Source organism: Polaromonas sp. JS666 (assembly GCF_000013865.1).
GTDB lineage: Bacteria > Pseudomonadota > Gammaproteobacteria > Burkholderiales > Burkholderiaceae_C > Polaromonas.
On sequence record NC_007948.1, the window covers coordinates 1 to 56,296 of the forward strand.

Sequence of the window (56,296 nt, forward strand, 5' to 3'; positions counted from 1 at the left end):
GCTGACTGCTTTGCACCTGCAGCCCAGCCAAATCCCGTCATGAGTGAGGTCTCCATCCCTAGCCTGAGTCACGATCTGTGGCAAAACTGTGTCGACCATCTGGCACAGGAATTACCCGAGCAGCAGTTCAACACCTGGATCCGTCCGCTGGTCGTTCACGTGGCTGCGGACCTCTCCAAAGTCACCATCCAGGTCGGCAACCGCTTCAAGCTGGACTGGATACGCGCCCAGTATGCGGCCCGCATTTCTGCCTTGCTCGAAAAAATCTCGGGCCACCGGATTTCTCTTGAGTTAGCGCTCGCTCCTCGTGAACCCGCCGCAAAATCAGCGTCATTGACCCGAAGCTTTGAAGGTGTTGGCGTTGCCGAGCCGGCCGGTTTGGGTGTGCCCGAAGAAGCGGCAGGCGCCCCGTTCAAGAACCGCCTCAACAGCGCGCTGACCTTTGACACGCTCATTGAAGGCACGGCCAACCGCATGGGCCGGGCCGCGGCACTGCATGTCTCGAGCAGCCTGGGGCAGCTTTACAACCCCCTCTTTATCTACGGCGGTGTCGGTCTCGGCAAAACGCACTTGATGCACGCCATCGGCAACAAGCTGCTGGCGGACAACCCGGCGGCGAAAGTTCTCTACATCCATGCCGAGCAATTTGTCTCGGATGTGGTTAAAGCGTACCAGCGCAAGACTTTTGACGAGTTCAAGGAACGCTACCACTCACTCGATTTGCTGCTGATCGACGACGTGCAGTTTTTTGCCAACAAGGACCGCACGCAGGAAGAGTTCTTCAACGCCTTCGAAGCCTTGCTGACCAAAAAGTCGCACATCGTGATGACCAGCGACACCTACCCCAAGGGTCTGACGGATATCCATGAGCGCCTGGTGTCACGTTTTGACTCCGGCCTGACGGTGGCGATCGAGCCGCCCGAGCTCGAGATGCGCGTGGCCATCCTGATCCGCAAAGCCGAGGCCGAAGGCACGGTCATGCCGGAGGAGGTCGCGTTCTTCGTGGCCAAGAACGTGCGCTCCAACGTGCGCGAACTCGAAGGCGCGCTGCGCAAGATCCTGGCCTATTCGCGCTTCAACCTCAAGGAAATCTCCATCCAGCTGGCCCGCGAAGCCCTGCGCGATCTGCTGTCGATTCAAAACCGGCAGATTTCCGTAGAGAACATCCAGAAGACAGTCGCCGACTATTACAAGATCAAGGTCGCCGACATGTACTCCAAGAAGCGGCCTGCCAGCATTGCCAGGCCGCGCCAGATTGCCATGTACCTGGCCAAGGAGCTCACGCAAAAAAGCCTGCCCGAGATCGGCGAGCTGTTTGGCGGCCGCGACCACACCACCGTGCTGCACGCCGTGCGCAAGATGTCTGCCGAGCGCCAGCAGATGACCGAACTCAACCAGCAACTGCATGTGCTGGAACAAACCCTGAAAGGCTGAAATGAATGCTTTATGACTCAGTTTTCAGGGCATAAGTCGATGAATAACACGTTCACAACAACCATGGGGACAACTTTTGAACAACCCATGACTTATCCACAGAAGCCGATGACAATCAAAAGTTGTTCATGTTTTACGGAGACTTCACAGGGCCTCTGAACACATAGTTAAACAAACGCCAAGTGGTTGATCAAAAAGGGGAAAATAGCGCTATCCACAGATTTGCGTGGCCCTTACTACTACTACTAATTTGAATTAAAGAATTAAAGATAAATACAAGAGGAACTCATGATCGTTCTGAAAGCCACCCAGGATAAAGTTTTGTCGGTACTGCAATCGGTCGCGGGCATCGTGGAGCGCAGGCACACCTTGCCGATCCTGGCCAACGTGCTGATCCGCAAAACCGGGGCGCAGCTGCAGCTCACCACGAGCGATCTTGAAATCCAGATCCGCACCAGCGCCGACCTTGATGGCGATGCCGGCAACTTCACCACCACGGTGGGTGCGCGCAAGCTCATCGACATCCTGCGGTCCATGCCCAGCGACCAGACCGTGTCGCTCGAGTCGGCGCAAAGCAAGCTGATCCTCAAAGGCGGCAAGAGCCGCTTCACGCTGCAAACCCTGCCCGCCGAAGACTTCCCGCTGGTGCAGGAAGCCGCCAACTTCGGTCCCAGCTTCTCGGTACCGCAAAAGGTGCTCAAGGAGCTGCTCAACCAGGTGTCGTTTGCGATGGCGGTGCACGACATCCGCTACTACCTCAACGGCATTTTGTTTGTGGCTGAAGGCAAGCAGCTGAGCCTGGTGGCCACCGACGGCCACCGCCTGGCGTTCTCGTCGGCCACGCTCGATGTGGAAGTGCCCAAGCAGGAAGTCATCCTGCCGCGCAAGACGGTGCTGGAAATGCAGCGCCTGCTCAGCGACAAGGAAGGCGCCATCGAGATGCAGTTTGCCGGTAACCAGGCCAAGTTCAGTTTTGAGGGCATGGAGTTTGTCACCAAGCTGGTCGAAGGCAAATTTCCCGACTACAACCGCGTGATTCCGAAGAACCACAAAAACATCATCACGCTGGGCCGCGTGCCGCTGCTGGCCAGCCTGCAGCGCACCGCCATTCTCACCAGCGAGAAGTTCAAGGGCGTGCGCCTGAACATCGAACCCGGTACGCTGCGGGTGGCGTCCAACAACGCCGAGCAGGAAGAGGCCGTTGACGAGCTCGACATCGACTACGGCGGCGATGCCATCGAAATCGGCTTCAACGTGACCTACCTGATCGACGCGCTGGCCAACATGGAGCAGGACATGGTGAAGATCGAGCTGGCCGACTCCAACAGCTCGGCGCTGCTCACCATTCCCGACGATGCGGCCTTTAAATACGTGGTGATGCCCATGCGCATTTGACGTATTTGGTCACGCTAAAAAGCGCGCCCAAATTCAAACAGACCCGCTTGCTAGAGCGGGTTTGGTCATTCAAGAGATTGAAGAAATCGAAAAGATTTGGAAGTAAAGCTGGTTATGACTGAAGAAAACAATGTGAACGGGGCCGATCAGGTGCACGTAACTGACGGTACTGCGGGCGAGGAAAGCTCCAATTTCCAGCCCAAAATCGACACCAACCAGGCCGGCGCTTCAGAAGCCTACGGCGAAGGCTCGATCCAGATCCTGGAAGGCCTGGAAGCCGTGCGCAAGCGCCCCGGCATGTACATTGGCGACACTTCAGACGGCACCGGCTTGCACCACCTGGTGTTCGAGGTGGTCGACAACTCGATTGACGAAGCACTGGCCGGCCACTGCGACGACATCGTCGTCACCATCCACACCGACAACTCCATCAGCGTGACCGACAACGGCCGCGGCATTCCGACCGGCATCAAGATGGACGATAAGCATGAGCCCAAACGCTCGGCCGCCGAGATTGCCCTGACCGAGCTGCATGCCGGCGGCAAGTTCAACCAGAACAGCTACAAGGTCTCGGGTGGCCTGCACGGCGTGGGCGTGAGTTGCGTGAATGCGCTGTCAAAAATGCTGCGCCTCACCATTCGCCGCGACGGCAAGGTGCATGTCATGGAGTTCTCGCGCGGCTTTGTTCAAAACCGCATCATCGAGCAGATCAACGGCGTGGATGTCTCGCCGATGAAGGTGATGGACCACACCGACAAGCGCGGCACCGAAGTCCACTTTTTGCCCGACACTGAAATCTTCAAAGAGAACAACGATTTCCATTACGAGATCTTGAGCAAGCGCCTGCGCGAGCTGAGTTTTTTGAACAACGGCGTGCGCATTCGCCTGAAAGACGAGCGCAGCGGCAAGGAAGACGACTTTGCCGGCGCCGGCGGCGTGAAAGGCTTTGTTGAATTCATCAACAAGGGCAAGACGGTGCTGCACCCCAACGTGTTTGCCGCCATGGGCGACCGCCAGAGCGACCAGGGCACCAACATCGGCGTGGAAGTCGCCATGCAGTGGAACAGCGGCTACAGCGAACAGGTGCTGTGTTTCACCAACAACATTCCGCAGCGCGACGGCGGCACCCACCTGACCGGCCTGCGCGCCGCGATGACGCGCGTCATCAACAAATACATCGACGACAGCGAGCTGGCCAAAAAAGCCAAGGTGGAAGTCACGGGCGACGACATGCGCGAAGGCCTGTGCTGCGTGCTGAGCGTGAAGGTGCCCGAGCCCAAGTTCTCCAGCCAGACCAAGGACAAGCTGGTGAGCAGCGAGGTGCGCGGCCCGGTCGAAGACATTGTGAGCCGCCTGTTGCACGACTACCTGCAGGAGCGCCCGAACGACGCCAAGATCATCGTCGGCAAGATCATTGAGGCCGCCCGCGCTCGCGAAGCCGCGCGCAAGGCGCGCGACATGACGCGCCGCAAGGGCGTGCTCGACGGCATGGGCCTGCCCGGCAAGCTGGCCGACTGCCAGGAAAAAGACCCCGCCATGTGCGAGATCTACCTGGTCGAGGGTGACTCCGCCGGTGGCTCCGCCAAGCAGGGCCGCGACCGTAAATTCCAGGCCATCCTGCCGCTGCGCGGCAAGATCCTGAACGTTGAAAAAGCCCGCTACGAAAAGCTGCTGACCAGCAACGAGATTTTGACGCTGATCACCGCGCTGGGCACCGGCATCGGCAAGGCCGGCGGCATTGGCGGCACGCCCGGCACTGACGACTTCAACGTTGCCAAGCTGCGCTACCACCGCATCATCATCATGACCGACGCCGACGTGGACGGCGCGCACATCCGCACGCTGTTGCTGACCTTCTTTTACCGCCAGATGCCCGAGCTGGTCGAGCGCGGCCACATCTACATCGCGCAGCCACCGCTGTACAAGGTCAAGGCCGGCAAGGAAGAGCAGTACCTCAAGGACACCGCCGCACTGGACGGCTTTTTGCTGCGCATTGCGCTCAAGGATGCGAGCGTGCAGACCGGCGCCGACGCAAGCACCGTGCTTACCGGCGACACGCTGGCCGAGCTGGCCCGCAAGCACCAGCTGGCCGAGTCAGTGATTGCCCGCCTGCGCGGCTTCATGGACGCGGAAGCCCTGCGCGCCATTGCCGACGGCGTGAGCCTGAACCTGGACACCGTGGCCGATGCGGAAGCCTCCGCCGTGACGCTGCAGGTCAAGCTGCGCGAACTGAACACCACGGGCGCGCCGGCCGACGTGGCCGGCGAGTTTGACACCCGCACCGACAAACCCATTCTGCGCATCAGCCGCCGCCACCACGGCAACGTGAAAAGCAGCGTGATCACGCAGGACTTTGTGCACGGCGCCGACTACGCCACCCTGGCCGATGCCGCCGCCACCTTCCGCGGCCTCATCAGCGAAGGCGCCAAGGTCATGCGCGGCGAAGGCGAGCGCCAGAAGGAAGAAAAAGTCAGCGACTTCCGCCAGGCCATGGCCTGGCTGATCGGCCAGGCCGAAAACGCCACCGCCCGTCAGCGCTACAAAGGCCTGGGCGAGATGAACCCGGCCCAGCTATGGGAGACGACGATGGACCCACAGGTGCGCCGTTTGCTACGCGTGCAGATTGACGACGCCATTGAAGCCGACCATGTGTTCACCATGCTGATGGGTGATGAGGTCGAGCCGCGTCGGGAGTTTATTGAGCAGAATGCGTTGCGGGCGGCGAATATTGATGTCTAACGCCTGAACAAGTTGTGACGAGTCGGGCCTACTACTCAGAACTCATTGAAGAGTTCGTCGGTGAGTCGTCAGACCAAATATTGGGGGTTCTTTCACGGCGCAGTTCCTTTGCTGTTGAAGGGACTCAGCGTGATGCATGGGTAGAACAGATTCGAATACTTAAACGAATCCTGGCCCCATACCGTCGGCGTGGAAAAGTTTACTTTGAGTACTCTGTTCCGAGGCTGGGCAAACGAATCGATGTGATCGCGGTTATTGATCACGTCGTATTCGTTCTCGAATTTAAGGTTGGCGAGTCCGAGTTTTCGAGCAGCGCAATTGACCAGGTATGGGACTACGCGCTGGATCTGAAAAACTTTCATGAGACAAGTCATGACAAACCAGTTGCTCCGATTCTTGTTGCGACGAGGGCTGAAAGCGGCGCAACTGTAGTTGCTGCTGCCCACGACGACATAGTTCTTCGCCCAATCCTTGTCGCGTCAGATGATCTGTCAGTTGCTATTGAGCAAGTGCTGGCTTTGTGCGATGGACCCATCATTTCCCCTTCTGTTTGGGAAAGAGGGCGGTATTACCCAACCCCGACCATTGTTGAAGCCGCAATGGCTTTGTACGGAGGGCATGCTGTTGCCGAAATATCACGCAATGACGCGAGTGCGATCAATCTGAGCCGGACTTCTGAATCTGTTGCAGAGGTCATCCGTTCCGCAAAAGAGAATTCCAGAAAGGCAATTTGTTTCGTCACGGGTGTGCCTGGTGCTGGAAAGACGCTCGTTGGGCTGAACATTGCAACCAAGCATATTGACAAGGACAGCGAGCTATACAGCGTCTTTCTTTCTGGGAATGGTCCGCTGGTCGATATCCTGAGGGAGGCTCTTGCGCGCGATCGGGTGTCGAGGGAGGTGGCCACGGGACGAAAGATGAAGAAGGGCACGGCCGTCAGTGAAGTGAAGGCGTTCATTCAGAACGTCCATCATTTTCGCGATGATTGTTTGCAGGATATGGCGCGGCCACCGGTTGAACACGTTGCAATTTTTGACGAGGCGCAGCGCGCATGGAATCTTGAGCAGACCGCCGCCTTTATGAGTCGTAAAAAAGGGCGGGCTGACTTCAAGCTGTCGGAGCCGGAGTTCTTGATCTCTTGTTTGGACCGCCACCAGGACTGGGCGGTTGTAGTTTGCTTGGTAGGTGGCGGACAAGAAATCAATACAGGGGAGGCCGGCATCGGCGAATGGATTCAATCATTGCAGCGCTCGTTTCCAGAATGGCGAATTCACATTTCTCCGCAACTTCATGATGAAGAGTACGGTGCAGGAGCGGTCATGCGAGAAATTGCTGATCGTCCAGGCGTCCACTTGAACGAACATCTTCATCTGGCCGTGTCAATGCGGTCATTTCGAGCGGAGCATGTTTCAGCCTTGGTCAAACACTTGTTGGATCGCGACGCTGATGCCGCCAGGGCTATGCTTGCGCGGGTTCAGGACCGCTATCCAATCGTTGTTACCCGAAGCCTGCAAAAGGCTAAGAGTTGGCTTAAGCAGCAAGCCCGAGGTTCGGAACGGTTTGGAATGGTTGTTTCTTCGCAAGCGCAGAGATTGAGGCCTCATGCAATTGACGTGAGGTCGCCGATGGATCCAATCCACTGGTTCTTGGATGGAAAACATGATGTGCGGTCATCGTTCTATTTGGAGGACGTGGCAACTGAATTCCATGTCCAAGGACTTGAGCTTGATTGGGCATGTGTAGTTTGGGACGCTGATTTTCGTTACGGGCACGACGGATGGCTACATCGTTCGTTTGTGGGGAGCAAGTGGAACAAGATTAACTTGCCACACCGGCAGACATTTTTAAAGAACGCCTACCGTGTGTTGCTGACAAGGGCGCGACAAGGAATGGTGATCGTTGTCCCCGAGGGAGATATCGAGGACCCGACCCGGGCCCCATCTTTCTATGACCCAACCTTTGATTACTTGAGCAGTATTGGCTTTAGTCAGAGTTAGGTCTTAGGCTATTTAACGCAGAACTCTGCCGCGATGAAGCAAACATTCCAATCTCCAAAGCATTTATCGCTGTAGACCAGAGTTCCCTCTATAACTTGCAGTGTGTGCGTCGTGGTGGTGGCGTTTGGGAAGAACCGTGCGGCATCACGTTTGTTGGCAAAGCGAAGCGTGACTTCTTGGCCGTATTGGGTGCGCACATACAGCACGGGCCCGATCTTTGGGCCGGGGAAGCCGCGGCCGCGCATCGTTTGCTGTGGAAAGTCTCTCCCGTGTGACAGAGATAAATAGAGGCCGGGGCGCGTGGGCATTTCGCCCCAATCGGGAAGGTCTTTTGCGGGATGTTTCATCCGTTTGCTGAATAGCTGTGGTGCACTCAGCATAGGCTGAGCTAGCCATGTTGTGACCCAGGGCATTGCCTGGGGTGACATGGGCTCGAACGAGGGACACAATTAGTCGTGGGCGGCTGGATAAGTACGTTGGCTCTCTACGGCCGAAGTATTGATCAAATGGAATGCATATAGTTGGTACAAAGCATTTGTCATTCAGGAGGAGTCATATGGAGAACCGAATACCGCTTCCCACCGACAATATCTTCAAGTTCTACGCACTTTTTGGGTTGGTCCTTTTCATCTTTTGCTTTGCTTCAACCATCTACACCACCAAGGCGACCAACGAATTTATGTCGATTGCAGTGGTTGATCTTGAGGAGTTGAAAGCGATACCCACCCCGTCAGTTCGAGAGGCGGCAAAAAGACAGATTCTGCAGCGTCAGATAGAAGTGGCTCGATCGGATAAGGAATTTTTTCAATGGGCTTGTGCAGCGATCGGTGCAGTCGGTCTAGTGGCCATGGTTGTTGGTTTTGCAAAATGGCATAAGGAAATCCAGCCTACTCTGGATGAAATTTCACGATTGCAGCTTTTAAAGTTGCGTCACGAAGTAGAAGGTTTGCAGCCGAGGTCGAATCAGGTGCGCCGGCTTTCGCGAAAGCGGTAATGGCGCCAACTTGGATGGGGACGTCGCGGCAATTCCTTACAAAACTCAACACGCCAGACGCAGGCGTGTCATCTTGGCGGCGCAACATCGGCCCTTTGCTGCCTAGGAGACATGTATGAAGAAGCTTGCATACTTTCTGTTGCGTCCGCGCTACCTGCGGGCCATTCCTTCGCTGGTGGTGCTGACCACGGCGATGGCCTGGGGTGTGGCGCCTGATTCGGACGCAATGGATACCGTGCAGAAGAAGGCGGTGGGTGTGACGCTGTCGCTGAACCACACCGCCGCTGCGAGCGCCAATCCCAAGGACGACAAACCTGCAGCTGACGCGGCTGCCGGCGACTCGCTGGCAGGTTGATGGGGGCGCTGTGGGTGGCCTGCTGGCCAGCCCTAAGAAAAACTGGCATGAAACCCAGGCAGTACGCGTGTAGGCAGCTGTTATTGATGGTTCCGTAACGCATGACATCACACTGTTCGGGCTGAGCCTGGCTTGGCCTGTCCTGAGTTTGTCGAAGCCCTTCGACAAGCTCTAGGCGAACGGTAGCGAAGTGTCGATGCCCAACGACCAAGCTCAGGACGAAGGGTAGGAGCCATGGCGGTTGATGCGTGCGCGCACGGCGCTGCCGCATAATTGCCGCAACTTACTCCTGAGGGGTTCACATGGCGGTATTGATCCTGGGCCTTATCCTGTTTTTGGGCGTGCACTCCACGCGCATCGTGGCCGATGGCTGGCGCACGCAGATGATTGCGAAGGTGGGCGAGAAGCCCTGGAAGGGTGTTTACGCGCTGCTGTCCATTGCCGGCTTTGTGCTGCTGGTGTGGGGCTATGGCCTGGCGCGCCAGAGCCCGGTGGTGCTGTGGACGCCGCCCGTGGGCATGCGGCATGTGGCTGCGCTGCTGATGCTGCTTGCCTTCATTCTGCTGGTGGCCACCTATGTGCCGCGCAACGCCATCAAGGCAACGCTGCATCACCCCATGCTGCTGTCGGTGAAGGTGTGGGCCCTGGCGCACCTGCTGGCCAACGGCACGCTGGCGGGCGTGGTGCTGTTTGGCTCCTTTTTGGTGTGGGCGGTGGTTTGCTTCAAGGCGGCGCGGGGGCGGGACCGGGTGGCGCAGACCGTGTACCCGCCGGGCACGGCGACCGGCACGGCCATCACGATGGCGGTGGGTTTGGTGGCCTGGGCCGGGTTTGCGTTCTGGGCCCACGGCGTGCTGATCGGCGTGCGGCCGCTGGGCTGATGGCGGCTTTGTGAAACCCATTGCTGTCATCGACTTCGAAACCACGGGCCTGTCGCCGGCCATGGGCGACCGCGCCACCGAGGTGGCCATCGTGCTGGTGGAGGGCGGCCGGGTGGTGGACCGCTTTCAGAGCCTGATGAACGCGGGGGTGCGCATCCCGGCCTTCATCACCAGCCTGACGGGCATCACCAATGCGATGGTGGCCTCCGCGCCCGATGCCGCGACCGTCATGACTGACGCCAACCGCTTTGTGGGCAACGCGCCGCTGGTGGCGCACAACGCCTCGTTTGACCGCAAGTTCTGGGAGGCCGAGCTAAGCCGTGCAGGGGAGAGGGCGAGCCAGCCGTTTGCCTGCACCATGCTGGTGTCCAGGAGGCTCTACCCCCAGGCGCCTAGCCATAAACTGGGCGTGCTGGTCGATTACCACCACTTGCCTAAAGCGGGCCGCGCCCACCGGGCACTGGCCGATGCGGAAATGGCGGCGTCGCTGCTGGGCCAGATTCAGCATGACCTGCGTAGCCGCCACGGCGTGGACCGACCCGACCATGCCCTGCTGATGGCCTTGCAGCGCTGCGCCAAGCCGGCGGTGCGCGCGCTGATGGCGCAATACACCGGCGCGTGAACCGGGGCGTGTTGACGGTGTCTTATGGCGCGGGTCACTGGCACATTCATTTTTCCCCCTTGTCTTCTTGTCGTGTCTTCACTCGCGGCGCTGTCTGACACCGGGGCGAATCTGGCCTTTCCAGAATGGAGTTGACTCGTGGCGTGAGTGCGTTCGCGCCTGCGCCTGTCTTCAACCTCTATTTCTATTGGAGAACCCACCATGACTTATAAACAGAACCCGCGCGACGAAAAGGTTGAGCACCTTGGCAAGGTGGTGAATGACCACAACAAGGTAGGCGAGCAGCCCCTCACCCAGAAAAATGAGGCCCAGCGCACCTCGGAAAGCCGGGCGGACCGGGAGGCCCACATCGGCAGCGCGAATCAGACGCAGTCGCGCCGGGGCAATACCGGGCGCTGAGCTGCCTTGTGGAGGCGCATGAAGGGGTGCGTTGCCTGGCCGCGGATCGACGCAGCTTCAGGCATCCTGCATCTGCCGGGCCAACGCCGCCAAGCCAATGGCCTGCGTACCGTGCCGGACTGGATAGGTTTCTTCGCCCGGGTACACCACATAACGCTGGAGCACCTTCAGGTCGTCACAGGCCATGCCAAAGCCCTTGTCCAATGTGGGTGCGGACGATTTTTTGACCTCGATCGCTATTTCGGGCTGGCCACCGCGCTCCAGCAGCAGGTCGATCTCGGCGCCATCATGGGTGCGATAGAAGTAGGGTCGCCAACGCGGCCCGGCGCACTGAATCAGGTTTTCGATCACGAAGCCCTCGTAGCTCGGGCCCGCCACCGGATGACCCAGCACATCGTTCCAGGTTTCCAGATCCAGCAACGCATGAACAATGCCGCTGTCGCGCACATAAACTTTAGGTGCCTTCACAAGGCGTTTGCCAACATTGCCGCTCCACGGCGCCAGGCGGCGCACCAGTTGCAGATCAACCATCAGGTCGGTGTAACGCGTTACGGTGGGTGCTGATACGCCCAGGCCAGCCGCCAGCCGCGCCTGATTCAGCAAGCCGCCTTGCTGGTGGGCCAACATGGTCCACAGGCGCCCCAGCGCCTGTACGGGCATGCGTGGTGCAAACATGGGCACGTCCCGCTCAAGGTAAGAGCGGATGAAGTCCCGCCGCCAGTCCAGACTGGGGCCGTCGCCCTGTGCGAGCAGGCTCTCGGGAAAGCCACCACGCAACCAGAGCGTTTGGGCATCCAGACTGGCAGTGCCGGCCTCAAGAATGTCGATGGGACCAATTTCAAGATATGCCACCCGCCCCGCCAGCGTTTCAGACGACTGGCGCATCAGTTCAAGTGCTGCCGAGCCCAGCAGCAGAAAGTGGCCAAACCGCTCCCCTGCGGCACGCCGGTCATCAATAATGCCGCGCAGCACCTCAAACAAGCCCGGTGCGCGCTGAATTTCGTCAATCACGACCAGCTTGCCGTTTTGTGCCCTCAAGTAGGCATCTGCGTCATCCAGCCGCCGCCGGTCTGCCGGACGTTCCATGTCCAGATACACCGCGCCACCCGGCCAGTCGGCTGCTATCTTGCGCGCCAACGTGGTTTTGCCCACTTGACGAGGTCCGAGCAACACCACTGCCGGCACAACGGTGGCCAGGCGGGTGCACAAGATGGGTTCAATATTTCTCAAAATCATTGCCGTAAATCATACGTCATGTATTCGATTTACGGTTTAAAAAATCTCGGGTTTGGCTCCGAGCGTTATGAAAACGCTGGTCGATGCGGAAATTGTGGCGGCGCTGTTGGGCCAGATTCAACACGACCTGGCGGCTGACGCAAGGTGTGCGGGCGCGGCGCCATCCGATTTATAATCTGACTAGACTGACCAGATGGGAGGTTCTCATGTCTACATGGCAACTGCAGGAAGCAAAGGGCAAATTCAGCGAGGTGGTGAAGCGCGCACTGAGCGAAGGGCCGCAAGGCATTACGGTGCGCGGCGAGCCCGTGGCTGTGCTGATTTCGCGCGCGGAATACGCGCGCCTGACGCACCCCAAACCCAGGTTTGTCGAGTTCATGCGCCGCTCTCCAATGGCCGGGCTGGAGCTGGATACCGGGCGACATACAGGTTTGACGCGCGAGATCGCGCTGTGAGCTACCTGATTGACACCAACGTGATCTCGGAACTGGTTCGCCCGAAACCTGACCCCGCCGTGCTGCACTGGTTTGCCAACACACCGGATGATGCCCTGTTTTTGAGCGCCTTGACGCTGGGCGAAATTCGCAAGGGCGTCGAGAAACTGGCCGACACCCAGCGCCGTGAAGAACTTCGCCTCTGGCTGGAGCATGACCTGCGCGACTGGTTTGGCCCGCGCATCCTGCCGATTGGCCCGGACGTGGCCGACCACTGGGGCCGGCTGCTGGCGCAGGCGGGCCGTCCCGTGCCTGCCATCGACAGCCTGCTGGCTGCTACAGCGCTGCATCACGACTTGCGGCTGGTCACCCGCAACACCAGAGATTTTGACTACGCGGGCCTGGAGGTTATCAATCCGTGGGAGACGGCGGCGGGCTGAGCCGCAAGGCGTCCTGGGCTTCTGCCATCGCGCGGTAAAGCGCGGGCCGCAGTGTTAACAGGCCCTGGCGCGAGGTGGTGAGGCCATGGGGCGCAAGGAACTGGTGGCGCAAGAAAAGTCGCAAAAACATATGCAGAAATTGTAAAAAGTCTATATAAAGCATAGACTTGCGAATGCCTGCAAAGTCGCAAAAATTCGCTCTTTATGATCACCCCGCGCAGATGGAGCCCTTGCTGCCGGGTGAGCACCTTCTGGAGCCGCTGCTGGAGCAGGCCCATGATCTGCAGCGCGAGGCGCGCAGTCTGGCGGGGGCAGGCGCACCGGCCGATCTCCGCCAGCTGCTGCGGGCGATGAACTCCTATTACAGCAACAAAATCGAGGGGCAACACACGCTGCCTTTTGAGATTGAGCGCGCGTTGCGCAATGACTATTCGCAGGACGGGGACAAGGCGCGGCGCCAGCGGCTGGCGCTGGCCCACATGGAAACCGAGCGTGCCATTGAAACCGGCTGGAAGGGCTGGTCCAGCCAGCAGGTATGGTCTGCGCAAATGGTGCGCGACATTCACCAAGACCTGTTTGCCCGTCTGCCGGATGCCGACCGTGTGCTGCCCGAGGGCGATGTGCTGGTGCCTGGCGCTTTGCGCGACCGCGAGGTCAGCGTGGGCGTGCATGCGGCGCCGGCCCACGCGGCCATCAGCGCCATGCTGGAGCGCTGGGGCGGTTTTTACGGCGGTGTGCGGCGGGGTGAGCTGCAGGTTCTGGCCGTTGCCGCCTCGCACCACCGGCTGGCGTGGATCCACCCGTTCCGCGACGGCAATGGCCGCGTGGCGCGGCTGCACACGCACCTTGCGCTGGGCGCGCTGGGCCTGACCAATGGCTTGTGGTCGCCGCTGCGCGGCTTTGCCCGCAGCCACGAGGCTTACTACCTGCATCTGGCCGCCGCCGATGAGCCGCGGGCCGGTGACCTGGATGGGCGTGGCAACCTGTCGGAGCGCGCGCTGATGGCCTGGATGCGCTATGTGCTGGGCCTATGTATTGACCAGGTGCGCTTCATGGCCGGCTTGCTCGACATGGCCGGCATGAAGGACCGCATTGCCGCCTGCCTGGCCTTCGAGGAAAACGTGGTGAAGCGCGGTGTGCGCAGCGAGTCGCTGCGGGCATTGCACTACCTGTTACTGACGCAGGCCGAACTGGAGCGCAGCGAGTTCAAGGCTTTGCTGGGGCTGGGGGAGCGCCTTGCTACGGCGCAGGTGACGGCACTGCTCAAGCGTGGCCTGCTCGTCACGGACTCGCCCCACGGCAAGTTGCGCTTTGGTGTGCCGCAGCATGCACTGCGCTTTTACTTTCCCAGCCTGTGGCCCGAGGCCGAGGCGGGCGGCGATGCAGGGCAGTAATTCCATTTCTACTTCAAAGCGATAGGTCGTTGCCCCGCCTTGGCCGTTACAGCACTGTCTGCGGCGGTGCGCCTACTCTCGCATTGAATTAGAAATGGAATAAGAGCCTGCTGCCGTTGTACTGCGTGCGCAATCGGCTACTGAATGATTAGCAAATCCGGTTTGCGCAGACCCGTGACCGCTCAGGGAGCGGTAGCCGCCTTGATCCACTGGACGACGGCATCGCTGGCGACCGCCGGTGTCGTCAGGTGATTCGCCTTGACTTCCAGGTACTGGCTTTTGGGATGGGCTGGCAGCTTGTCGACGAAGTAGCCGCGGGCATAGGCAATGATGCCGTCTGCGTCGCCGATCACGGTCAGCACGGGCGTGGTGGCAGGCACGCGCGGTGCGGTCACGCCCATGTCGGCATCGGACTCTGGGTCGAAGTACGACAGGTAGTCGCGCGCGGTGGCCACCACGTTGATCTGCCTGCCCTGGTTGATGTCGCTGAAGCGTTCTCGCGAATCGCCTTTGCCGGCGGCCACCAGCTGGCGCGCTTCGTCGACGCTCTCGCGCACGACCTTGTTTTGCTGTGCGACGTAGTAGCGCGCCGGCACATGGCCGGGCGCCAGCAGCACCAGCGCCTGCACGTCACCGCCGCGTGCGGCAAAACCCATGGCGGCGGGCACGCCCATGCTGTGGCCCATGACCACGATCTTGCCGGCGCCCTGGCTGCGCAGGGCTTTGACGTGGCCGGCCATCTCGGCCATGGCTTTGTCCCAATGGCCGTCCAGGTAGCGGCCGCGTGACCAGGGCATGTCGGGAAACTGCACTAGCAAGCCAGCCTGCTCCAGCGTGGTTTTGATGCGGGCCATGCTCGGATCGCTGTTGCTGCCGGGGTTTTTGCCGTGCAGCATCAGCACGCCGACTTTTTCCTGGGCATGGGTCATGTTGCTCAACAGGGCTGCCATCAGCAGTACGCCAATGGCAATGAAACGGGAGAAGAGGGAGAAGAGCTTGCTACGCACGGCGGCCTTTCGTTGAAACTGGCGCCCAATATACCTGCCGGCACCCGGGCTGCCAGCCGGGTTTGCACGCGAGGGGCGGCGCTGAACCCATAGCTGGCTGGCCATGGAGCGTTGCGGCGGCAAAAGCAGGCTTGCGGGTGTTTCGCTTGCTGACATGCGATACATCCGGGCGGCAGCGCTGTTTCACATGATGAAGATTGTCTGATTAGTGAGTGCTCACTGACCACGCATCAGCCATGAAATGGTGATTGCGCATCGACTTACAAAGTCAACGAAGCCGACACCTCAAGAACAATTCCACCGGAGAAGATGAATGCTTCTTCAATCCACAGGAGCTTCATTCAATGACTCGATTTCAAAACTTCCCTGCCCAACTTCCTTCTACTCGCCCTTCCCGCCCTGCTCGCGCCGCTCGTCCGCGGATGCTGCGGGCCATTCCGTCCATGGTGATTTTGACCACGGCCATGGCATGGGGCGCGGCCTCCTACGCTGGCGTGCCGGGCCTTGATGGCGCATCGGCTGGCCAGGGCGGCCTCATCGTTGCTGCAGGCCCCGCAGGGGTCGGCGTGGGTGCAGGTGTAGGTGCCGGTGCTGGCGGCGGTGTGAGCGTGGGCACCGTGGGGGTGGGTGCCGGTGGTGGTGCCAACACGGGTGTCACGGTTGGCGGCGGAACCGCCAATAAGGGCTTGGGGCTTGATACCGCCGCGCAGGCGGGCGCCAACCGCAACGTCACCGCCGAAGAGCGCGCGGCAGCCACGGCGGAGGCTGACGTCCGGGCGGGCGGTGCGGTCAATGCCTCGGGCGGCACAAGCCGCGCCGGTGCGGTGCTTGACGATGCCAAAGGCACCGCCCGAGCCACGGGCAGTACCGTGAGGAAAACGGGCCAGGGCATCACCCGTGGTGTGACCAGCGGCGCGCAAGGCGCAGGCAGTGTGGATGCGGCTGCGGGCGCTGGCGTGAACGCCAGCGGGGGCGTTGCCGGCGGGGCTGTCAGCCGTTAAACCATTAAATAGTTAAACAGGGTTGATGTGAAGCGCGGCCAATGCTGCGCCCAACAACCCTTGCACCCCAGGAACACCCGCCCCCAAAGGCGGGTGTTTTTTTATGCGCTTGTCATGCGCTTGTCTCCAGCGGCCGCAGCGCCGGCGGCCGGCTCAGGCGTCGTCGTCCTGCGGCCGGCTGCTGCGCCAGATGGCGCGCACCAGCCACAGGGCGCAGGCCACCGCGCCGCAAAAGCCCAGAAAGCCGAAGACCGGCAGGCCAAACAGGGTGGGGCCGCCCCGCACGGTCATCACGATGGACGAGCCGATGATGAGCGCGGCGATCACCAGGGCCATGGCCAGCCGGTTGGCCGCGCGGTCCAGCTGGTCACCTACCCGTTTGAGGTGGGTCACTTCGATGCTCACCCGGAGTTGACCGCGGCGCGCATTGCGCAGCAGGCGCGACAGGTCGTGCGGCAGTTGCTCGGCCAGCCTGAGCGCGCGAAGCAGTGTTTTCCAGCCGCGGGCGGCGATGGCCCCGGGCTGGTAGCGTGCGCGCGCCACCTCCTGCAGCAGGGGCATGGCTTCCGTGGCCATGTGAAAGCCGGGGTCCAGGCCGCGGCCCATGCCTTCCAGCGAGATGAAGGCCTTGATCAGCAAGGCCAGATCCGGGGGTAGGGTGAGGTGGTGCTCGCGCAGGAGGGTAGTGATGCGGGTCAGCATCTCGCCGAGGTTGAGTTGCGCCAGTGGTGAACCGTGGTACTGGTCGACAAAAGCCTCAATTTCGGTTTCGAGCTGCGAGAGGCTCTGGCCGTGGTCATCGCCGGCCCAGTCCAGCAGCACGGTGGCCACGGCCTGGGCGTCGCGCGTGACCAGGCCCAGCAGCAGTTGCAGCAGTTCCTCGCGCCGCTGCGGCGACAGGCTGCCGACCATGCCGAAGTCGATGAACGCGATGCGGTTGCCCGGCAGGTAGAACACATTGCCGGGGTGCGGGTCGGCGTGAAAAAAGCCGTCTTCCACAATCATTTTCAGCACGGCCCGGGCGCCGCGCTGCGCCAGAACGGTGCGGTCGAAGCCGGCATCGGCGGGCAGCAGGTCGAGCCGCTCGCCGGGGATGCCGTCGACGAAGTCCTGGGTGTTGATGCGCTCGCTGGTGTGGGCCCAGTGCACGCGCGGAATCAGCACATGCGGCGTTTGCGCAAAGTTGTCGGCCACGCGCTCGGCGTTGTGGCACTCGACGGCGAGGTCCAGCTCGCGGCGCAGCGAACGCGCGAACTCCCGCACCAGCCGGCGCGGGCGGTAGGGCTTGAGGGAGGGCATGTCGGCCTCGGCGATGGCGGCCAGGCGGTCCAGCAGCCGCAGGTCGGCCTCGATCACCTCGCGGATGCCGGGGCGGCGAATCTTGACGACCACTTCGCTGCCGTCGTGGAGCTGCGCCCGGTGCACCTGGGCAATGGACGCTGCCGCCAGCGGCTCCACGTCAAAGCGGGCAAAGATGTTTTCGGGCTCGTCGCCCAGGTCTTCCCGCAACTGCGGGCGCAGGTCGTCCAGCGGCACGGCGGGCACCTGGCTGTGCAGGCGCTGAAGCTCGGCAATCCATTCGGGGCCGAGCAGGTCGGCGCGGCCGGCCAGGATCTGCCCGAGCTTGACGAAGGTGGGGCCCAGCTCTTCGAGCGCCAGGCGCACCTGCACCGGCGGCTCAAGGCGGGCGAGGTCGGCGGCGTGCTCCCACTTGACGATATGGCCGGCCCGTTCGAGCCGGTCGGCCAGGCCCAGGCGGCGCACGGTGTCGCCAAAGCCGTGGCGAATGAGCACACCGGCAATCTCGTTGATGCGACCGATTTCGCGCGCCGCGCCCAGGGTTTCGAGCAGCATGGGCCGATGATAGCGCTGCCTTGTCCAAGTGCAGTGTTGCACGCTATCTGGGACATAAAACCGCGTCTTTTGCGTCATGGCGGCGTTGCAAATCCGCGCGATACCGGCGGGTATCGCTGTGGTTTGCGCCTTGCCCTGACCCAAAATCCATCGCTTTTATGGGTCCCATCAAGCATGCAACACTGCACCAGGTGGTTGACCTGGCGCAAGTTGGCGCAGGAGCCCGGTCGTCAGCTACGCATTCGATAGCGAGCGGGTTTGGCGGGCAGACTTGGCGGACGCCCGGGTTTACTTTGCGTCCGGCAGCTCGATCTTCACTTCCAGCACATCGAGGTTGTCCTGGCGCTCCAGGTGGAGCTTGATGTCGTTGGGGTTGATGTGAATGTATTTGGCGATGACCGCAATCAGGTCGCGCTGCAGCGCCGGCAGGTAGTCGGGCTTGTGGCTGCGGCCGGTGCGCTCGTGCGCCAGGATGATCTGCAGCCGCTCCTTGGCGACGCTGGCGGTTTGTTTCTTTTCGCCGAGCAGGAAGGACAGGAATGAAGCCATCGTGTCACTTTCCTCCAAACCAGCGTTTCAGCAGGCCGGGCTTTTGCGCGTCGATGAAGCGCAGCGGCTTGTCCTTGTCGCCGAGGAAGCGGTCGACCACGTCCTTGTAGGCTTCCGACACATCGCTGCCGTGAATGTGTACCGCCGGCACCCCCTGGTTGGAGGCCTGCAGCACCGACTCGGACTCGGGAATCACGCCGATCAGCTTGATGCGCAGGATGTCCTTGATGTCTTCGAGCGACAGCATTTGCCCCTGGTCGACGCGGCTGGGGTTGTAGCGGGTGATGAGCAGGTGCTCCTTGATCGGGTCGCCGCCGTCAATCGCGCGCTTGGTCTTGCTCGAGAGCATGCCCAGGATGCGGTCGGAGTCGCGCACCGAGGACACCTCGGGGTTGGTCACGACCAGCGCCTCGTCGGCAAAGTGCATGGCCAGCAGCGCGCCGGTTTCAATGCCGGCGGGCGAGTCGCAGACGATGTATTCAAAGTCCATCGTGGCCAGGTCCTTCAGGACTTTCTCCACGCCGTCCTTGGTCAGCGCGTCCTTGTCGCGGGTCTGCGAGGCGGCCAGCACGTAGAGGTTGTGGCACTGCTTGTCCTTGATGAGCGCCTGGTTGAGCGTGGCTTCGCCGTGGATGACGTTGATGAGGTCGTACACCACGCGACGCTCGCAGCCCATGATGAGGTCCAGGTTGCGCAGGCCGACGTCGAAGTCGATCACCGCGGTTTTGTGGCCGCGCAGGGCCAGGGCGGTTGCAAAGCTGGCGCTGGTGGTGGTTTTGCCCACGCCGCCCTTGCCGGAGGTGACCACAATGATTTTTGCCATTCGTAAATGTCCTTTTGAAAACGGTAGAGAGGGGTCGTGCGTGTTATTCAGGCGCCCATGACGGTCATGACCAGCTTGTCGCCCTCGCCCTCCGCCCCGGGCACCAGGCGCACCTGCGTGGGCTGGCCCGCCACGCCGGGCGGCAGTGGGTGCTCGCTGGTGCGGTAGACCCCGGCAATCGACAGCAGCTCGGCGTCCAGCGCCAGCGAGAAGATGCGTGCGTCGGTGTTGCCGCGCGCGCCGGCCATGGCCTTGCCGCGCAGCGGTGCATAGACGTGGATGTGGCCGTCGGCAATGACTTCAGCACCGGCATTGACCATGGCCAGCACCACCAGGTCGCGGCCACGCGCATAGACCTGCTGGCCCGAGCGCAGCGGCTTGTCGATCACCAGCGCACCGAGCGGGGCGGGTGGGGGCGGGTGGGTAGGGGCGGCGTGTTCAAGTGTGGGCGCCGTCTGCATGTGCGTCTGCGTCTGCACCGCGGCTCGGCCGCCCGTCAGTTGCGCGTCGGGCACCGGCAGCAGGCCGGCCTGCAGCGCGGCCGCCATCTGCGCGGGGGTTCCGCCTTTGACGGTAATCGGCACCAGCTGGTAATCGCCCAGCAGCGTGATGAGCGCGGGAAAGTCGATGTCGCCGCTGCCGGCGCGTGCTGTGGCCGCCAGCGGTGACAGGTCGATCAGCAAGGCGTCCTGGTCAAAGAAATCCGGAATGTCGCCGAACCGCAATGCCAGCTCGCGCGACAGCGCAACGAGATCGGTGGTTTTGAGCAGCAGCGCCACCAGGGGCAGGTTGGCGCTTTTGATTTCAAAGGTGGCGGGGGCGGTGGCCTGGAGGGCAACGGTCATGGGCTGGCGATGGGTCGGGAGTAATCGGGCATAGGGACGGCAGGGAGCAGGCGGGACCGGTGCGCAGCCGCGAACAGGGCGATGGGTGAGGGCGGAAAGCGACACCGACGACAGGAAAGTGGTGAGGTTAGCGTGAAACCCGTGAAATCCGCCTGCACGGTTTGTCGCACTTGTGAGCGGATGAAACGCCCGGCGGCCGCAGACGGGAGGCTTCAGGCATGGCTCAGGCATTGAATGCAGACCGGCAGCGCCCATATGAAAAGCTGGTGATTGTAGCCATCGCCGGGAAATCACCGGAAAAATCACCAGATCACCCGTAACCACCGGTCCATCACCGTACCTCCCGCCCTGACATTTATTTATGAACTTATTGCCGCTGGCTGCCGTATCTGCCCTGCTTCATGGCTACATTGGCATCCGCCTGGTGCCGGGGCTGGCGGCGGTTCCCCCGGGGCAGTTCCTGATGATGGGCGTTCTGGTGCTGTCGGCGCTGTTGATGCCGCTGGGCCTGATGGCCCGACGGGTGGCCAGGCCGCCGTTGGCCGATACGCTGAGCTGGGTGGGCCTGCTCTGCATGGGGCTGTTTTCCTCGTTGCTGGTGCTGACGCTGCTGCGCGATGCGGGTTTGCTGGTGCTGTGGCTGGGCAATCTGCTGGTGCCCGGCCTGCTGCCGCTGGCCGAAGTGCGCAGGGCGTCCGCCGAGGCCGTGCCGCTGCTGGGTCTGGGGGCCACGCTGCTGGGCTTCCTGAACGCCCGGCGCACCGCGGCGGTGGTGCGGGTGGATGTGCCCATCAAGGGCCTGCCCGCCGCATGGCAGGGCTTCACCGTGGCGCAGATCAGCGACATCCATGTGGGTCCGACCATCAAGCAGCGTTATCTGCGCCGCATCGTCGACAAGGTCAATGCGCTGGGTGTGGATGTGGTGGCCATCACGGGCGACCTGGTGGACGGCAAGGTGAGCGAGCTGGCGGCGCACGTCGCGCCGCTGGCCCAGCTGCAGTCGCGCCACGGCACCTACTTTGTGACGGGCAACCACGAGTACTACTCCGGCGTGCAGCCATGGATTGATGAGCTGCGGCGTCTGGGCCTGACCGTGCTGTTGAACGAACATGTGGTGATCCGCCAGCCCGGCTCTTCCAGTGAGGCCGGCGACGCCAGCGCGGCGCTGGTGCTGGCCGGTGTGACCGACTACAGCGCGGCCCACTTTGACCCGGCGCACCGCAGTGACCCCGAGGCCGCGCTGCGGGGCGCGCCGCCGGCCGCCGTGCGCGTGCTGCTGGCCCACCAGCCGCGCAGCGCCGAGGCGGCGGCCAAGGCCGGCTTTGACCTGCAGCTTTCGGGCCACACCCATGGTGGGCAGTTTTACCCGTGGAACCTGTTTGTGCGGTTTCAGCAGCCATTCACGGCGGGGCTGCACAGGCTGCACAACCTGTGGGTCTATACCAGCCGGGGGACGGGGTACTGGGGTCCGCCCAAGCGGTTTGGGGCGCCTTCGGAGATTACGTGGTTGCGGTTGGTGGCGGGTTAAGTCTTGTTTTGCTTCCTGGTTTTCGGCATGGGTCGTTATTGAATTCATAGCTGGTTGGGTTTGCTGAGGGGGGCTGGCCGGGGGTAGCCCGGCGGCTACTTACTTTTCTTTTGCTTCGCCAAGAGAAAAGTAAGCAAAAGAAAAGGCGACCCTGCTGTCTGCGTCCCTGCGCTTCGCTACGGGCAACCTGCGGTGCTCGGGCCAGGCGGGGTCTCGCTCGAACTCGCTACGTTGCACTTCGCTCAGACAATCGCGATCCCTGATCCGCCTGGCCCTGCGCTCCTCGGCGCAGACAGAAGGGGTGGGGGAAAGAAATGCCAACAGCCAAACCCCAAATTCAAATACCCAAGACCTCAACCCACAAAGACACTCCGTGGCGCGTCCTTGTTTGTATTGGTTTTTCTTAAGGTATTCGGTATTCGCTCCCACCCGTCCTAGCTGGGCCGAGGAGCGCAGAGGCAAGCGGATCAGGGCTCGCGATTGTCTGAGCGCAGCGAGTTCGAGCGAGACCCCGTTTGCCTCGAGCACCGCAGGTTGCCCCGTAGCGCAGCGCAGGGGACCCAGACTGCGGGTCGCCTTCTCTTTGCTTACTTTCTCTTGGCGAAGCAAGAGAAAGTGAGTCGCCCGCCGGGGCGAGTCCCGGCCAGCAGCGCAAACAAAAATCCCGGCGCCGTCATCACAAGTTGCCTCCTCTACCGAACGGACTTTTGCGCACGGACATCATCACCACGCCGACTCATGGCGCTGGTAGGCAATCTCTGGCGCGCCGCCCGGATGGGGCGTAAAGTGACTTGCAACGCAGGAGATTCATCATGCAACCACAGGTGCTGACCGCCGCCATCATGCTTGCCCTCGGCGGCCTTGCCGGGCCTTGGGCGCTTGCACAGACATCGGCTGATTCGCCGACGCCCATGTCGTCGCCAGAGACGGCCAGGCCGGCAGATTCTGACCTGCAAAATGTCAAGCCCCGACCTCCCACCGCAGACCAGGCCGTGCCGCTGAGAAACCCGCTGAACCGCAACCCGGCCCGGCGCATGGCGCCGGTCACCGACCCTGTCGCGCCGCCCGACCCGCGTGACTCGTCGGTGCGACCGGCTTTGCCGCCGGGCTACCAGGACGGGCGCGATACGGTATTGCCCGCGGCCGGGACAGCACCGCTGCCCACGCCTGGGGCGAGCGCGCCGGTGAAATGACCCGCCAGCAACGGCTATTTTTGGTGGTTAAGGGCGCTTAACGGGCTCTAAACCTGGAAACAGCAGTTGACCGCATGCAAACTTCAGGAAAGCCGCATGCCCATGGACTTTCCCCTCTTCGATGGCGTTTACCTTCCGGGTGACAGCGCTATGCGCCCGATGGCACCATGCTCGGCGCGCCATGCTGCGTTGTCACGCCTTGCCTGGCACGCCGATCACGGCGCACTCGGACGCATCCAACTGCCGTTTCCAGGTTGAAAAATCCCGGGAGGTTTGGTGGGGGCACAGGTAGCCTACGCGGCCTGCTTGCCCGGACTGCTGGCCTTTTTGGCTCGGGTTTCAATGATGAGGTAGGCCACCGTCGCGATGCCCAGCGGCATCAGGTAGTAAATAACCCGGTATGCCACCAGCGCAGCCAGCAATTCATGCCGGGCCATCTGGTGCGACAGCAGGGCCACGAAGACCGCCTCCAGCACCCCCAGGTTGCCCGGTATGTGGGTGATCACGCCGGCGATGGCAGCCAGCAGCAGCACGCTGACGACGGCGGAAAACTCGATGCGGTGCTGCAGCAGGATGAAAATAATGCCCGACATCACCAGCCAGTTGGTGGCGCCCATCACCAGCTGCAGGCCGGCCAGCCTGACCGAGGGCAGGTCAATCTCGTGGCCGCGCAGCCAGAACACGCGTTGGCGCGAAAACACGCACACGCCCAGGTAGCCCGCGGCACCGGCCAGCAAGGCAAAACCGATCAGGCGCAGGTGTGCGGTGTCTATGCCCCAGTCGGCGGGCACGGCGGGGGGCCGCAGGCTGAAGATCAGGCCGCCCAGCAGCAGATAGCCCATCCAGTTGCTGAGCATGCTCAGCGACATGATGCGGGTGATGACCCCGGTGGGCAGGCCCAGGCGTGAATACAGGCGGAAGCGGAAGGCGACGCCGCCCACCAGCGAGCCGAGGTTGAGGTTGAAGGCGTAGCTGATGAAGGTGACCAGCATCACGGTGGGCGCAGGCAGGGTGTGGTCGGTGTAATGCCGCCCGAGCAGGTCGAAGGTGCTGTAGAGCGCGAAACTCGTCAGGGCGAGCAGCACGGCGCCCCAGGCGGCGGTGAGTGGATAGCGCTGCAGCGAGGTGAGCACCTGATGCCATTCGATGTGGCGTGCCTGGGACACCAGCAGGCCGATCACCAGTGCAAAGAACACCACGCTGGCGCCGCGCTTGAGCCATGGCCACCAGGCTTTGCCGGTGAATTTATGCCGGCTCTTGCGCCGCGGGGCCGGGACTGCGGGGCGGGCTGCGTCGGGGCTGGTGGTCATTCACGGCTCACGGGGTGGTCGGGTCCGCGCGGTGGACGGCGTCTGCCTGCGCGGTGCTGATGTGCGCCGTCGGGTCGGCGGGTGCCAGCGCAGGCGTGAGGCGCGGCGCATGCGCGGGCAGCCAGCCCGCCCAGGCCGGGTAACGGCGCAGCAGGTGAAACAGGAAAAAGCTGCGCACGATGCGCCAGCCGCTCGACTCCTGCAGGTCGCCGGGGCCGATCTGCTTGCAGCCGTGTTGCATCAGGTGGTCCAGCCGTGCGCTGAGCACCTGGTTGAAGGCGCGGTCGCGGATGACCACGTTGGCCTCCAGGTTCAGCGACAGGCTCAGCGGGTCAAGGTTGCTGGAGCCCACGGTGGCCCATTCGTCGTCGGCCACGGCGACCTTGCCGTGCAGCGGCCGCTCGCAATACTCGTAAATCTGCACGCCGGCCTCCAGCAGGTGGTGGTAGAGCATGCTGGCGGCGGTTTTGACGAAGGGCATGTCGGGCGCGCCCTGCAGGATGAGCCGCACGTCGACACCGCGCCGCGCCGCCTTGCGCATCTCCTTGAGCAGGCGGTAGCCGGGGAAGAAGTAGGCATTGGCGATCACGATGCGCTGGCGGGCCACGCGGATGGCGATGCGGTAGTGGCGTTCGATGTCGTTGGTGTGTTCGCGGTTGTCGCGCGTCACGAAGATGGCCGCCGCTTCACCGGCGGGAGCGGCCGCGGCCTGGCTTGGCGGGGCGAGCCCCCAGCTTCGGGCCAGCGAATGGGCGCGGCTGGACAGGCGCTCACGCAGCCGGCCGGCCAGACTGTCCTGCGCATTGCGCTGGCCCGCCGCCAGTGCCCGGTGCACAAAGGCGTGGATGAAGGTGACGATGGGGCCCTCAATTTCGACCGCATAGTCCTGTTTGGCGGCGGGGCCGAAATCGGCCAGGTGATCGGCCGAGTAATTGAGGCCACCGACAAAGGCGCGCTGGCCATCAATCACGACGATCTTGCGGTGCATGCGGCGAAACAGGTTGGTACGCCAGCCCCAGAGCCTGGGGCCGGGGTCAAACACATGAACCCGCACCCCGGCCTGGGTCAGTGCAGAAATGAATTCGTGCGACAGGTCGGGTGAGCCATAGCCGTCAACGGTGATGTCAATCTGCACGCCGCGGGTGGCCGCCTGCAGCAGGGCGGCATGCAGCGCCTGGCCGACCTTGTCGTCAAACAGGATGAAGGTTTCCAGCACGACCTCGCGTTCAGCGGCGGCAATGCAGGCAAAGACGCGCGGGAAATACTCCTCGCCGTTTTCAAGCAGGCGGAACTGGTTGCCGCTGATCCAGGGGCTCATAAGCCTCCCACAGGTGCCATCGAACGCAGCGAAGGGCCGCCCCGAGCAAGTTCCGCCCCGTTTCCTCGTGAAAGGGGCAGCGCAACGCCGAAGGCACACGAAGCGACAAGCGTGGGGGCCAAGACTATTCCAGCAGGGGCCGCGGAACCGGCTTTGCCGGGCCGCAGGCGCAGCGCCCCCTTGGGGGGCAGCGCAGTACACGAAGTGACAAGCGTGGGGGCCATATCTACAATTCAATCTCCGCCGCCAGGGGCGCGTGGTCCGACAGGTGCGACCAGGGCCGGCTGGGCAGGACGACCGGCGCGTGGCCGATGGCATTGCGCACATAGATGCGGTCCAGCCGCAGCAGGGGCAAGCGCGCGGGGAAGGTTCTTGCGGCCTGGCCGTTGGCCTGAACAAACACCTCATGCAGGTCGGCGCCACTCTCCAGCAGGGTGTGCGCGCGCAGCCGCCAGTCGTTGAAGTCGCCAGCCACGACCACGGGCGCGTGGGGCGGAATGTCCTTGCGCACGAGGTCGCACAGCATTTCCATTTGCTGGACGCGGTGCGTCTCCATCAACCCGAGGTGCACGCAGACGGCATGCACATTCACGCTGCGGCCGGGGACCTTCAGCTCGCAATGCAGCAGGCCACGCCGCTCGGGGCCGCTGATGGAGACGTCGCGGTTCTCGAAACGCACGATCGGGAATTTGGACAGCACGGCGTTGCCATGGTGGCCGTTGGTGTAGACCGCGTTGCGGCCATAGGCGAACTGCGGCCAGATCGTGTCGGCCAGGAACTCGTAGTGCGGCGTGTCGGGGTAGTTGTCGAACTTGTCGGCGTGCTTGAGGTGGTTGCCGGTGACCTCCTGCAGGAACACGACATCGGCGCCGACGGTTCGCACCGCCTCGCGCAGTTCGGGCAGGATGAACTTGCGATTGAAGAAGGTGAAGCCCTTGTGGATGTTGACCGTGAGCACCTTGAACAGAAATGACGACTCGGCGCTGGCGGCCGCCAGCGCGGCCTGGGTATCAGCCTTTACCGCCGCCATGTCGATGGCCGTGGCGATGGCGGGCGCTACCTCCGGTGCAACCTGCGACACGGCGTCAGAGGCGCGGCGGGGTGCGGAGCGAGGGGGCGGGGGGATGGGAGGCTGCATAAAAAAGTGGAGGCAGGCAGGAAAAGGTAGAACCGGAATCGTCCATGGTCATGGTCATTGTTGTGGCCCAAGGGTTGGGAAAGTGTAGGACAGCAACTTGTTTCGGGGAGCTTCAGCCTCGCGTCTATCCCGGGCCGGCAGAAGTGCCGTACGGCGGGCCTTCTTTGAGGGGTTTGCATGCGCGGCGGGCGCCGTCATTGGCCGCCGCGTCGATGCGTGCAGGACACGGAAACCCGGAGCACCTCATGGACAGCTTGCCGCCGCCCATGGCCCCCAAACCTGGGCCGCCGACGCGCATTTCGACAGGGGCGTTCATGGCTTGCTTCCTTCCTCGGTTGTTCAGCGCCCGGCACCCTCGGCGTGCCGGCCACCATACCATGGCGCTATTTTGGCCCATTGGGCAGGATCCGGGGGTGAAAAATGTCCTTGGGCGGCCCGGTGAGACCTTGAGTTCAGCAGCTGGCTTGCCAGTTGATGGCCGCCACCCGAACGAGGCTTTGTCCTACGCGATATGGCGCACTTCTCTGATGGCGCCCGCCGGCCCCCTTTTCTAGATTGAAGAGGATGCGCCTGTCGTCCTTGCAGGTGGCGGGTGTGTTCATGAGCCAGGTTTATCAACATCAACAGCATCGGGCCAGGTAAGAGTACCGGTCCGCCAAGGGGGTCCAAATGCTCAAGAATTTTTCCGTGAAGGCCATTCCGCTGGCCGCCGCAATGACGGCCGCGCTGATGTTAGGTGCCGCGGCGCACGCCCAGATCGCGCCGGCCGGCGGCACACCGAAGAGCGTGGAGGAACGCAACGCAGCCAAGCCTGGGAAAATGGCTCCCACGGCCGCCGCGACCAAGAGCCAGGACGACACCGTGAGCCCTGCGCCTGCTGGCGGCGCGCCGAAGAGCGTGGAGGAACGCAACGCAGCCAAGCCTGGGAAAATGGCTCCCACGGCCGCCGCGACCAAGAGCCGGGACGACATCGTGAGCCCTGCACCTGCTGGCGGCACGCCGAAGAGCGCGGAGGAACGCGCGGCCGCCAAGGCTGAGAAAAAGGCCACCAGGGACGCCAAGCGGGCTGCGCGCAAGGAAAAGGCGCCGCCGACGGATAGCCTCAAGGGCGTTGCACCGGGCTAGACCAATCGGTTCACCCGGCCCCATAGAGGGCCTTGGTAAGCCGGCAGGGGGTGATGCCGCCGGGCCCTCGCTGTGCGTGGCCTGCCTCAGGCTTGTTGCCTGTTATTTGGGACGCGGACGCGCCAGGCCCTGGTCCGGCTGGGACAGCGTACCGGCGCGCAGCGCCTTCACCGCGTTGGCGACGGCGCCGGCTACATTGCGCACCTCGGCCTGCACGGGCTGGTCCGCATCCAGCGACGCGTGGCTGGTGGCGTAGGGCTCGTAGTAACCCACATAGCGATCCAGGCGCGCCTGGCTGCCGGCGTCAATCAGGCCCATCCAGTCGAGCCAGTCTGACAGGCCGCGCCGCACGCCTTCAATACCGGCCACGTCGCCGTGCACCACCAGGCCGTAGGCGCGACCTGCCAGGTGCTTTGGGTAGTCCCAGCCTGTCATTTCCAGCGCCTTGGCCTCGGCCGGTTTCTTGCCGTGGGTGGAGGTGGGGTCCGGGTTGCCGCCGTCGGCGCAGACCAGACGATCCATCATGAGCTTGAGCGGGCTGGGCGACTGGTACCAGTAGACCGGCGTCACGATGATGACGGCATGCGCTGCCGTCCAGCGCTCGTAGATGTCAGCCATCCAGTCGCCGGTTTGCCCGAGCGAATGGTTGGGGTAGCAACTGCAGGGCCAGTGGCACAGCGGCATCGCGGTGGAGACGCAGCCCTTGCACGGATGAATATGCAGCTGGTAGCTGGAGGTGAGCAGGCTGAGGTCCAGCACATCGGTGTCCAGCTGGGCCTGCTGCAGGGTTTCTTGCGCCCATTGCAGCATGCGGAAGGTCTTGGAGATCTCCCCGGGACAGGTGCCGTCGTTGCGCGCGGAGCCGCAGACGAGCAGCACGCGTGAGCGGGTCGCGGGGTCCTGCCATGCGGCCTGGGCTTTTTCAAGGCGGCTTCTGGTTTCCAGCCATTCGACGGACAGCTCGTAGTCGGGGTCGGCATAGCCCGGGCCGGCCTTGCGGGTCAGCGGTGCCTTGCGGCCTTGCTGGTAGGCCTCCCAGGCAATCTGCTCCACGCGGGAAATGGCGGAATCCTCGGCCCGGAAGGCCGGGTCCATGAACGACTGCATGAAGCGCTCATGAAACACGCCGCGCGACAAAACGGCTGGCGCCTGGCCTTTGCGGATATCGGTCATCTGGCTAGTTTAGGGCCTGTGAGCGCTATTTATGCAAATGCGAATGGGGTGAAAACAGCGCCTATCAAGGCGCGCGACGACGCCCAGACCGGGCGTCTGGGCTAGGAGCGCAACGCAGAGTGGCGCTGTTTTCACCCCATTCCCTTCGGGTGGCGATCAAAAAGGCCCTGCGCGGCGTTGCAAAGCCTTGGCGGGGTCTACCCCGCCTGCGTTTTGCGCCTTGCTCATGGCCTTTTTGACTCGCAACGCATCTTGCATAAATAGCGTTCACAGGCCCTGGTCAGGCTGCGGCGCACGCGCAGGGGCTTTGGGCGGCGTCCTACGCGGCTTTTGGCCGATGTCTGGCCGTCCGGAAAACAGGCACCAAAAACGGCCTGGACCCATTAAGTGTCGGGGTTGGCCGCGATTGAAGAAGCAGTAACGCGGGTTCGCCGCCCGCATGAAAAAGGCCTGCACCGGCGCCGCCCCGTGAGGCAGCGCCGGTGCAGGCCGTGGCCCGGCTGAGAGCCTGGCGTCTTCGCGTCTTGGCTCTTAGCCTTTGCGCGGGCCGCCTTCATGGTGGCCGCGGCCGCCGTGATGACCGCGTTTCTTGTGCTCGACATCAAAGGTTTTTTGCTGCTCGGGCATCAACGCGGCATAGAAGGTCTTGGTGGCCGCGTCGCGCTTGTCCATCGCGGCGGCCATCTCGCTCATGCGCTGGCTGCGCAGGGCGCGCATCTTGTCGATGCGCTCGGGCGTGGTCAGCTTGTCAAACTCGGCGCGCTGCTCCGGTGTCGGGCGTGCCCCATGGACGGGGGGGTGCATGGCTGCGGTGTACGCGGTCCACGCACCTTCCTGGGCCGGCGTGAGCTTGAGCTGGGCCTTCAGTTCGGCCTGGCGTTTGGCGATCCAGGCCTGCATTTTGGCGGGGTCGTGGCGGCCCATGTGCTCGCCGCGGGGCGCAGGCGGCTGGCCCGCGGCTGCGGGACCGGCAGGCGGCGCCATGGGCGCGCCCTGGGCCATCACGCTGGCGCCGGCGGTTGCCAGCAGGCCGGCGACGATGAGGCTGTGCACGGAGGCCTTGAGGGACGAGGGAAACGGACGAAGAACGGATTTCATGGAAAACTTCCTTTCAAGAAGATAAAGCCTGATACCAGTGGCCTGATACAAGAGACAAGAAAAGGCTTCAGGTTGAAAGCAAGTGTGGCCGGCGCTTGTATCCGCGCCATTGCCCGCGGGTGATGGTTTGTAAAGTTCGATGAAGCTCGCGTGATGCGGTGGTGGCTCGCCGGCGGCGACATCGTCCCGCCCTGATTTGTTACAGTTGGTTGACCGCTTTCAGTCGGCATTCTGGATAAAAATAAGTTGCAGTCCAGACATGACGAGGCTGTGTTGCTATTAAAAGCATAGTTGGCACTGGGCGGCCAGTTCATTTTTCGCGGCGCCGCCGTGTCTGGCCGGCGCTGCGCAGGGCGCCGGTCTTCTAGACTCCGTGTCCTTCCCTTTTCAAATCAAATCAACAGTCAAAAAGGTTTTCCGTGTTCAAAAACGTGATGGTGTACCGCATCGGGCCCGCGTGGTCGGTTTCTCTGGAGCAGCTCGAAGCAAACCTGCAGGCCATGCGCTTTGTCGAGTGCGGCCTGACGCAGGAAAAATCCGTCGGCTGGGTCGAGCCGCGCGGTGAGGCAAACGGCCCGCTGGTCGAGTCGGTGGGCGGCCAGTGGCTGCTCAAGCTGATGCTGGAAAGCAAGGCCGTGCCGGCCTCGGTCATCAACCGCAAGGCCAAGGAGCGGGTGGCGCAGATTGAAGCTGCCACCGGCCGCAAGCCCGGCAAAAAGGAAACCCGGGATCTCAAGGAAGAGCTCAAGCTGGACCTGCTGCCGATGGCCTTTACCCGGCAGGGCTCGGTGCAGGTGTGGATAGACCCCGAGGCGCGCCTGCTGATGATTGACGCGGCCAGCCAGGCCAAGGCCGACGAGGTGCTGACCTGCCTGGCCAAATCGATGGAGGGCCTGGGTGCCATGCTGCTGCAGACCACGGCTTCGCCGGTGGCCGCCATGTCCGAGTGGCTGGTCAGCCAGGAGCCACCGGCCGGTTTCAGTGTGGACCGCGAATGCGAGCTCAAGGCTGGCGACGAGTCAAAAGCGGTGGTGCGCTATTCGCGGCACGCGCTCGACATCGACGAAGTGCAGCAGCACATCAACCACGGCAAGCTGCCCACGCGGCTGGCCATGACCTGGGAAGGGCGGGTGTCGTTCATGCTGACGGATACGCTGCAGATCAAGAAATTGGCGTTTGTTGACGGCGTGTTTGAAGACGATGCCGCTGCCAGCAAGGCCGACCGGTTTGATGCCGACGCGGCGATTGCCACCGGGGAAATCCGTCGGCTGATTCCCGATTTGCTGGAGGCGCTGGGCGGCGAACTGGTGATGGGGGCTGACGCGCCTGCGGCATTGGCCCCAGCATTGGCCCCAGCGCTGGCTGCGGCCGAGGCAGAGTCGCCGCCCTTTTAAGCGCTCTTCATAAGCTCTCTTAAACCGGCAAGGGCGTGCCGGCCAGCAGTTCTTCAAACAGTGTCTCGCCACCCATCTGCCCGCCCTTGAGCATGATCTCCAGCCCGTCGAGGGACGCTTGCTCGCTGTGCAGCCGGCACAGCGCCACGCCGGGCGCCAGGGGGGCGCGGTAAGACAGCCCCCAGGCCTGGAGGGCCTGCACGGCATGGCTGGAGGTGTCGCCCCCGGCAATGCCCAGGCGCCTGATCGGCCGGGTGGCCAGCACGTGCGCCAGCAAGTCGCCGCAGGCCTGTGCCAGCGCGCGCCCGTCGGTGGGGCTGCTACTGGTACTGGAGCTTGTGCTCACGGTAGCACCGTCTGCGCCCGAGGTGCAGGCCAGCACGTGGGCGCCCTGGTCCAGCCGCGTGGCGATCTGGCGGGCCATCTGCATCCGGTAGTTTTCGTCGCCGGCCAGCCGGGGCGCATCGAGCGCAATGTGTTCGTAAGACGTGGCGGCCTTGACCTGGCGCGCCGTCAGCGGCGACAGGCTGCCGGCGAGCACCAGCACCGGGCCCTGCGCCGGCGCAATGGCCGTCCGGGCGGGGCCGGCTCCGCTCTGCCAGTGCGCGGCCAGGGCCTGCACCACGCTGCTGGGCCCGGCGGCGAGCAGGCGCTGGCGCCGGGCGTGCTGCCAGATCAGGCGGCCCACGGCGGCGAGGTTGTCCGGATGGGCGATGTCAAACAGCACGGCATCCGGTCCCTGTGCGAGGAGGGCGTCAAGCTGCCGATCCAGCGCTTCATCGAGCTGCGCATAGTCGGGGTAGGCGATGGCACTCAAGTTCTCAAGCCCCTGCTGCGCCAGGTGCAGGCGCAGGTCGGCCTCGTGCATGGGCGTCACCGGGTGCTGGCGCATCGTCGGGTGACGGTCCAGCCGGTGGATCGCGCCGCCGTTGCCCGTGCCGGCAAACAGGTTGCCGAACACGCAGTAGCGGTGCAGGTTGGGCTGGCCACCGACGATGGGCACCAGCGCGTTGCCGGCATGCGGCCGCAGGATGCGAAGGGCCGCGCCTATGCTGCCGATGTGCGGTGCGCTGTCAAAGGTGGAGCAGGTTTTGTAATGCATGACGGGCGCCCCGAGCGCCGCGAACAAGCGGCCCACCGGCTCGAGCTCCAGCTGCATTTCGGCCGGGGTCATGGCGCGTGCGGCGCCGGCAATGCCCAGGCAGTCGAGCGGGCCGGCGCGTTCGAGTTGCGTGGCGGTGGGCAGGCCCAGGAACAGCAGCGTGCGCAGGCCGGCGCGCGCGGCGGTGGCGAGCGTGTCGGTGGCGCCCGTGAAGTCATCGCCGTAGTAGGCGATCTTCAGCGTGCTGTCTTTATGGCTCGCCTGCATGCTTATTTGCCGAAGAAGGCGAGCGCGGCAGCCAGCTCGGGCGCCTCGCGCGCAAACTCGGCCAGCGCAACACCCTGGCGTGCGGCCGCCCAGGCCTGACGGATGCTGGCGACACCGGCCGCCGGACCGCCCGGGTGCGCCAGGATGCCGCCGCCCGACATGAACAGCAGGTCATCGCTTTGCACGGCGGCCCAGGTCGCCGGCACCGTGCCGGCCCATTGGCCCGACGAGAAGGCCGGCATGACGCGGTCGTCAAAACCATCGGCACCGTCGGCCAGTGGCGTGTAGCAGTCGTGCGCTGATTCGATGACCTCTGCATCGGGTTGCGAAAACTTGCCCTGCAGGCCGTGTACATGCATGTGGTCCACGCCGGCCAGCCGCCACAGGGTCTGGTAGGCCTGGAAGGACATGCCCAGCAGCGGGTGCCGCGACAGCGCGCCGTAACCGTTGCGGTGGCCGTGCAGCGCCAGCCCTGTGTGGCGGCGCAGCGTCTGCAGGGCCGAATGGCCGCACCAGTTGAGGCTGGCCATGACGCAGGAGCCGCCTTCGCGCTCGACCAGGTCGGCGTGGCGCTTCATCGCATCGGTTTCGTCGGTGATGTTGAAGGCCACCATCACGTGCTTGCCGGTGCGCTGCTGGTGCGCGCGTACCACGGCCATCACGGCGGGCACCCGTTTTGCCAGCGGGGCATGGGCCGGGTCGGCGCAGACCTCGTCGTCCTTGATGAAGTCCACGCCTGCTGCGCACAGCCTTCCCACCAGTTCGGCGGTCTGCGCTGCGGAAAAACCGACATTGGGCTTGAGGATGGTGCCCACCAGCGCGCCGCTGGCCACGCCGGTGGCCTGGCGCGTGCCGGCGATGCCGACCCTGGGCCGGTCGAACTGCGCGCGGTAGGCGGCGGGCAGCTTCATGCTCTCCAGCCGCAGACCACTGGCCTCGCCCAAGTCATAGAGGTTGCCGGACACGGTGGCGGCCAGCGTCGGCAGGTTGGCGCCGACGTTGGCCACCGGAAAAGAGATGCGCACGCGGGCACGGCGCCACGGGCCGCCATGGGGTGCGGTATGGCCCTGGCGTTCGAGCAGGGCATTGGGCAGGCTGGGCGCGTTCACCGATGCCAGTTCCTCGATCGACTCCACCGTGGCACGGGCGCGCAGGCGCAGCGCATCGGTTTCGCCCTCGACGCGGGTGAAGGTGCCGCAGGACTGCTCGCCGGCCATCACCTCGGCAACCCGGGCGGGCTCGAGCGGGGTCTCGATCAGGTAGGTGGCTTCAAAGCGGTCGGCATTCATGTCGGCGCGCTTCAGAGTTTGCTCAGGTCGGGAAAGGGGCGCACCGGCTCGCGGCCATCCCAGCCCTCGGACGAGGCGCGGATCAGGTCGAACATCCGGCCCTTGGGGCCGGCCACTTCGGACAGCTCGATGACGGTGCCGGGGTGGTATTCGGTGTCGAAATAAATGAAGCGGCCTTTCTCGCCGACTTCGCCGCTCATCACCGGTTTGAAGCCTTGCCCGAGCAGGCGCGCCAGGTCGGCGTCGTAGTCGCTGGTCCAGTAGGCCACATGCTGCAGGCCGGTGCGGCCTGCCTGCAGGAAGTCGCGGTACATCGAGGGCACGTCGTTGCGGGTCTGGATCAGCTCGACCTGCACAAAACCCGAATTGGCCAGCGCCACCGAGTTGTGCGGCTCGTGCGATTCACCCTTGTAGCTGTAGTTTTTGATGGGCACCTTGGGGTTGTAAAACCAGGGGCCGACACCCAGGGTGTTGCTCCAGTAGTCCATGGCCGCTTCGATGTCGTGCACGACGTAGCCCAGCTGGCGGATCTCGCCAAAGAATTTGCTCATGTGTTGTCGCTCCAGTGAAAGGGGGAGGTGGGAAGTTTTGGTGCCGGATTTAGTTTTTGAGGAAGCCGGTGGAGAACCAGGGAATGGCCGCGACCACGATGAGGCCGACCAGCAGGGCGCCGAAGTAAGCCCAGATGTGCGGGATGCCGTCGTCCGGGTCGACCTTGCTGACCGCGCAGGCGCCGTAATAGCCGACACCGAAAGGCGGCGCGAAGAGGCCGATGCCCATGGCGAAGATCACGACCATGGCGTAGTGCACTTCATGCACGCCGGCCGCCTTGGCGATGGGAAACAGCAGCGGGCCAAACAGCACGATGGCGGGAATGCCCTCCAGCACGCTGCCCAGCACGATGAAGGCGACGATGGACACGGCCAGAAAGCCGTAGGCACCGCCGGGCAGGCTGCCCATGATGCCGGCCAGGTCCTGCGAGAAGCCCGACTGCGTGAGGCCCCAGGCCATGGCGGTGGCGCAGCCCACGATGAAGATGATGGCGCCGGTCAGCGATGCGGTTTCGACCAGCATGGGCATGAGGCGGCGCCACGCGAACCGGCGGTACAGCAGCAAGCCGGCCAGCACCGAATAGACGATGCCGATGGTGGAGACCTCGGTGGCGGTGGCCACGCCTTCCACGACGGCCGCGCGAATCACGAAGGGCAGCACGATGGCGGGCAGGGCGATCAGCAGCAGCTTGCCGATTTCGCGTTTGCCGTAGCGCGTGACGCCGCTCAGATCTTCACCACGGTAGCGCCACCAGACGACGGCGCACAGCGCGGCACCCAGCACCACGGCTGGCAGCAGGCCGCCCGTGAACAGCGCGGCTATCGAGACACCGGTGACCGAGCCGATCGTGATCAGCACGATCGACGGCGGAATGGTTTCGGTCTGAGCGCCGGTGGCCGACAGCAGCGCCACCAGGTCGCCCGGTTTGGCGCCGCGCTTTTTCATTTCAGGGAAAAGCACCGGCGCAATCGCGGCCATGTCGGCGATCTTGGAGCCCGAGATGCCCGACACCAGGTACATGGCACCGATCAGCACATAGCTGAGGCCGCCGCGCACATGGCCCAGCAGGCTGGCCAGGAACTGGATCATGGCCTTGGCCATGCCGGTCATTTCGATCAGCGCGCCCAGGAAGATGAACAGCGGCACCGCCAGCAGGATCAGGTGCGACATGCCTTCGTCGAGCCGGCCCACCATGACCAGCAGCGGGGTTTGGGTGGTGAGCGCGAGGTAGCCAAACGTGGCCAGCGCGAACGAGAAGGCAATCGGCACGCCGGAGAACACATTGGCCGCCACCACCAGCACGAAGAAGATCACCAGATTGACCTTGCCCAGCGGCGCGAGCAGGGGTTGCGCCAGCCAGAAGGCCAGCACCACGGCGGCCGTGCCGGCCAACGCGAGGGCGATCTGCTGGAAGCTGCTGATGCGCAGCAGCCGCAGCAGGGCCACGATGATCATCAGCCCCATGCCCACCGGAATGGCCGAGGCGCGCCAGCCGTTGCTGATCTCCAGTGCCGGCGTGACGATGAAGGTTTCTTCATAGGCATATTCACCGGCTGGAAACAGCACCAGCACCAAAAACGCGAGCGAGGCGGTGATGGCCACGGTGTCGAGCAGGGCACGGGTGTGCGGCTGGACGTGGTTGACCAGCGCCGTCATGCGCATGTGTTCGCCGCGGCGCAGCGCGACGACGGCGCCCAGCATGGACAGCCACAAAAACATGATGGACGCGAGCTCGTCCGACCAGACCAGCGGCTGGTGAAAGACATAGCGCGAGACTACGCCGGCGAACAGCACGATGATTTCGGCCAGCACCAGCCCGGCTGCGATGGTTTCGACCACCGCGCCCAGGCCCCGGTCCACGCCGTGGGCCAGGCCGCTCAGCGCATTGGCTGGCAGGGCATCGGCAGCGACGGGAGAAGGGGCGTGGGACATGAAGGGGACTCCGGATTAGAAATAATTGCGCTGACGTGGAAAGTGGGCGGTGGTGCTGCTTGTCTTGCTCCTTCTCCCTCTGGGAGAGGGAGCAAGAGAGGGAAAGCGGCCTTTCCATTCGCCATAAAACCCGGCTTCGCGCAGTTTGGCCCGGAAGGTGTCGGAGGCGACGGGAGAAGGGGCGTGGGACATGAAGGGAACTCCGGATTAAAAATAATTACGCTGAAGTGAGAGTGGGGCGGCTTGTCTTGCTCCTTCTCCCACTGGGAGAAGGTGGGGATGAGGGCTTCTTCGCATGGGGCGGGGCCTGGTCAACCGCCGCTGGCCCTCACCCCTGCCCTCTCCCAGCGGGAGAGGGAGCAAGAGAGCGCTCGAAAACCTACGCCAGCTTGCCGACCGACTGCTCCAACAGGCCCCAGGCCTCGTCGCCGAAGCGGCCCTTCCACTCGCCATAAAACCCGGCTTCGCGCAGCTTGGCCCGGAAGCTGTCGGAGGCCGGCCGGTTGATGGCTAGGCCCTTGGACTGCAGGTCGGCGGCGACGGTTTCGTTGAGCTTCTTGATGTCGTCGCGCTGCTGCAGGCCAGCTTCATTGATGGCGCGCGCCACGATGGTTTTCAGGTCGGCGGGCAGTTTTTCCCAGGCGCGGCCGTTGGCGATGAACCAGTAGCCATCCCAGATGTGGTTGGTCATCGAGCAGAACTTCTGCACTTCGTACAGCTTGGCCACCTGGATGATGGGCAGCGGGTTTTCCTGGGCGTCGACGATCTTGGTCTGCAGCGAGGAATACACCTCGCTGAACTGCAGGCTGGCCGGCGCGGCGCCCAGGCCCTTGAACATCGAGATCGACAGCGGGCTGACCGGCACGCGGATCTTCAGGCCGTCCATGTCTTTCGCGCTGGTGACGGGTGCCTTGCTGCTGGTGGTCTGGCGGAAACCGTTGTCCCACATTTTTTCAAACGCATACAGCCGTGACTTGCTGATGGCCTCACGCACATGCGCGCCCAGCTTGCCGTCCATCGCGCCCCAGACCTGGTTGTAGTCGGAGAACGCAAAGCCGACGGCATTGATGGCCGCCACCGGCACCAGCGTGGCGATGACCAGCGCCGAGGGCGTGAAGAACTCGATGCCGCCGGAGCGCACCTGCGCCAGCATGTCGGTGTCACCGCCGAGCTGGTTGTTCGGGAAGATCTTGATCTCGACCCGGCCGTTCGTTTCTTTCAGGATGCGGTCGGCGGCCTGCTGGGCGCGGATGTTCAGCGGATGGGTGACGGGCAGGTTGTTGCCGTATTTGTAGGAAAACTCGGCGGCGCGCGCCATCGAGGGCAGGGCTGCGGCAATGCCGGCCGCAGGGACGGCGGACAGGGTGCGCAGGACGCTGCGGCGGGTGACTTCGGTCATGGTTGTCTCCAGTTTTGTTTTGATGCGTTTTGATGCATCATCGGGTGAAAGTCACGCAACGATAGGCGTTGAGTGGTGAAGCGTCAAACAAGAAAAATGATGGATTTTGATGTATGAGGGTTATCCCTGACGAAACGAAAGACCAGCCACAACGGGCGCGTGTGGCCGATATTGCGCGGGCCGCCAAGGTCTCCACCGCGACGGTGGACCGCGTGCTGAACCGGCGGCCTGGCGTGCGTGATGCTACTGCGCAGAAGGTGCTGAAGGTGGCCGCGGAACTGGATTACCTGCCGGAAACAGGCCTTTACGCGGCACTCGCGGCAGCGCCGATGCGGTTGACGTTTTTGCTGCCCGATGGCAGCAACCGCTTTATCCGCATGCTGGGAGACACCGTGGGCTATTCGCAGGAGCACCTGACGCCCTTCAACGTCAAGTGCCGCACCGAACTGTTTGAGAGCTTCAACCCGCAGCAGCTGGCCGCCAGCCTGCTCAAGCACGGGCAGCGCAGCGACGGCATCGCCTTCATGGCGCTGGAGCACCCGGCGGTGCGCGAGGCCGTGAGTGTGCTGGCCGACAGGGGCGTGCCCACCATCACACTGATCTCGGACCTGTCGGGCTCGCGGCGTGCCGGTTACGTCGGGCTGGACAACCGTGCGGCCGGCCGCACGGCGGGCTACCTGGTCGGGCGCTTCATAGCCCCCGGCGCGCGCGGCGGCAAGGTGGCGCTGATCGCCGGCTCGCTGAGCTACCGCGCGCATGAGGAACGCGAAGCCGGTTTCCTGCACGTGATCGAAGAGATGTTTCCTACGCTGCAGGTGGTGGGCCTGCGCGAAGGGCAGGACGACGCGCAGAAGAACTATGAGCAAACCCGCACCCTGCTGGAACAGTACCCCGACCTGGCGGGCATTTACAACATAGGCGGTGCGTCGGATGGCGTGGCACGCGCGCTGAAAGAGATGGGGCGCGAGCACAAGGTGGTGTTCATCGGCCATGGCCTGACGCCGGACACGCGCGCCATGCTGATCGACGGCAGCATGGACGCGGTGATCACGCAAAGCCCGCAGTCCGCCATGATGAGCTGTGTGCGCATGTTCACCAATCTGCGCGACAAGCGCGACGTGATGAGTGGCGTGGATGCCGTGCGCAGCCAGGTGATATTCAGGGAAAACCTGCCTTAGCCAATAGTGCACGGGCGTTGCCAGCTATCAATTCGGTAGTAACCCCGGCCACTTGCCGGATTTCGCTGCCGTGCATACAATGGCCAAAGCTTGTCGGGGTGCCAAAGATGATTCATCTGAGGCTGAGATCGCAGATGCGAGACCCGCCGAACCTGATCGGGATCATGCCCGCGTAGGGAACAAGGCACTTGGCTCCGGCACTCCGCAGAGGAACTCCCGGCTCCCCAGGCAGGCACCCCACCTTCTGGACTTTCTGGAGCAAAAGCCATGGCCAAAACCCGCCTCACCGTTGACACCAACGACCTCGCAAGCCGTATCACGCGCGCGCCTTTTCCCGGTTCCGCCAAAATTTATATCGAGGGTTCGCGCCCCGACATCCGCGTGCCGTTTCGCGAGGTCACGCTGACCGACACGATGGTGCACGAGGGGGCGGGCGAGCCGCGCCGCGAAGCCAATCCGCCGCTGCGCCTGTATGACGCCTCGGGCGTCTACACCGACCCGGCGTCGCCGATCGACATCACGCGCGGCTTGCCGCCTTTGCGCGGCGCCTGGATCAATGAGCGCGCCGACACCGAAGCGCTGCCCGGCATCAGCAGCGCCTATGGCCGCGAGCGCCTGAACGACCCGGCGCTGGCCGCCCTGCGCATGGCGCATGCGCCCGTGCCGCGCCGCGCCAAGGCCGGTGCCAACGTCTCGCAAATGCATTACGCCCGCAAAGGCATCATCACGCCGGAGATGGAATACATCGCGGTGCGCGAAAACCTGGTGCGCGCGCAGCTGGCCGAGCGCCTGGCGACCGAGCGCATGCCGAAGAAAGGGCACTCCTTCAACGCCTCGATTCCGGAACAGATCACCGCTGAATTTGTGCGTGATGAAGTGGCGCGCGGCCGCGCCGTGATTCCGAACAACATCAACCACCCCGAGAGCGAGCCGATGATCATCGGCCGCAATTTCCTGATCAAGGTCAATGCCAACATCGGCAACTCGGCCGTGACGTCTTCCATCGAGGAAGAGGTGGACAAGCTGGTCTGGTCGATCCGCTGGGGCGCCGACACCGTGATGGACCTGTCGACCGGCGAGAACATCCACGAGACGCGCGAATGGATTCTGCGCAACTCGCCGGTGCCGATCGGCACGGTGCCGATTTACCAGGCGCTGGAAAAAGTCAACGGCAAGGCCGAAGACCTGACCTGGGAAATCTTCCGCGACACGCTGATCGAGCAGGCCGAGCAGGGCGTGGACTACTTCACCATCCACGCCGGTGTGCGCCTGGCCTATGTGCCGCTGACCGCCAACCGCCTGACGGGCATCGTCTCGCGCGGCGGCTCCATCATGGCCAAGTGGTGTTTGTCGCACCACAAGGAAAGCTTTTTGTACGAGCGCTTTGACGAGATCTGCGAGATCATGAAGGCCTACGACGTGTGCTTCTCGCTGGGCGACGGTCTGCGGCCCGGCTCGATTGCCGATGCCAATGACGAAGCGCAGTTTGCCGAGCTGCACACGCTGGGCGAACTCACGCAGATCGCCTGGAAACATGATGTGCAGGTGATGATCGAAGGCCCTGGCCATGTGCCGCTGCAGCTGGTGAAGGAAAACGTCGACAAGCAGCTCGAGGCTTGTTTTGAGGCGCCGTTCTACACGCTGGGCCCGCTGATCACCGACATCTCGCCGGGCTACGACCATATTTCTTCCGCGATGGGCGCGGCCAACATCGGCTGGTATGGCACAGCCATGCTCTGCTACGTGACGCCGAAGGAGCACCTCGGGCTGCCAAACCGCGACGACGTGAAGCAGGGCCTGATCGCCTACAAGATTGCGGCCCACGCGGGCGACCTGGCCAAGGGCTACCCGGGCGCGCAGATGTGGGACAACGCGGTGTCCAAGGCGCGCTTCGAGTTCCGCTGGGAAGACCAGTTCCGCCTGGCGATCGACCCGGACACGGCCATGGCCTACCACGACGAAACCCTGCCGAAGGAAAACGCCAAGGTGGCGCATTTCTGTTCGATGTGCGGACCGAAGTTCTGTTCGATGAAGATCTCGCAGGAAGTGCGCGAGTTTGCAAGGCTCAATCCGGCCAGCACCACGCTGGCCGCGCCGGGCGTGATTGCGATCAAGCAGATCGACAGCGGATTCGAGGAAAAGGCGAAAGAGTTTCGTGAAGGTGGCAGTGAGATTTATTCTTGATGATTTCGCCCCCGGTTTATCTCCTCTCCCTCTGGGAGAGGATTAAGGTGAGGGCTCCCTGGGCCCGAAATTAAATGAAGTTGTTTCTTTTCATGTGCCGTCGGCCCTCACCCCCGCCCTCTCCCGGCAGGAGAGGGAGTAAGGCAGAAATACTTTCACTATGAGCACTCCTCACATCGGTATCGCAGGCGCAGGCCTGGCCGGCCGCACGCTGGCCTGGCGCCTGTTGCGCGCCGGCTGCCGCGTGAGCCTGTTCGACGCGCGCCTGCGCGATGACCAGGCCACCGCGTCCATGACGGCGGCGGCCATGCTCTCTCCGCTGGCCGAGCTGGCGGTGTCGGACGAGGTGGTGTTTGCGCTGGGCCAGCGCTCCATGCAGCTGTGGCCGCGCTGGATCGCGGAGCTGGCGGCCACGGGCGCACCGCCGGTGTATTTCCGCCAGCAGGGCACGCTGGTGGTGGCGCACGCACCCGACCAGGCCTCGCTGGAACACTTCACGCGCCTGCTGCATCACAAGCTGCCCGAGGCCTGCCGCGCGCAGGTGCACACGCTCGACAGTGCGTCGCTCGCGCAGTACGAGCCGGCGCTGGCCGGGCGTTTTGGCGGCGGCCTGTTTCTGGAAAGCGAGGGCCAGCTGGCCAATGACCAGCTGATGGCGGCGCTGGCGGCGCAGATCGATGCGCTGGGCTGCCACTGGCATGAAGGGCAGCGGGTGGACCGCCTGGCGCCGCATTTCATCAGCTGCGCCGGCGCCAACTACACCGTCGATGTGGCGGTGGATGCCCGCGGCGTGGGCAGCCAGGCGGCATGGCCGCAATTGCGCGGCGTGCGTGGCGAGGTGCTCACGGTGGAATGCCCGGGCGTGACGCTGCAGCGCCCGGTGCGCCTGATGCATCCGCGCTACCAGCTTTATGTGGCACCGCGCCCCGATCACCGTTTTGTGGTGGGCGCGACCGAGCTGGAGTCGGAAGACACCGGCGCCATGACCTTGCGCTCCATGCTGGAACTGGGCAGCGCCCTGCACAGCCTGCACCCGGCCTTTGGCGAGGCGCGTGTGGTGCGGCTGGCGGCGGCATTGCGGCCGGCTCTGGACGACCATCGCCCGGCGGTGGCCTTGCGCGACGGTGTCTGGCATATCAACGGCCTGTACCGGCATGGCTATCTGTGTGCGCCTGCGCTGGTGGAGGAACTGGTCCATCAACTGCTGGAGAGCCCGGCATGACGGTTATGAACTCTCTTGAAATTTCGCTGAACGGCAAACGCGTGGCCACCGAGGCGCCCACGCTGCAGGCGCTGCTGCTGGCGCAGGGCTACCCGCTGCAGGGCGCTTTCGCCTGTGCGATCAACAACACCTTTGTGCCGCGGCCGCAGTGGGCCGAACGCGCCTTGCAAAACGGTGACCGCATCGACGTGATCACACCGATAGCTGGAGGGTAGCTGTGGCACACCCCCGTCGGATGCTCACTGCGTGTAGCACCTTCCCCCCTTGCAGGGGGCGATGCCTGCGGACTGGCGGAGCCAGTTCCGCGGTGTCTGCTGGTATGGAACCGAATCGATGGAGCAACTGACATGACGACAACCCCATCCGCTATCGCGCATGGCCAGCCTTGGACGGTCGCCGGCATCACGCTGCAAAGCCGGTTTTTTCTCGGCACTTCGCATTACCCGTCGCCGCAGGTCCTGAGCGAGGCTGTGGCGGCCTCCGGCACCGAGGTGCTGACGGTCGGGTTGCGCCGGCTGCAGCCCGAAAGCGGCGGCGGCAACAGCTTCTGGCAGCGCATCCAGGCGCTGGGCTGCCACATGCTGCCCAACACGGCGGGCTGCCACAGCGCCGAAGAAGCCATCACGCTGGCGCAGATGGCGCGCGAGATTTTCGGCACCCCCTGGATCAAGCTGGAAGTCATCGGCGACGACTACACGCTGCAGCCCGACACGCAGGCCACCCTGCATGCGGCCAGCGTGCTGGCGCGCGAAGGCTTTGCGGTGTTTGCCTACACTACCGATGACCTGGTGATCGCCCAGCGCCTGCGCGACGCCGGCTGCGCGGCGGTGATGCCCTGGGCCGCACCGATTGGCACCGGCCGCGGGCCGCTGAACCCGTATGCGCTGGAAATGATGCGCCGCCGCCTGCCCGATGCGGTGCTGGTGGTGGACGCCGGGCTGGGCCGGCCTTCGCATGCGGCGCAGGTGATGGAGCTGGGCTTTGACGCCGTGCTGCTGAACACCGCCGTGGCGCAGGCGGGTGACCCGGTGCGCATGGCCCGCGCATTTGCCGATGGTGTGGCCGCCGGCCGCGCCGCATATGAGTCGACGCCCATGCCCGAGCGCGCTGCGGCGCAAGCTTCCACTTCGACCGTGGGCGTGCCGTTTTGGCATGCGCCCTAGGGGCAGCCATAAATCCGAATCTCGGGCGCATGGCGGCGTTGCGCGGTGCCCGGAATCCTCATGCACGCAAGTGCATTCCGGTGTCCTGCGCTCCGTGCGCCTTGCACTGCACTCCGATAATCGAATTTCTGACCGCCCCTTGAGACCACCATGAATACAGACGCTTTTGCTCCATTGACCGGCCCCATCGGCTTTTACCCCGTGGTGCCCGATGCCGCCTGGGTGCAGCGTCTGCTGGGCTGGGGTGTGCGTACCATCCAGCTGCGCATCAAGGCGGCGGACCACACGCCGGCCGAGATCGAGCGCGAAGTGCGCGCGGCGGTCGAGGCCGGGCGCGCCGTGCCGGGCGCGCAGGTCTTCATCAACGACCACTGGCAGCTGGCGCTGGCCGCCGGCGCCTATGGCGTGCACCTGGGCCAGGAAGACCTGAGCATGGCGGAGGCGGACCTCAATGCCCTGCGCAAGGCGGGTGTGCGGCTGGGCCTGAGCACGCACACGCCGGCCGAGCTGGCGCGTGCCCATGCGGTGCAGCCCTCCTACCTGGCGATCGGTCCGGTCTACCCGACCCTGCTCAAGGTCATGCCCTACGAGCCGGTGGGCCTGGAGCGCCTCAAGGAATGGGCGCTGCGGGCCGTACCGTATTCCGTGGTGGCGATAGGCGGCATTTCGCTGGCACGCTTGCCTGGCGTGATAGCCTGCGGCGTGGATGGCGTGGCGGTGGTCAGCGCGGTGACGCAGGCGGCTGACCCCGAGCAGGCCACCAGGCAGGCACTCGCCCTCTTTGACGCGCCCGCTTGATGTGAATCAAGGTGCGCCCGCCTGAGTGGTGGGATGCTGGGTGCCACTGAGTTTGTTCTGGGGAAAGACGATCATGGCCTACGCAACCCTGCGCATCATTCGCGACGAGCACGCTGCCTTGTCCGCTGTACTTAAATCCCTGCTGATGATGCTGGATCGCGGGCCCGGCGATGCGCCGGAAACGTTTTTCGACGTGCTGCGCGCTATGCTGTTTTACATTGATGAGTTCCCGGAGCGGCAGCACCATCCCAAGGAATCGGATTTGTTGTTTCCCAAGGTCGTGCGGGGCGCACCGGAGACGATGGAGGCAGTGGCGCGCCTGGAGCACGACCACCTGAACGGTGAGATGGCGGTGCGTGCGCTTCAGCACCAGTTGATCGCGTGGGAACTGCTGGGCGAGGCGCGCAGGCCGGCATTCGAGACAGCTGCGCGCGCGTATGTGGCGTTTTACCTGGAGCATATGAAGCTTGAAGAAACCGTGATCCTGCCTGCGGCCGAGAAAGCCCTGAACGCCGCCGACTGGCACGAACTGGATGCCGTTTTTGGCACCAACCGGGATCCGCTGACCGGGTCCTACCCGCATGACCCGGCCTATGACCGTTTGTTTACCCGCATCGTCATGAAAACCCCCGCGCCCATCGGGCTGGGGCCTTCTTCCGTCAACGCCTGACAGCGCCTGAGGGCGCATATCCGGCGAGACGCTTCGGCAGCGGGGCCTTATTTGGCCGGCGCCGACGGTGCGGCCGGCATCTGGTCGATCATCATTTTCATCATGGTCTGCATCATTTCCATGCGTTTTTCCATCATCTGATGTCGAGCCTCCGGGTCGGCCGGCATGTCACGTGCGCGGTCCATCATCTGCATGCCTTCGTGCATGGACTTCATGTGTTCGGCGGCCAGCCTTTGGCGTTCCTCGGGCGTTTTGGCCGCCATCATTTTTTCGTGGACCTGGCGCATGGAGCCCATTTGCATGTCCATGCGCGCCATGGTGGTTTGACCAGGGCCGCCCATGCCCATACGCATGCCGGGGCCGGAGCTGCAAGCCGTCAGGGTGCCGGCTACCAGCAGCGCGGCGGCAAGTGGAATGAATCGTATAGAGGCCATGTGACGCTTTCGTGGGTTGAGACAGGGCAGGCACCGCCCGATGGCCGGGCCCGAGGACGCGGCCCGCGAGTGCGGCAAGCTTGCATTCAATGTACTGCCCGGTTCCGAAAGCGTTTTGACCTGCGTCAAGGAGGATGGCGTTGACGCGCACGAGCCAGGTCGGGGGGTTAAACGTCAAAAGGGCGGCCGGGCATCGAATGCCGGCCGCCCCTGAAGGCTGGCGTGTCTGGCCTTGGCGCTGTTAATTTGCCTGATCCGGCGTGTTGAGCGGTGCATTGCGGCGCAGGCGCAAGGCTTGAAACTGGCTGCCGCTTAAGGTTTTAGCGCCAGCTTGGCGACTGCGCAGAACCAGCGCACGCCCAGGCCCAGCGCCGCATCGTTAAAGTCATAACGCGGATGGTGCAGCGAAACACTGGTTTCATCACCGCTGCCCTGGCCCAGCCAGAGGTAGGCGCCGGGGCGCTGCTGCAGCATGAAACTGAAGTCTTCCGAGGTGAAGGCCGGGTGCGCCGCCACACTGGCTTGCAGGCCGGCATCCGTGGCTGCCTGCAGCGCCAGAGCAGCCTCCGGCGCGCTGTTCATCGTGGCCGGGTAATAACGGTTGTATGTGACCTCAATCTCGGTGCCGGTGGCCATCGCGACGCCTGCTGCGGTCTGCCGCAGCGCGGCCTCGATGCGGTCTTGCGTGGCGGCGTCGAAACTGCGCACCGTGCCGGTCAGGCCCACGCTGGGCGGCAGCACATTGTGCGACTGGCCGCCTTCAATGCGTGTGACCGACAGCACCGCCGACTGGCCCGGATCTATACGCCGCGAGACGATGGTGTGCAGCTGCGTGACGAGCGAGCTTGCCGCCAGTATCGCGTCGGGCGTGTGCTGCGGCTGTGCCGCGTGGCCGCCTCGCCCGCGCACCGTGATGTCAAACCGGTCGGCCGCAGCCATGATGGCGCCGGGCCGGGTTTGCGCGCTGCCCAGCGGCAGGTCCGGCCAGTTATGCAGCGCATACACCGCATCACACGGGAAACGCTCAAACAGCCCGTCATTGATCATGGCGCGCGCGCCGCCATGGCCTTCTTCCGCGGGCTGGAAAATAAAATTCACCGTGCCCTCAAAACCGCGTGTGCGCACCAGCTGGCGCGCCGCGCCCAAGAGCATTGCGGTATGGCCGTCATGGCCGCAGCCGTGGTGGATGCCGGGCCGCGTGCTGGTGTGCGCCACACCGCTTTGTTCGCTGATGGGCAAGGCATCCATGTCGGCGCGCAGGCCGACCGAGCGTGTGCTGCTGCCCTGGCGCAGCACACCGACCACGCCGGTGCCGCCCAAACCCTCATGCACCTCAAGCCCCATCTCACGCAAGGCCCTGGCCACTATGCCGGCCGTGCGGTGCTCGGTAAAAGCCAGCTCGGGATGGGCGTGCAGGTCGCGCCGCAAGCTCACCAGCCCGGGCAACAAATCGGCAAGCTCGGCGTGCATGTGCATCCTGCTCAGGCAGTGGTGCTGGCGTTGGCTTCCACCGCATCGGCAAGCTGTGCCAGCGTGAAGTAGTGGTAGTCGGGTTGGGTGATGTGTTTGACGGCCAGCGTGCCGCCGAAACCGGGCTGGCCATGGCGCCTTTCGATCCAGCAAGTGGCCAGGCCCAGGCTTTTGGCGATGCCGATGTCGTGGTACTGGCTTTGCGCCGTGTGCAGGTTGTCGGCCTGGGTAAAACCGTGGATGGCGAGCTTGGCGCGCGCAAAGGCAAAAAACTTCGGATCGGGTTTTTCGCATTGGGCGTCGTCGACGCACACCGTGTCGTCAAAAGGCAGGCCCAGCGTGCGTTCGAAATGCGTCAGCGCCCATTGCTGGGCATTGGTCATGGCGACCAGCTTGAAGTGTTTGGACAGGCGTTTCAGCGCTTCTACCGAATCGGCAAAGGCCGGCCATTGCGCGGCGGAGTCGCGCAGGCCCTCGGCCAGGGCTTCGGTGTCGGGCAGGCCCAGCGCCGGCGCGATCTGGTGCCAGACGCGCACCAGGTCGTCGGGGAACAGGCCTGTGACTTCGTCGGCGCGCGCCTTGCGGTACAGGGCCAGGAAGTCGTCGTCGCTGACGGCCGCATCGGGCACGGCGCGGTGCAGGTAGTCGAGCATGCCGCGCTCAAAATCGATCAGCGTGCCGACCACATCAAAGGTCAGCACTTTAAAGTCTTGCAGGGACATGGAAAACTCCTAAAACGTTGTCAATCAATGGAATATAAAACCGGGGTAAAACCGAGGCTTCAGGCGGCCATGCCGGCGTGCCCGGAAAAATGGTGGTGGCGCGACTGGTACTGCCCCGGCGTCTCGCGGCAAGCGTGTTTAAAACGCCGCGACAGATGGCTCTGGTCGCAAAACCCGGCCTCGCTTGCCACCGTGGCCGGCGCCATGCCGGCGCGCAGCAGGGCTTTGGCATAACGCACACGCTCCAGAAAAATATAACGGCGCGGCGCCACGCCCATGTGTTCGCGGAACACGGTCGCAAAACGCCACAGGCTCAGGCCGCTGAGGGCCGCCAGCTGATGGAGTGGCAGGGACTCGCCGAGGTGGGCGTTGATATGCGCCAGCACCGGCTGCAGCCGTTGCGTGCGGCGTTCGGCGGCGTCCATGAAAGTCTGGGGGTTTTGCTTCGCGTCCATGGTGTCAAGCTTAGGCCGGGCGCACCGGGGATGGCGCTGTAAAACCCGGGCCGGGTGGCAGGCAATTGCAAAAATGGCGGGCAGGCGGCAGATACTGCGGCGTTCAAGGGGCCGACAAAAACATCCAATCCGCCGCGCCCGCGCAGGGTTAGGCTGGCACCCTTTAAACGCTCTCCTGCACAACAGGAAAACACATATGGCTATACAGATTCTGAAACAAAGCGCATCGATCTCCACCCTGAGCCCGCAAGGCCCGGTAGGCCGTCCGTTGACGCAGCCCGCCTGCGAGACCCGCGGCATTGAAGTGGAATTGAGCGGTGCGGGCGACAACCGCAGCGGCCTGTGGGAATGCCTGCCCGGCAAGTTCGAGCGCCAGCTGGCGCAAGCCGAAGTCATGCACATCCTCTCGGGATCCTGCAGCTTCACGCCCACCGGCGGCGAGACGCAGGAGATCGCGGCCGGTGACACGCTGTTTTTCCCGGCCAACACCACGGGCGTCTGGCATATCCGCGAAACCCTGCGCAAGGTTTATGTGGTGATGGCGTCAACGGCTTGAATCCCGGCCCCCAAAAAACGCCGCATTGGATGGCGGCGCCAGGCCCGGATTCAAAAATCTCAGGCAAACCGCCCGATGGAAAACGCCTCGATCGGCGTCACCGTCTTGCCGGTGGCCAGTAGTTCTGCCATGGTCTCGCCGACGCCCAGGCTGATCGCAAAACCTTCGCCGTTAAAACCAAACGCATAGTGCAGGCCGGGCATGCGCGCGCTCGGGCCCATTACCGGACGCGAGTCGGCGACATAACCCTCTATGCCGCTCCAGACGCGCAGCAATTGCAGCCTGGCCATGGCCGGCACAAAACGCCGCAGCTCGCGGAACTGGCGCAAGGTGTTGTCGGGCCTGACGCCGGCGCGGATCGTTTCGGTTGATGCCGGGCCTTTCAGCCCGCCGCCAAACACGATGTTGCCGCGTGTGATTTGACGGAAGTACAAACCCTCTTCTTCGACAGGCGATGACACGCCTATCGACGGGCCAATCGCATACGGCACCGGCTCGGTCACGCCCATCTGCGGGCCGCGTGCCTCCATGGGCACGGGCTCATCAAAGGCCGCTGCCAGTTTGTCCGACCAGGCGCCGCTGGCGACCAGCAGTTGCGCCGCCCTAAAGGTTTTGCCGGCTGCGGTGTGGGCGACAAAATCATCGCCGTCCTTTTCAATATGCACGACCTCCTGGTGCTCCAGGATGTCGGCGCCGGCGCGCCGCGCCGCGCGGCCAAAGGCCGGGCCGGCCAGTCGCGGATTGGCATGGCCGTCCAGCGGCGAGAGGGAGCCCGCCACCACTTCCTGGCTGAAAAAACCATAACGCTGGCGCAGCATGTCGGCGCTGAGCAGCTCCAGGTCCAGGCCCATGGGGCGCGCCAGCCTGGCATGCTCTTCAAGTTTGGCGGCTTGTTCGTGGGTGTAGCAGACACGCAGGTGGCCCAGCGGCAAAAACTCTATGTCTTCGCCCAGCAGGCTTTTGACGCGACCCCAGACCGCATGCGCGCGGTTGGCCAGCGGCATTTGTTCCAGCGCGCGGCCCTGGCGCCGCACATTGCCGAAGTTGGTGCCGCTGGCTTGCCGGCCTATGAGCTCGCGTTCGAGCAAGGTCACGCCAAGGCCGTGGTGATGGCGCAAAAAGAAAGCCGTGGTCACGCCCATCAGGCCGCCACCAATAATCAATACATCGCTGCGTTTGTCCTGGCTCATGGCTGCGCATCCATCAACAGCGGTTTAACGGGCGCTTGCGAGCGTAGCCGCCCCACATCTTCAATCGGAATACGCGCCGCATGAGCCACCACTTCCGCCGCCGCATGGCCGCAATAACGGCCCTGGCAACGCCCCATGCCGACGCGGCTGAAGGCTTTGGCGCGGTTGATTTCCTGGCTCTCCATCTCGTGCACCGAGCGGCGCAATTCGCCGGCGGTCACGGCTTCGCAGCGGCACACCACGGCCGCATCGGGCAGCGTGGCGGCCTGCTGGTGCGGCCACGGAAATGCGCGCGCCAGGCCTTCACGGAAATTGTTCATGGTGTTCAAGGTGCTGCGCAGTCCCGGCGCCTGCTCCTTGAACAGCGTGCGACCCTGGCCATGGCCCAGGTCGTGCAGGGCTGCCAGTGCGGCCAGCCGGCCTGCAGCCTCGGCGCCGTCCGCGCCCAGCAGGCGTGCGCCGTCGCCGGCCAGATAGATGCCAGCCATGCTGCTGCGGCCATCGCCGTCCATGCGCGGCAGCCATTGGCGGCTCAAGGCATCAAACACAAAGTCGCAGCCCGCCAGATCGGCGAGCTGTGTTTCCGCGCGCAAGTGGTAACCGAGCGCCACGGCATCGCATGGGATGGTTTGTTTGTTGCCATGGGCATCGCGCAGCGTGATGCCGCTGACGCCGCTGTCGGGCGCGCCTTCAACACGCAAGGGCGTGATGCCTTGCCAGACCTTGACGCCCGCGCGTCGCAGCGAGGCGATCAGCCCCAGGCCGCGCAGCAGCAGGCGCGGGCGCGCCAGCAAACCGCGCAGTGCGGCCAGCGGCGGCAGGGCCGGCGAGGTGTCGAGCACGGCTTGAACGTTGGCGCCGGCCTTCACATATTGCGCGGCCACCAGGTACAGCAGCGGCCCGGTGCCGGCAAACACCACGCTGGCGCCAATCGAGCAGGCTTGCGACTTGAGCGCAATCTGCGCTGCGCCCAAGCTGTAGCAACCGGCCAGGTTCCAGCCTTCGACCGGCATCAGCCTGTCGGTCGCGCCGCTGCAGATGATCAGCGCGTCATAAGCCAGGCTCTGCGCCCGGCCCTGGCTCACGGTATGCAGCATGCCGGGGGTGAGGTTCCAGCTCAGGGTGTCGCTGCGGTAATCAATTTTTTGGCGCAGCGCCTCAAAGTCCTGGTGCAGGGATTGGGCCTTGCCGGCTTCGCTGCCGTACAAGGTGGCGTAAGAGCGTTTAAAACCTTCGGGCTGGCGGCGGTAGATCTGCCCGCCGTCGCGCCTGCCTTCGTCAATCACGATGGGCCGCAGGCCGGCTTCTGCCAGTGCCTGGGCCGCGCGTATGCCGGCGGGGCCCGCGCCCACGACGATGACTTGCGGGTTCACGGGTGTTGCGGCCATGTCGCCTCCGGGCTGCGGGTGCTGATGACCATGCCGGCTTGCGCGGGTGTGGTGCAGGCGCGCAGGCGTTGCCCGGTCTGGTCCCAGACCCAGCAGTCCTGGCAGGCGCCCATGAGGCAAAAACCGGCGCGTGTGCCGTCGCCGAATTCCGAATCGCGCACGCGTTTGCCATGGCTTAACAAGGCCACCAGCAGCGTGTCGCCTTCCAGCGCGCTGGCGCTGGCGCCGTCAATTTGCAGGGTGATGGCGGGGCGACCGGTTTCGGCCAGGCGGACAAAGCGCGCTTGGGAGCTGGTGGGAGAAGGCATGCAAAAAAAAAGGAGTGATGAAAGCCTTGGGGCGGGCCTCAGGCTGAAGGGTCTATCAGCCGCTCGATCGGATAGTGCGGCTTGATGAAAGGGGACTTGATGACAATAAAGCTGAAGTACTTCTCAATGCCTATATTGCGTTCGAGCAGGCCTTCAATAATGCTTTGGTAGTGGTTGACGCCACGCGTCGTGAACTTGAGCAGGTAGTCGTAACCGCCGCTGACCAGATGGCATTCCAGGATCTCGTCGATCTCGCGGATCGCCAGCTCAAAACGCACAAAGTCCTCGCGCCTGTGGTCGGCCAGCGTGACCTCGGTGAACACCGTCAGCATCTCGGCCAGTTTGTCGAGTTTGAGCTGTGCGCCGTAACTCGCGATATAGCCGGCTTTCTCCAGCCGTTTGACACGTATCAGGCAGGGGCTGGGCGACAAACCGACCGCATCAGCCAGATCCACATTGGTGATGCGGCCGTTTTTTTGCAGCTGGCAAAGGATGCGGATGTCGAGGCGGTCGAGTTTGAGATCGGTATTCATAGGCCTGATTCTGCGCCACAGCCGCTGTTGTGTCAGCCCAGCGCGCGCCGCACGTCGGGCACGGCCAGAACCTCGTCCAGGGTCTTTTCAAGGCGCTCGAAGAGCTGCGAAAATTCGCCCTCGGTGTAGCACAGCGCCGGCGCAAAACCCAGGATGTTGTCGCCAAACGAACGGAACACCAGGCCGTTGCGGTAGCCGGTTTCAAACAGCAGGTCGGACAGGCCCAGCGCCGGGTCAAAGCCGGCTTTGGTGGTTTTGTTGCTGACCAGTTCCAGCGCGCCGAGCAAGCCGCGGTGACGCGCTTCGCCGACCAGCGGGTGGGCTGTCAGCGCATCAAGGCCTTGCGCAAAATGTGGCGCCACCTTTTGCGCGTGGGCCAGCATGCCGCCTTCCTGATAGATGCGTATGACTTCAAGCGCAATCGCGGCGCTCACGGGATGGGCTGAATAGGTCGCGCCGTGGCCGATAGGCACTCCTGGCGCTGCGCCGTCGGCAATGCCGGCATACACCGCGCCCGACATCATCAGCGCGCCCATGGGCGCATAACCCGAGGTCAGGCCCTTGGCCATGGTCATCAGGTCGGGTTCCACGCCTTCGGCCTGGCACGCAAACATCGGGCCGGTGCGGCCAAAACCCGTGATGACCTCATCGACCACAAACAGTATGCCGAGTTCGGTGCAAGCCTGGCGCATGGCCTTGAGCCATCCCGTGGGCGGCACGATCACGCCGCCCGAGCCTTGTATCGGCTCGCAGAAAAATGCCGCAACATTGTCTGCGCCCAGGCTGGCGACTTTGGCGCGCAGCGACTGCACCGAGGCGTCTATGACGGACTGCGCGGTGCTGCCTTCCGGGCTGCGGTACAGATAAGGCGAGGCAATGTAATGCTGCTCCGGGCGCGGCAGGTCAAAACCGCGGTGAAAGACCGGCAGTGCGGTCAGGCCTGCGCCGGTGGACGACGAGCCGTGGTAACCGCGCTCCAGCGAGATGAACTGCTTTTTGCCGGGGCGACCGGTGGCGTTGTAGTAATGCACGATCAGGCGCACGGCAGCATCGATGGCTTCGGAGCCGCCCAGCGTCAGGTAAACATGCTTGAGCGACGGCGGCGCAATCTCGACCAGTTTGGCGGCCAGCTGAATGGCCGGTTCGCTGCCGAAGTGGAAGTAACCCGTGGCATAGGGCAGCTTGCGCATTTGCTCTGTGGCGGCTTGCACCACGCTCTCCTGGCCGTAGCCGACGTTGACGCACCACAGGCCGGCAAAGGCGTCCAGCAGTTCATTGCCGGCGGCGTCTTTGAGCCAGGCGCCGTGGCCGGACTCCAGCACGGTGACGCCGCGCTGTTCGTGTTTGCGCCAGGGCGCAACAGGGTGGATCAGATGGGCGCGGTCTAGGTCTATGAGGGAGGAGGTGTTGGACGGCATGGTGCGGCAGCAGTGGTTCGATGGAATGCTGTCATCGTAGGCCGCAATCGCTGGTGACTGCTGCTGCTTTGGGTGCTTGCGGTGAAGCAGCCTGCTGTTGTGAAAGCACTGGCAGCAGATCGTGCGGCGCGCGTTTTAGTTTTTAGTAACCGCGCGTGCGGTTCACCAGCCCGGTCATGGTCTCGCCGGCTTCGTAGCGTCGCAGGTTGTCCAGCATCACATCGACCGCGCTTTCAGGCTGGGTCATGCTGCCGATATGCGGCGTGAGCCAGATGTTGGGGTGTTGCCAGAACGGATGGCCGGCTGGTGGCGGTTCGGGGTCGCAGACATCGATCACCGCTTCGCTGAGCTGGCCGCTGGCCAGCGCGCCCAGCAGATCGTCGGTGACGAGGTGCTGGCCACGGCCCACGTGCACCAGCGCGGCGCCCTGCGGCAGGCCGGCAAAAATCCGGTGATTGAGCATGCCGCGCGTCTCGGGCGTCAAAGGCAGCAGGCATATCAGTATGTCGGTGCGCGCCAGAAAATCGGGCAGCGAGTCCTGGCCGGCAAAACACTGCACGCCTTCGACATGGTGTTGCGACCGGCTCCAGCCCGCGCAGTCAAAACCAAAGGTACGCAACTGGGCCAGCACGGCCTGGCCCAGGCTGCCCAGGCCCAGCACGCCGACGCGCCGCTCGGCGGCCGGCATGACCGGCAGCGCCTGCCAGCGGGCCGCGCGCTGCTGGCGCTGGTAAAGCGGTATGTTGCGGTGCAGCCCCAGCACCGCGAAGCAGGCGTATTCGACCATGCCATGGACCAGACCCGGCTCGACCATGCGCACCACCGGCAATTCGGGCGGCAGCACGGACAGGTCGAACTGGTCCACACCGGCGCCTATGGAAAACAGCACCTCGAGATTCGGGAAGGTTTTTTCAATGTCTTTGGGCGGTTCCCAGGCTGCCAGGAAGCGGACTCTTTCGGGGTCGCCGATATCGGGCCAGATACGGAACTCGCGCTGCGGCGCTTTTTGGGCAAACAACTGGCGCCATACGGCGCCGCGCTCGGGATCGGCTTTATATAGAAATGTCATCTCGGACTTCCAGCCTCATGGATTCAAATTAACCCAGAGCCTGGCCGGCCAGCGCGAATAAACGCACATCGGCATCGCGCTGCAAGGCCGGCCCGCGCACCATGGCCAGCGGCCCGCCGGCGCGCTGCAGCCCCAGGCTTTCGAGCCAGGTCGTCATGCCGCTGGCAAAGTCCACATCAACGCGCACAAATTTGCCGACGCACTGGTTGACCCAGTAGGCGATCAGGGCTTTGGCGCCTTCTGCATCGGGCGCGATAACCGGGCCAATCGCCCGGCCGCGGCCAAAACGCCGCAGCATCGCAAAACCCTGGGCTTCGCCGTCGCGGTCCAGCACCACGGTGTCGGCCTTGCTGATCAGATGCCGCATCAGCGCATCGCGCGGCATGCCGCAGGCTGCCGTGTCGAGTTCTATCAGGCGTTCGGTGTCGTTGCGGCTTAGCGGGCGCAGACGCAGGCCGGGCTCCAGCGCGATCAGCGGCGCTTGCACTGCCTTGCCCTGGTGCTGGCGAACTTCGCCGGCGGCGACAAAGCCCAGGCGCTCATAAAGGCCACGGCCCTCCGCCGTCGCATACAACAGCACCGAGCGGCCTTCGAGGCGGTCCAGCAGGCCTTGCATGAGGCGCTGGCCTATGCGCCGGCCCTGGCAGTGCGGCGCGACTATCACCAGGCCCACGGTGGCGGTGTGCTTGCCCCAGGGCCAGCAGATCGCGGTGCCGACGATCTCGCCGTCGTTCCTGGCTACCAGGCCTTCGCCAAAACTCAGCAGAAACTCCCAGTCGGCAAGCCGGTGCGGCCAGCGCACTTCTTGCGACAGCCCGTAGGCGGCCGGCAGGTCGTCGGCCGTCATGGCTTGCAGCACGACGCCGTCGTCAGAGGTTTTCAGGGTTTGAGATAAAGAGGGCACGACATTCTCCGATACGTCAAAAAGCAGGCTCACTATTGCCTAATTTTCGGCGCACCGCCAGTCAAATTTGCATGCTTGGGGCGGGTTTCACAATTTCGCCATGATCGTTTAGGAAAGCCGCCGTAATCGCAACTTGCTGCGCTGGCGCGGGCCGCTACAGCAGCAAATGCCGCGGCAGCGTGGCTAGCATGCAAGTTACTTTTATTCCTGATAACGAGGCCCAGTTTGCAAGCATTCGATCCGAATCAAATCAGCGTCCCCACAGGGCATTTCATTAACGGCGCTTTGGTCGGCGATGCCAGGGCAGAAACGGTGGCGGTGCGCCGTCCGTCCGACGGCCAGGTGTATGCGCAGCTGCCGCTGGCCGATGAGGCGTTGGTGGACCGCGCTGTCGAGGCCTCATGGAAAGCCTGGCGC

At 63.8% G+C, this 56,296-nt stretch carries 54 protein-coding genes and 1 riboswitch (1 of these 55 cut by a window edge); of the genes, 26 read left to right on the forward strand and 28 right to left on the reverse strand.

The features are described from left to right. The first annotated feature begins 39 nt into the window (after positions 1–39). From dnaA to BPRO_RS00020, 4 genes are all read left to right on the forward strand, one after another. Entirely contained in the window at positions 40–1,434 is a 1,395-nt protein-coding gene (dnaA, locus tag BPRO_RS00005) for a chromosomal replication initiator protein DnaA (protein WP_011480978.1), read from the forward strand. Positions 1,435–1,722: 288 nt separating this feature from the next. After that, positions 1,723–2,829, forward strand: coding sequence for a DNA polymerase III subunit beta (dnaN, locus tag BPRO_RS00010; protein WP_011480979.1), 1,107 nt, complete (start codon positions 1,723–1,725; stop codon positions 2,827–2,829). A 114-nt stretch (positions 2,830–2,943) separates the two neighbouring features. Next, entirely contained in the window at positions 2,944–5,568 is a 2,625-nt protein-coding gene (gyrB, locus tag BPRO_RS00015; protein ID WP_011480980.1) for a DNA topoisomerase (ATP-hydrolyzing) subunit B, read from the forward strand. Positions 5,569–5,582: 14 nt separating this feature from the next. Continuing rightward, positions 5,583–7,565, forward strand: a complete 1,983-nt coding sequence (locus tag BPRO_RS00020) for a DUF2075 domain-containing protein (protein ID WP_011480981.1) — start codon at positions 5,583–5,585, stop codon at positions 7,563–7,565. Positions 7,566–7,573: 8 nt separating this feature from the next. On the opposite strand, the gene BPRO_RS27870 is transcribed toward BPRO_RS00020, so the two are convergent. Then, on the reverse strand, positions 7,574–7,912 hold the full coding sequence (locus BPRO_RS27870) for a hypothetical protein (RefSeq protein ID WP_157045697.1): 339 nt from the start codon (positions 7,910–7,912) through the stop codon (positions 7,574–7,576). Between the two features lie 209 nt (positions 7,913–8,121). On the opposite strand from BPRO_RS27870, the gene BPRO_RS00030 reads away from it, so the two are divergent. From BPRO_RS00030 to BPRO_RS00050, 5 genes are all read left to right on the forward strand, one after another. Further along, positions 8,122–8,559: a hypothetical protein gene (locus tag BPRO_RS00030; RefSeq protein ID WP_157045698.1), complete on the forward strand. Its 438-nt coding sequence runs from the start codon at positions 8,122–8,124 to the stop codon at positions 8,557–8,559. 115 nt (positions 8,560–8,674) lie between these two features. Next, on the forward strand, positions 8,675–8,914 hold the full coding sequence (locus BPRO_RS00035) for a hypothetical protein (RefSeq protein WP_011480984.1): 240 nt from the start codon (positions 8,675–8,677) through the stop codon (positions 8,912–8,914). A 302-nt stretch (positions 8,915–9,216) separates the two neighbouring features. Then, positions 9,217–9,795: an NnrU family protein gene (locus BPRO_RS00040; protein ID WP_011480985.1), complete on the forward strand. Its 579-nt coding sequence runs from the start codon at positions 9,217–9,219 to the stop codon at positions 9,793–9,795. Between the two features lie 10 nt (positions 9,796–9,805). Further along, positions 9,806–10,417: a 3'-5' exonuclease gene (locus tag BPRO_RS00045; RefSeq protein WP_011480986.1), complete on the forward strand. Its 612-nt coding sequence runs from the start codon at positions 9,806–9,808 to the stop codon at positions 10,415–10,417. A gap of 201 nt (positions 10,418–10,618) precedes the next feature. Next, positions 10,619–10,816, forward strand: a complete 198-nt coding sequence (locus tag BPRO_RS00050) for a hypothetical protein (protein ID WP_011480987.1) — start codon at positions 10,619–10,621, stop codon at positions 10,814–10,816. A 57-nt stretch (positions 10,817–10,873) separates the two neighbouring features. On the opposite strand, the gene BPRO_RS00055 is transcribed toward BPRO_RS00050, so the two are convergent. Then, a complete protein-coding gene (locus BPRO_RS00055; protein ID WP_011480988.1) occupies positions 10,874–12,052 on the reverse strand; it encodes an ATP-binding protein in 1,179 nt (392 codons plus the stop codon). A 206-nt stretch (positions 12,053–12,258) separates the two neighbouring features. Here BPRO_RS00055 and BPRO_RS00060 point away from each other — a divergent pair, with 206 nt between their 5' ends. From BPRO_RS00060 to BPRO_RS00070, 3 genes are all read left to right on the forward strand, one after another. Beyond that, positions 12,259–12,507, forward strand: a complete 249-nt coding sequence (locus tag BPRO_RS00060) for a type II toxin-antitoxin system Phd/YefM family antitoxin (protein ID WP_041388105.1) — start codon at positions 12,259–12,261, stop codon at positions 12,505–12,507. Continuing rightward, positions 12,504–12,926 carry a type II toxin-antitoxin system VapC family toxin gene (locus BPRO_RS00065; RefSeq protein ID WP_011480990.1) on the forward strand — a complete coding sequence of 141 codons (423 nt, stop codon included), beginning with the start codon at positions 12,504–12,506 and terminating at the stop codon, positions 12,924–12,926. Before BPRO_RS00060 ends, BPRO_RS00065 begins: the two co-directional genes overlap by 4 nt. Before the next feature lie 173 nt (positions 12,927–13,099). Continuing rightward, positions 13,100–14,320: a Fic family protein gene (locus BPRO_RS00070; protein WP_011480991.1), complete on the forward strand. Its 1,221-nt coding sequence runs from the start codon at positions 13,100–13,102 to the stop codon at positions 14,318–14,320. 182 nt (positions 14,321–14,502) lie between these two features. Here BPRO_RS00070 and BPRO_RS00075 read toward each other — a convergent pair whose 3' ends face one another. Next, positions 14,503–15,327, reverse strand: a complete 825-nt coding sequence (locus tag BPRO_RS00075) for a DUF1749 domain-containing protein (protein ID WP_232291469.1) — start codon at positions 15,325–15,327, stop codon at positions 14,503–14,505. A 344-nt stretch (positions 15,328–15,671) separates the two neighbouring features. On the opposite strand from BPRO_RS00075, the gene BPRO_RS29360 reads away from it, so the two are divergent. Next, positions 15,672–16,328 carry a hypothetical protein gene (locus tag BPRO_RS29360; protein ID WP_011480993.1) on the forward strand — a complete coding sequence of 219 codons (657 nt, stop codon included), beginning with the start codon at positions 15,672–15,674 and terminating at the stop codon, positions 16,326–16,328. Between the two features lie 153 nt (positions 16,329–16,481). On the opposite strand, the gene BPRO_RS00085 is transcribed toward BPRO_RS29360, so the two are convergent. The 4 genes from BPRO_RS00085 to minC all read right to left on the reverse strand — a co-directional run bounded on the left by BPRO_RS00085 (position 16,482) and on the right by minC (position 20,399). Next, complete coding sequence (locus BPRO_RS00085; RefSeq protein WP_041388110.1) at positions 16,482–18,182, reverse strand: ABC1 kinase family protein; 1,701 nt, start codon at positions 18,180–18,182, stop codon at positions 16,482–16,484. A 288-nt stretch (positions 18,183–18,470) separates the two neighbouring features. Continuing rightward, positions 18,471–18,731: a cell division topological specificity factor MinE gene (minE, locus tag BPRO_RS00090; protein ID WP_011480995.1), complete on the reverse strand. Its 261-nt coding sequence runs from the start codon at positions 18,729–18,731 to the stop codon at positions 18,471–18,473. A gap of 4 nt (positions 18,732–18,735) precedes the next feature. Continuing rightward, the gene (minD, locus tag BPRO_RS00095) at positions 18,736–19,554 is read right to left on the reverse strand and encodes a septum site-determining protein MinD (RefSeq protein WP_011480996.1); all 819 of its coding nucleotides are present in this window, start codon (positions 19,552–19,554) and stop codon (positions 18,736–18,738) included. A gap of 47 nt (positions 19,555–19,601) precedes the next feature. Beyond that, entirely contained in the window at positions 19,602–20,399 is a 798-nt protein-coding gene (gene minC / locus BPRO_RS00100; protein ID WP_011480997.1) for a septum site-determining protein MinC, read from the reverse strand. 361 nt (positions 20,400–20,760) lie between these two features. Here minC and BPRO_RS00105 point away from each other — a divergent pair, with 361 nt between their 5' ends. Together BPRO_RS00105 and BPRO_RS00110 are read left to right on the forward strand one after the other, a co-directional pair. After that, entirely contained in the window at positions 20,761–21,927 is a 1,167-nt protein-coding gene (locus BPRO_RS00105) for a metallophosphoesterase (RefSeq protein ID WP_011480998.1), read from the forward strand. A gap of 812 nt (positions 21,928–22,739) precedes the next feature. Continuing rightward, positions 22,740–23,120, forward strand: coding sequence for a hypothetical protein (locus BPRO_RS00110; protein WP_011481000.1), 381 nt, complete (start codon positions 22,740–22,742; stop codon positions 23,118–23,120). A gap of 293 nt (positions 23,121–23,413) precedes the next feature. Here the strand turns inward: BPRO_RS00110 and BPRO_RS00115 are convergent, their stop codons facing one another. The 3 genes from BPRO_RS00115 to BPRO_RS00125 form a co-directional block, all read right to left on the reverse strand. Next, on the reverse strand, positions 23,414–24,430 hold the full coding sequence (locus BPRO_RS00115) for a lysylphosphatidylglycerol synthase domain-containing protein (RefSeq protein ID WP_011481001.1): 1,017 nt from the start codon (positions 24,428–24,430) through the stop codon (positions 23,414–23,416). A 7-nt stretch (positions 24,431–24,437) separates the two neighbouring features. After that, entirely contained in the window at positions 24,438–25,748 is a 1,311-nt protein-coding gene (clsB, locus tag BPRO_RS00120) for a cardiolipin synthase ClsB (RefSeq protein WP_011481002.1), read from the reverse strand. Between the two features lie 226 nt (positions 25,749–25,974). Further along, positions 25,975–26,778 (reverse strand): endonuclease/exonuclease/phosphatase family protein, encoded by an 804-nt coding sequence (locus BPRO_RS00125; RefSeq protein WP_011481003.1) that lies wholly within the window; start codon positions 26,776–26,778, stop codon positions 25,975–25,977. Positions 26,779–27,555: 777 nt separating this feature from the next. Here BPRO_RS00125 and BPRO_RS00135 point away from each other — a divergent pair. Further along, positions 27,556–28,011 (forward strand): hypothetical protein, encoded by a 456-nt coding sequence (locus BPRO_RS00135; protein WP_011481004.1) that lies wholly within the window; start codon positions 27,556–27,558, stop codon positions 28,009–28,011. Positions 28,012–28,113: 102 nt separating this feature from the next. Here the strand turns inward: BPRO_RS00135 and BPRO_RS00140 are convergent, their stop codons facing one another. Beyond that, positions 28,114–29,184, reverse strand: coding sequence for a flavodoxin family protein (locus tag BPRO_RS00140; RefSeq protein ID WP_011481005.1), 1,071 nt, complete (start codon positions 29,182–29,184; stop codon positions 28,114–28,116). Between the two features lie 531 nt (positions 29,185–29,715). After that, entirely contained in the window at positions 29,716–30,282 is a 567-nt protein-coding gene (locus BPRO_RS00145; protein ID WP_011481006.1) for a Spy/CpxP family protein refolding chaperone, read from the reverse strand. A 419-nt stretch (positions 30,283–30,701) separates the two neighbouring features. On the opposite strand from BPRO_RS00145, the gene BPRO_RS00150 reads away from it, so the two are divergent. Next, positions 30,702–31,676 (forward strand): recombination-associated protein RdgC, encoded by a 975-nt coding sequence (locus BPRO_RS00150; RefSeq protein ID WP_011481007.1) that lies wholly within the window; start codon positions 30,702–30,704, stop codon positions 31,674–31,676. A gap of 19 nt (positions 31,677–31,695) precedes the next feature. On the opposite strand, the gene BPRO_RS00155 is transcribed toward BPRO_RS00150, so the two are convergent. The 5 genes from BPRO_RS00155 to BPRO_RS00175 all read right to left on the reverse strand — a co-directional run bounded on the left by BPRO_RS00155 (position 31,696) and on the right by BPRO_RS00175 (position 38,217). Then, complete coding sequence (locus tag BPRO_RS00155; RefSeq protein WP_011481008.1) at positions 31,696–33,045, reverse strand: four-carbon acid sugar kinase family protein; 1,350 nt, start codon at positions 33,043–33,045, stop codon at positions 31,696–31,698. A gap of 2 nt (positions 33,046–33,047) precedes the next feature. Beyond that, positions 33,048–34,334 carry a ribulose-bisphosphate carboxylase large subunit family protein gene (locus BPRO_RS00160; protein WP_011481009.1) on the reverse strand — a complete coding sequence of 429 codons (1,287 nt, stop codon included), beginning with the start codon at positions 34,332–34,334 and terminating at the stop codon, positions 33,048–33,050. 11 nt (positions 34,335–34,345) lie between these two features. Next, the gene (locus BPRO_RS00165; RefSeq protein WP_011481010.1) at positions 34,346–34,885 is read right to left on the reverse strand and encodes a VOC family protein; all 540 of its coding nucleotides are present in this window, start codon (positions 34,883–34,885) and stop codon (positions 34,346–34,348) included. A gap of 49 nt (positions 34,886–34,934) precedes the next feature. Further along, positions 34,935–36,818, reverse strand: a complete 1,884-nt coding sequence (locus tag BPRO_RS00170; RefSeq protein ID WP_011481011.1) for a TRAP transporter large permease subunit — start codon at positions 36,816–36,818, stop codon at positions 34,935–34,937. Between the two features lie 379 nt (positions 36,819–37,197). Then, the gene (locus BPRO_RS00175; RefSeq protein ID WP_011481012.1) at positions 37,198–38,217 is read right to left on the reverse strand and encodes a TRAP transporter substrate-binding protein; all 1,020 of its coding nucleotides are present in this window, start codon (positions 38,215–38,217) and stop codon (positions 37,198–37,200) included. Between the two features lie 113 nt (positions 38,218–38,330). Here BPRO_RS00175 and BPRO_RS00180 point away from each other — a divergent pair, with 113 nt between their 5' ends. The 7 genes from BPRO_RS00180 (at position 38,331) to BPRO_RS00210 (ending at position 45,432) form a co-directional block, all read left to right on the forward strand. Continuing rightward, positions 38,331–39,395 (forward strand): LacI family DNA-binding transcriptional regulator, encoded by a 1,065-nt coding sequence (locus BPRO_RS00180; RefSeq protein WP_011481013.1) that lies wholly within the window; start codon positions 38,331–38,333, stop codon positions 39,393–39,395. Positions 39,396–39,479: 84 nt separating this feature from the next. Next, a riboswitch (TPP riboswitch) is annotated at positions 39,480–39,591 on the forward strand. A 71-nt stretch (positions 39,592–39,662) separates the two neighbouring features. Next, positions 39,663–41,579 (forward strand): phosphomethylpyrimidine synthase ThiC, encoded by a 1,917-nt coding sequence (gene thiC, locus BPRO_RS00185; RefSeq protein WP_011481014.1) that lies wholly within the window; start codon positions 39,663–39,665, stop codon positions 41,577–41,579. Positions 41,580–41,739: 160 nt separating this feature from the next. After that, the gene (gene thiO / locus BPRO_RS00190; RefSeq protein WP_011481015.1) at positions 41,740–42,801 is read left to right on the forward strand and encodes a glycine oxidase ThiO; all 1,062 of its coding nucleotides are present in this window, start codon (positions 41,740–41,742) and stop codon (positions 42,799–42,801) included. Continuing rightward, positions 42,798–43,016 carry a sulfur carrier protein ThiS gene (thiS, locus tag BPRO_RS00195; protein ID WP_049764048.1) on the forward strand — a complete coding sequence of 73 codons (219 nt, stop codon included), beginning with the start codon at positions 42,798–42,800 and terminating at the stop codon, positions 43,014–43,016. The genes thiO and thiS overlap by 4 nt, the downstream gene beginning before the upstream one ends. A gap of 132 nt (positions 43,017–43,148) precedes the next feature. Continuing rightward, complete coding sequence (locus BPRO_RS00200; protein WP_011481017.1) at positions 43,149–43,964, forward strand: thiazole synthase; 816 nt, start codon at positions 43,149–43,151, stop codon at positions 43,962–43,964. Positions 43,965–44,114: 150 nt separating this feature from the next. Then, positions 44,115–44,762 (forward strand): thiamine phosphate synthase, encoded by a 648-nt coding sequence (thiE, locus tag BPRO_RS00205; protein ID WP_011481018.1) that lies wholly within the window; start codon positions 44,115–44,117, stop codon positions 44,760–44,762. A 73-nt stretch (positions 44,763–44,835) separates the two neighbouring features. Then, a complete protein-coding gene (locus BPRO_RS00210; RefSeq protein ID WP_011481019.1) occupies positions 44,836–45,432 on the forward strand; it encodes a hemerythrin domain-containing protein in 597 nt (198 codons plus the stop codon). A gap of 47 nt (positions 45,433–45,479) precedes the next feature. Here BPRO_RS00210 and BPRO_RS00215 read toward each other — a convergent pair whose 3' ends face one another. From BPRO_RS00215 to BPRO_RS00230, 4 genes are all read right to left on the reverse strand, one after another. Beyond that, complete coding sequence (locus tag BPRO_RS00215) at positions 45,480–45,866, reverse strand: hypothetical protein (RefSeq protein ID WP_011481020.1); 387 nt, start codon at positions 45,864–45,866, stop codon at positions 45,480–45,482. 312 nt (positions 45,867–46,178) lie between these two features. Then, entirely contained in the window at positions 46,179–47,336 is a 1,158-nt protein-coding gene (locus BPRO_RS00220) for a M20 aminoacylase family protein (protein ID WP_011481021.1), read from the reverse strand. A gap of 11 nt (positions 47,337–47,347) precedes the next feature. Beyond that, a complete protein-coding gene (locus BPRO_RS00225; protein WP_011481022.1) occupies positions 47,348–48,058 on the reverse strand; it encodes an HAD-IA family hydrolase in 711 nt (236 codons plus the stop codon). Between the two features lie 59 nt (positions 48,059–48,117). Next, the gene (locus BPRO_RS00230; protein ID WP_011481023.1) at positions 48,118–48,513 is read right to left on the reverse strand and encodes a helix-turn-helix domain-containing protein; all 396 of its coding nucleotides are present in this window, start codon (positions 48,511–48,513) and stop codon (positions 48,118–48,120) included. A 196-nt stretch (positions 48,514–48,709) separates the two neighbouring features. Here BPRO_RS00230 and BPRO_RS00235 point away from each other — a divergent pair, with 196 nt between their 5' ends. Further along, positions 48,710–49,069: a cupin domain-containing protein gene (locus tag BPRO_RS00235; RefSeq protein WP_011481024.1), complete on the forward strand. Its 360-nt coding sequence runs from the start codon at positions 48,710–48,712 to the stop codon at positions 49,067–49,069. A gap of 59 nt (positions 49,070–49,128) precedes the next feature. On the opposite strand, the gene BPRO_RS00240 is transcribed toward BPRO_RS00235, so the two are convergent. The 7 genes from BPRO_RS00240 to BPRO_RS00270 form a co-directional block, all read right to left on the reverse strand. Beyond that, positions 49,129–50,259: an NAD(P)/FAD-dependent oxidoreductase gene (locus BPRO_RS00240; protein WP_011481025.1), complete on the reverse strand. Its 1,131-nt coding sequence runs from the start codon at positions 50,257–50,259 to the stop codon at positions 49,129–49,131. Further along, the gene (locus BPRO_RS00245) at positions 50,256–51,647 is read right to left on the reverse strand and encodes an NAD(P)/FAD-dependent oxidoreductase (protein WP_041388126.1); all 1,392 of its coding nucleotides are present in this window, start codon (positions 51,645–51,647) and stop codon (positions 50,256–50,258) included. The genes BPRO_RS00240 and BPRO_RS00245 overlap by 4 nt, the downstream gene beginning before the upstream one ends. After that, positions 51,629–51,955, reverse strand: a complete 327-nt coding sequence (locus tag BPRO_RS00250) for a (2Fe-2S)-binding protein (RefSeq protein ID WP_011481027.1) — start codon at positions 51,953–51,955, stop codon at positions 51,629–51,631. Before BPRO_RS00250 ends, BPRO_RS00245 begins: the two co-directional genes overlap by 19 nt. Positions 51,956–51,993: 38 nt before the next feature. Then, positions 51,994–52,488 (reverse strand): Lrp/AsnC family transcriptional regulator, encoded by a 495-nt coding sequence (locus tag BPRO_RS00255; RefSeq protein ID WP_011481028.1) that lies wholly within the window; start codon positions 52,486–52,488, stop codon positions 51,994–51,996. 32 nt (positions 52,489–52,520) lie between these two features. After that, a complete protein-coding gene (locus BPRO_RS00260) occupies positions 52,521–53,906 on the reverse strand; it encodes an aspartate aminotransferase family protein (RefSeq protein WP_011481029.1) in 1,386 nt (461 codons plus the stop codon). A gap of 142 nt (positions 53,907–54,048) precedes the next feature. Beyond that, positions 54,049–54,975 carry a 2-hydroxyacid dehydrogenase gene (locus BPRO_RS00265; protein WP_011481030.1) on the reverse strand — a complete coding sequence of 309 codons (927 nt, stop codon included), beginning with the start codon at positions 54,973–54,975 and terminating at the stop codon, positions 54,049–54,051. A gap of 28 nt (positions 54,976–55,003) precedes the next feature. After that, complete coding sequence (locus tag BPRO_RS00270; protein WP_011481031.1) at positions 55,004–55,879, reverse strand: GNAT family N-acetyltransferase; 876 nt, start codon at positions 55,877–55,879, stop codon at positions 55,004–55,006. 225 nt (positions 55,880–56,104) lie between these two features. Here BPRO_RS00270 and BPRO_RS00275 point away from each other — a divergent pair, with 225 nt between their 5' ends. Continuing rightward, positions 56,105–56,296, forward strand: the 5' portion of a protein-coding gene (locus tag BPRO_RS00275) for an aldehyde dehydrogenase family protein (protein ID WP_011481032.1). Its footprint extends 1,305 nt past the window's final position; 192 of the gene's 1,497 nt are visible here — the first part of the coding sequence; it begins with the start codon at positions 56,105–56,107; its stop codon lies beyond the right edge, outside the window.

Coding starts and splice junctions, on each gene's coding strand:
- dnaA (WP_011480978.1), top strand. CDS start 40: ATGAGTGAGGTCTCCATCCCTAGCCTGAGTCACGATCTGTGGCAAAAC.
- dnaN (WP_011480979.1), top strand. CDS start 1,723: ATGATCGTTCTGAAAGCCACCCAGGATAAAGTTTTGTCGGTACTGCAA.
- gyrB (WP_011480980.1), top strand. CDS start 2,944: ATGACTGAAGAAAACAATGTGAACGGGGCCGATCAGGTGCACGTAACT.
- BPRO_RS27870 (WP_157045697.1), bottom strand. CDS start 7,912: ATGAAACATCCCGCAAAAGACCTTCCCGATTGGGGCGAAATGCCCACG.
- BPRO_RS00030 (WP_157045698.1), top strand. CDS start 8,122: ATGGAGAACCGAATACCGCTTCCCACCGACAATATCTTCAAGTTCTAC.
- BPRO_RS00035 (WP_011480984.1), top strand. CDS start 8,675: ATGAAGAAGCTTGCATACTTTCTGTTGCGTCCGCGCTACCTGCGGGCC.
- BPRO_RS00040 (WP_011480985.1), top strand. CDS start 9,217: ATGGCGGTATTGATCCTGGGCCTTATCCTGTTTTTGGGCGTGCACTCC.
- BPRO_RS00050 (WP_011480987.1), top strand. CDS start 10,619: ATGACTTATAAACAGAACCCGCGCGACGAAAAGGTTGAGCACCTTGGC.
- BPRO_RS00055 (WP_011480988.1), bottom strand. CDS start 12,052: ATGATTTTGAGAAATATTGAACCCATCTTGTGCACCCGCCTGGCCACC.
- BPRO_RS00060 (WP_041388105.1), top strand. CDS start 12,259: ATGTCTACATGGCAACTGCAGGAAGCAAAGGGCAAATTCAGCGAGGTG.
- BPRO_RS00070 (WP_011480991.1), top strand. CDS start 13,100: ATGCCTGCAAAGTCGCAAAAATTCGCTCTTTATGATCACCCCGCGCAG.
- BPRO_RS29360 (WP_011480993.1), top strand. CDS start 15,672: ATGACTCGATTTCAAAACTTCCCTGCCCAACTTCCTTCTACTCGCCCT.
- BPRO_RS00085 (WP_041388110.1), bottom strand. CDS start 18,182: ATGCTGCTCGAAACCCTGGGCGCGGCGCGCGAAATCGGTCGCATCAAC.
- minE (WP_011480995.1), bottom strand. CDS start 18,731: ATGGCTTCATTCCTGTCCTTCCTGCTCGGCGAAAAGAAACAAACCGCC.
- minD (WP_011480996.1), bottom strand. CDS start 19,554: ATGGCAAAAATCATTGTGGTCACCTCCGGCAAGGGCGGCGTGGGCAAA.
- minC (WP_011480997.1), bottom strand. CDS start 20,399: ATGACCGTTGCCCTCCAGGCCACCGCCCCCGCCACCTTTGAAATCAAA.
- BPRO_RS00105 (WP_011480998.1), top strand. CDS start 20,761: ATGAACTTATTGCCGCTGGCTGCCGTATCTGCCCTGCTTCATGGCTAC.
- BPRO_RS00110 (WP_011481000.1), top strand. CDS start 22,740: ATGCAACCACAGGTGCTGACCGCCGCCATCATGCTTGCCCTCGGCGGC.
- BPRO_RS00115 (WP_011481001.1), bottom strand. CDS start 24,430: ATGACCACCAGCCCCGACGCAGCCCGCCCCGCAGTCCCGGCCCCGCGG.
- clsB (WP_011481002.1), bottom strand. CDS start 25,748: ATGAGCCCCTGGATCAGCGGCAACCAGTTCCGCCTGCTTGAAAACGGC.
- BPRO_RS00125 (WP_011481003.1), bottom strand. CDS start 26,778: ATGGCGGCGGTAAAGGCTGATACCCAGGCCGCGCTGGCGGCCGCCAGC.
- BPRO_RS00135 (WP_011481004.1), top strand. CDS start 27,556: ATGCTCAAGAATTTTTCCGTGAAGGCCATTCCGCTGGCCGCCGCAATG.
- BPRO_RS00140 (WP_011481005.1), bottom strand. CDS start 29,184: ATGACCGATATCCGCAAAGGCCAGGCGCCAGCCGTTTTGTCGCGCGGC.
- BPRO_RS00145 (WP_011481006.1), bottom strand. CDS start 30,282: ATGAAATCCGTTCTTCGTCCGTTTCCCTCGTCCCTCAAGGCCTCCGTG.
- BPRO_RS00155 (WP_011481008.1), bottom strand. CDS start 33,045: ATGCAGGCGAGCCATAAAGACAGCACGCTGAAGATCGCCTACTACGGC.
- BPRO_RS00160 (WP_011481009.1), bottom strand. CDS start 34,334: ATGAATGCCGACCGCTTTGAAGCCACCTACCTGATCGAGACCCCGCTC.
- BPRO_RS00165 (WP_011481010.1), bottom strand. CDS start 34,885: ATGAGCAAATTCTTTGGCGAGATCCGCCAGCTGGGCTACGTCGTGCAC.
- BPRO_RS00170 (WP_011481011.1), bottom strand. CDS start 36,818: ATGTCCCACGCCCCTTCTCCCGTCGCTGCCGATGCCCTGCCAGCCAAT.
- BPRO_RS00175 (WP_011481012.1), bottom strand. CDS start 38,217: ATGACCGAAGTCACCCGCCGCAGCGTCCTGCGCACCCTGTCCGCCGTC.
- BPRO_RS00180 (WP_011481013.1), top strand. CDS start 38,331: ATGAGGGTTATCCCTGACGAAACGAAAGACCAGCCACAACGGGCGCGT.
- thiC (WP_011481014.1), top strand. CDS start 39,663: ATGGCCAAAACCCGCCTCACCGTTGACACCAACGACCTCGCAAGCCGT.
- thiO (WP_011481015.1), top strand. CDS start 41,740: ATGAGCACTCCTCACATCGGTATCGCAGGCGCAGGCCTGGCCGGCCGC.
- thiS (WP_049764048.1), top strand. CDS start 42,798: ATGACGGTTATGAACTCTCTTGAAATTTCGCTGAACGGCAAACGCGTG.
- BPRO_RS00200 (WP_011481017.1), top strand. CDS start 43,149: ATGACGACAACCCCATCCGCTATCGCGCATGGCCAGCCTTGGACGGTC.
- thiE (WP_011481018.1), top strand. CDS start 44,115: ATGAATACAGACGCTTTTGCTCCATTGACCGGCCCCATCGGCTTTTAC.
- BPRO_RS00210 (WP_011481019.1), top strand. CDS start 44,836: ATGGCCTACGCAACCCTGCGCATCATTCGCGACGAGCACGCTGCCTTG.
- BPRO_RS00215 (WP_011481020.1), bottom strand. CDS start 45,866: ATGGCCTCTATACGATTCATTCCACTTGCCGCCGCGCTGCTGGTAGCC.
- BPRO_RS00220 (WP_011481021.1), bottom strand. CDS start 47,336: ATGCACGCCGAGCTTGCCGATTTGTTGCCCGGGCTGGTGAGCTTGCGG.
- BPRO_RS00225 (WP_011481022.1), bottom strand. CDS start 48,058: ATGTCCCTGCAAGACTTTAAAGTGCTGACCTTTGATGTGGTCGGCACG.
- BPRO_RS00230 (WP_011481023.1), bottom strand. CDS start 48,513: ATGGACGCGAAGCAAAACCCCCAGACTTTCATGGACGCCGCCGAACGC.
- BPRO_RS00235 (WP_011481024.1), top strand. CDS start 48,710: ATGGCTATACAGATTCTGAAACAAAGCGCATCGATCTCCACCCTGAGC.
- BPRO_RS00240 (WP_011481025.1), bottom strand. CDS start 50,259: ATGAGCCAGGACAAACGCAGCGATGTATTGATTATTGGTGGCGGCCTG.
- BPRO_RS00245 (WP_041388126.1), bottom strand. CDS start 51,647: ATGGCCGCAACACCCGTGAACCCGCAAGTCATCGTCGTGGGCGCGGGC.
- BPRO_RS00250 (WP_011481027.1), bottom strand. CDS start 51,955: ATGCCTTCTCCCACCAGCTCCCAAGCGCGCTTTGTCCGCCTGGCCGAA.
- BPRO_RS00255 (WP_011481028.1), bottom strand. CDS start 52,488: ATGAATACCGATCTCAAACTCGACCGCCTCGACATCCGCATCCTTTGC.
- BPRO_RS00260 (WP_011481029.1), bottom strand. CDS start 53,906: ATGCCGTCCAACACCTCCTCCCTCATAGACCTAGACCGCGCCCATCTG.
- BPRO_RS00265 (WP_011481030.1), bottom strand. CDS start 54,975: ATGACATTTCTATATAAAGCCGATCCCGAGCGCGGCGCCGTATGGCGC.